This is a genomic window from Aeromonas sp. S19(2024) (assembly GCF_041402625.1).
In the GTDB taxonomy this organism is placed as follows: domain Bacteria; phylum Pseudomonadota; class Gammaproteobacteria; order Enterobacterales; family Aeromonadaceae; genus Aeromonas; species Aeromonas caviae.
This window is the reverse complement of sequence record NZ_JBGLQU010000005.1, coordinates 223738-279929: the sequence shown is the minus strand read 5'-3', so window position 1 is coordinate 279929 and position 56192 is coordinate 223738. Positions and strand designations below refer to the sequence as shown.

The window sequence follows — 56192 nt, the reverse complement described above, 5'->3', positions numbered from 1 at the left end:
CCCATCGCCGCCATCTATCAGGCGCGTTTCCTGAAGTACCTGACCGACCGTGGCATCAAGGATTGCTCCGAGCAGACCGTTTACGCCTTCCTGGGTGATGGCGAGATGGACGAGCCGGAAGCCAAGGGTGCCCTGACCGTTGCCGTGCGTGAAAAGCTCGACAACCTGGTGTTCGTGGTCAACTGCAACCTGCAGCGTCTGGATGGTCCGGTTGTCGGCAACGGCAAGGTCATCAACGAGCTGGAAGGCCTGTTCGCCGGCGCTGGCTGGGACGTGACCAAGGTCATCTGGGGTCGCAAGTGGGATGAGCTGCTGAAGAAAGACACTTCCGGCAAGCTGATCCAGCTGATGAACGAGACCGTGGACGGTGACTACCAGACCATGAAGTCCCGTGACGGTGCCTACGTGCGCGAGCACTTCTTCAACCGTTACCCAGAAACCGCCGCGCTGGTCAAAGACATGACCGACGAGGAGATCTTCGCCCTGAACCGCGGTGGTCACGACCCCCGCAAACTGTTCGCCGCCTTCTCCAAGGCTGCACAGACCAAGGGCAAGCCGACCGTGATCCTGGCCAAGACCATCAAGGGCTATGGCATGGGCGAAGCGGCCGAAGGCAAGAACATCGCTCACCAGGTCAAGAAGATGGATCTGGGCTCCGTGCGTCACCTGCGCGATCGTTTCAACCTGCCGGTCACCGACGAGCAGCTGGAAAACCTGCCGTACCTGAAGATCGAAGAGGGTACCGAAGAGCACAAGTACCTGCACGCCCGCCGTGCCGCACTGAAGGGCTATGTACCGACCCGTCTGCGCGAGAGCACCACCAAGCTGGAAATCCCGGCGCTGGATGCCTTCGGTCCGCTGCTGGGTGAACAGGCGCGCGAAATCTCCACCACCATGGCGTTCGTGCGTTCCCTGAACGTGATGCTGAAAGACAAGTCCATCGGCAAGCGCATCGTCCCGATCCTGGCTGACGAAGCCCGTACCTTTGGTATGGAAGGCCTGTTCCGCCAGATCGGTATCTACAGCCCGCACGGTCAGCAGTACACCCCGCAAGACCGCGACATCGTCTCCTACTACAAGGAAGACAAGCAGGGTCAGGTTCTGCAAGACGGTATCAACGAGCTGGGCGCCATGTCCTCCTGGCTGGCTGCTGCCACCTCTTACAGCACCAACGACTGCCCGATGATCCCGTTCTACATCTACTACTCCATGTTCGGCTTCCAGCGGATCGGCGACATGGCGTGGGCAGCCGGTGACCAGCAAGCCCGTGGCTTCCTGCTGGGCGCGACCTCCGGTCGTACCACTCTTAACGGAGAGGGCTTGCAGCACGAAGATGGTCACAGCCACATCCTGGCCAACACCATCCCGAACTGCATCTCCTACGACCCGTCCTACGCCTATGAAGTGGCGGTGATCGTACAGGACGGCCTGCGCCGCATGTACGGTGAGAACCCGGAAAACGTGTTCTACTACATCACTACCCTGAATGAGAACTATGCCATGCCGGCCATGCCGGAAGGCGCCGAGGAAGGCATCCGCAAGGGTATCTACAAGCTGGAAACCGTGGCCGGCACCAAGGCCAAGGTACAGCTGCTGGGTTGTGGTTCCATCCTGGGTCACGTGCGCACTGCCGCCCAGATCCTGGCCAGCGAGTACGGCGTGGGTTCCGACGTGTTCAGCGTCACCTCCTTCAACGAACTGGCTCGTGACGGTCAGGACGCGGATCGCTGGAACATGCTGCACCCGACCGCCGAAGCGCGTGTGCCCTACATCGCTCAGGTACTGGGTTCCGAAGCCACCATCGCTGCGACCGACTACATGAAGTCCTTCGCCGATCAGGTGCGTGCCTTCGTTCCGACCGAGAACTACCGTGTACTGGGTACCGACGGTTACGGCCGCTCCGACAGCCGTGCCAACCTGCGTCGTCACTTCGAAGTGAACGAGTTCTACGTAGTTGTTGCTGCCCTGACCGAACTGGCCAAGCGCGGCGAGGTAGACAAGCAGGTTGTGGCCGAAGCCATCGCCAAGTACGGCATCGATGCCGACAAGGTCAACCCGCTGTACGCGTAAGAGGATTGAGTGTCGCGCCGGGTATCCGGCGCGACCTTGCCTGGGTTTAAACGGATAACGCGGGATGCGCGTGGTGATGCTCAGGCAGCCACGCGGATGCACGCAAGAGGATAAAGCGCAATGTCCAAACAGATTATGGTGCCGGATATCGGTGCCGATGAAGTTGAAGTCACCGAGATCATGGTGGCCGTGGGTGACAAGGTCGAGCTGGACCAGTCCCTGATCGCCGTGGAAGGTGACAAGGCCTCCATGGAAGTCCCGGCTCCGGCCGCCGGTATCGTCAAAGAGATCCTGATCAAGGTGGGCGACAAGGTTGCCACCGGTTCCCAGATCATGGTCTTCGAAGCCGAGGGCGCTGCCGCACCGGCTCCGGCCCAGGCTGCTGCCCCGGTTGCTGCTGCCCCGGCCGCCGCTCCTGCCGCTGCCGCTCGCAAAGACGTGCACGTGCCGGACATCGGTGACGACGAAGTGGACGTGACCGAGATCATGGTTGCCGTGGGCGACATGGTTGAAGCCGACCAGTCCATCATCGCCGTGGAAGGTGACAAGGCCTCCATGGAAGTGCCGGCACCGTTCGCCGGTCGCGTGGTCGAGATCAAGGTTGCCGCCGGCGCCAAGGTTTCTACCGGCTCCCTGGTGATGGTCTTTGAAGTGGCGGGCGCTGCCCCGGCCGCTGTTGCCGCGCCGGCTCCTGCTGCTGCCCCCGTGGCTGCCGCTGCTCCGGTTGCCGCCGGTGCCAAGGACGTCAACGTGCCGGACATCGGCGGTGACGAAGTGGAAGTGACCGAAATCATGGTCGCCGTGGGTGATAAGGTTGAAGCCGACCAGTCCCTGATCACCGTGGAAGGCGACAAGGCCTCCATGGAAGTGCCTGCGCCGTTCGCCGGTGTGGTCAAGGAGATCAAGGTGAAGGCGGGTGACAAGGTCTCCACCGGTTCCCTGATCATGGTATTCGAAGTGGCGGGTGCCGCTCCGGCTGCCGTGGCTGCTCCGGCTCCTGCCGCAGCGCCTGTTGCTGCCGCTCCGGCTGCCGCCGCTCCTGCGCCGGTTGCCCAGGCTGCTGCCGCCTCCGATTTCGTCGCCAACGACGCATACGTCCACGCCTCCCCGGCTGTACGCCGTCTGGCGCGCGAGTTCGGTGTCAACCTGGCCAAGGTGAAAGCCTCCGGTCGCAAGGGTCGCATCGTCAAAGAAGACGTGCAGGCTTACGTGAAGGATGCGGTCAAGCGCGCCGAGTCCGCTCCGGCTGCCGGCACCGGCACTGGCAACGGCATGAGCGTCGTGGCCTGGCCGAAGGTTGATTTCAGCAAGTTCGGCCCTGTCGAAGAGCTGGAACTGACCCGTATCCAGAAGATCTCCGGTCCTGCCCTGCACCGCAACTGGGCCATGATCCCCCACGTCACCCAGTTCGACGAAGCCGATACCACGGATCTGGAAGCGTTCCGCAAAGAGCAGAACATCCTGGCCGAGAAGCAGAAGCTGGACGTGAAGATCACCCCGCTGGTGTTCATCCTGAAGGCGGCCGCCAAGGCCCTGGAAGCCCATCCGCGCTTCTGCAGCGCCCTGTCCGAAGACGGCAGCAAGCTGATCATGAAGAAGTACATCCACATCGGTGTGGCGGTGGATACCCCCAACGGTCTGGTGGTTCCGGTGGTTCGCGACGTCAACAAGAAGGGCATCCACGAGCTGTCCCGCGATCTGGCCGAGATCTCCAAGAAGGCCCGTGCCGGCAAGCTGACCGCTGCCGACATGCAGGGCGGTTGCTTCACCATCTCCAGCCTGGGTGGCATCGGCGGTACCAGCTTTACCCCGATCGTCAACGCGCCGGAAGTGGCCATCCTGGGCGTCTCCAAGTCCGAGATGAAGCCGAAGTGGAACGGTAAAGAGTTCGTGCCGCGCCTGATGCTGCCGCTGGCTCTGAGCTACGACCACCGCGTCATCGATGGCGCCGACGGTGCCCGCTTCATCACCACCCTGAGTGGTGTGTTGTCCGACATTCGTCGACTGGTCCTGTAAGTGAGAGGGCGGGCCCAGAGCCCGCCCTTTTTGCTTCTCATTTCGTTAACAGGATTGTAAACTTGCCCCGTTTTTTTCACGGCTGCAGCGGCCTTGTTTGGCATAAGACTGTGCTGTCCGGGGATATAAGAACGACAAAGAGGTCATGATGAGTAAAGAAATCAAAACCCAGGTCGTAGTACTGGGTGCTGGCCCTGCCGGTTATTCCGCTGCCTTCCGTGCGGCTGACTTGGGTCTGGATACCATTATCGTCGAGCGTTACTCCACCCTGGGTGGCGTCTGCCTGAACGTGGGTTGCATCCCGTCCAAGGCACTGCTGCACGTCGCCAAAGTCATTGAAGAAGCCAAGGCGCTGGCCGAGCACGGCATCGTCTTCGGTGCCCCGCAGACCGACATCGACAAGGTGCGTCTGTGGAAAGAGAAGGTCATCAACCAGCTGACCGGCGGTCTGGCTGGCATGGCCAAGATGCGTAAAGTCCAGGTCGTGAACGGCTTCGGCAAGTTCACCGGCCCGAACACGCTGGAAGTGGAAGGCGCCGACGGCAAGACCACAGTCACCTTCGACAACGCCATCATCGCCGCCGGTTCCCGTCCGGTGAAGCTGCCGTTCATCCCCCATGACGACCCCCGCGTATGGGACTCTACCGATGCGCTGGAACTGACGACCGTACCTGGCAAGCTGCTGGTCATCGGTGGCGGCATCATCGGTCTGGAGATGGGTACCGTGTACTCCTCCCTGGGTTCCGAGATCGACGTGGTGGAATTTGCCGACCAGCTGGTACCAGCTGCCGACAAAGACATCGTCAAGATCTACACCAAGCGCGTGGCCAAGAAATTCAACATCATGCTGGAGACCAAGGTCACCGCCGTTGAAGCCCGTGAAGACGGCCTGTACGTCTCCTACGAAGGCAAGCACGCCCCGGCCGAGCCGGTTCGCTACGACAACGTGCTGGTTGCCGTAGGCCGTGTGCCGAACGGCAAGATGCTGGATGCCGAGAAGGCCGGTGTTGCCGTCAACGAGCGCGGTTTCATCGAAGTCGACAAGCAGCTGCGTACCAACGTGGCCCACATCCACGCCATCGGCGACATCGTCGGTCAGCCCATGCTGGCCCACAAGGGTGTACACGAAGGCCACGTGGCGGCCGAAGTCATCGCCGGGAAGAAGCACTACTTCGACCCGAAAGTGATTCCGTCCATCGCCTATACCGAGCCTGAGATGGCCTGGGTGGGTCTGACCGAGAAGGAAGCCAAGCAACAGGGTCTGAACTTCGAAGTCGCCACCTTCCCGTGGGCTGCTTCCGGTCGCGCCATCGCGTCCGACTGCTCCGACGGCATGACCAAGCTGATCTTCGACAAGGAGAGCGGCCGCGTCATCGGTGGTGCCATCGTGGGTACCAACGGCGGTGAACTGCTGGGTGAAATCGGTCTGGCCATCGAGATGGGTGCCGACGCTGAAGACATCGCGCTGACCATCCATGCTCACCCGACTCTGCACGAGTCCGTGGGTCTGGCTGCCGAAGTGTTCGAAGGCTCCATCACCGACCTGCCGAACGCCAAGGCCAAGAAGAAAAAATAATCTTCTGCCCGTTTCATAAGAAAAGCCGCTCCATGGAGCGGCTTTTTGTTGTCTGTCTTTCGGCACCCTGCGGTCAGCAGCGCCCCTTCTTGGCCTGCCCCGGTGGGCAGAAGGTACCGTAGCCTCCGCGATCCCCATCACTGACCCGGATCCGGGTATCGTCCACGCTCACATCGGCCCCGTGCACCCGCACGGGCCCGCTGCTGCAGGCACTGAGCAGCCCCCCCAGCACTATCATCACGACCAGCTTGCCCATAACTCCTCCTCTCATTTTCCTGATTATGGGGCATTTTCAGAAGCCGGTGGAGGCGGTGCAAAAGCGCCTGCGTCACGGCTTGCCGTGGTGGCGACAGCGGGCGCCGCAGCGCCTTCTGTCGGGTGATGAAGTTGGCACCAAAAGTTACAGCCGGAAGTTGCCGACCAGCTTGTCGAGCTCGCCGGAGAGGTGCTGCAGGTTGCGGCTCGACTCGGTCAGGTGATGGGCGATGTCGGCGGTCTCCATGGTGAGCTGGTTGATGTCCTCCACGTTGCGGTTGAGTTCGCCCACCACGCTCGACTGCTCTTCGGTGGCGGTGGCGACCTGGATGTTCATGTCGCTGATCTGGGTGATGTGTCCGGTGATCTGGTCGAGGGCGCCGTTGGCCTCGTCGGCCTGGGTCACCACCCGCAGGCTCTGGTTGCGCCCCTGGGCCATGGCGCTGACGGCGCGGGCGCTCTGCTCCTGGAGGCTGTTGATCATGCCCTGGATCTCGGCGGTGGAGGCGGCGGAGCGGCTGGCGAGGTTGCGCACCTCGTCGGCCACCACGGCGAAGCCACGGCCCTGCTCGCCGGCGCGGGCGGCCTCGATGGCGGCGTTGAGGGCCAGCAGGTTGGTCTGCTCCGAGATGCTGCGGATGGTGTCGAGGATGCTGCCGATGGAGTCGGTCTGGCTCGCCAGGGACTCGATGACCCCGGCGACCTGCTCGATTTCACCGGAGAGGCCGACGATGCCGTGACGGGCCTGGGCGACGACCTGGGCCCCCGCATCGGCCTGCTCGTTGGCCTGCTTGGCGACGTCGGCGGCGAGAGACGCATTCCCTGCGATCTCGGTGACGGTGGCCCCCATCTCGTGGATGGCGGTGGCGACCTGGACGGTGCGATCCCGCTGGGCGGTGCAGTTGTGCTGGGTGAGCTGGGCCTTGGCAGCCACCTCGCTGGCGGTGGCGGCCACCTGGCGGGAGTTGCTCGCCACCTGCACGATGGCCCCGTGGATCCGGGTCACGAACTGGTTGAAGCTGTGGGCAATCTCGGCCAGCTCGTCCTTGCCGGTGAGACTGGCGCGGCTGTCGAGGGCGAGGTGGCGGGCCACTTCGCCAATATGGGATTGCAGGAAAGAGACCCGGCGGCGCAGCCCGATGAGGATGAGGGTCGAGACGAGCAGCGAGATAGCGATGGCGATGACGATGATGGCGATCATCTGGGTACGACCGCTGTCATAGCTGTTTTCGCTCAGGTCGTTGCGATGCTGGGCCTGACCTATCAACCCGTCGAGCAGCTCATTGGCGCCCTTGCGCATGACCCCGTAGCTCTGGCTGTAGCGATCCCGGTAGATGGCGCGTGCCTCGTCCATCTTGTTGTCAGAGAGCGCCTGCAACATGGGGGTCAGCTCCTCCCGCTCCACCCGGGTGAATTGATCGAGCAGGGTCTGGGCCCTGGCCCGGGCGTCCGGATCGACCTGGGCCTTGACGGCCTGCTCCATGGCCTGGCGCATCTCGGGAATGTCTTCCTCGCGGGTCTCCTTGACCCGGGTCTGCACCCCCTTTTCGTCGCGCAGGGAGGTGTCCTGCAGCAGCATCATGTCGATGCCGACGCGCATGCGCGGGATGCGGGAGGCCACTTCCGCCATGGCCCGCATGGGGGTGGCGGTATTCTGGAACAGCTCTTCGGCCTGCTGCCTGATGTTGTCCATGCTGCGCAGACTGGCGGCGCCAACCAGCAGCAGGGCGAGACAGGGCACGGTGACGGCCAGGATCAGTTGGGTTTTGATGGTGAGGTTGCCTGCCAGCATGTTGACTCCTTGATGCGTTGCTGTGTCGCTACTGTAGCGGCTTGTCATGACGGTTCGCCGTCATGGGGGTCGGTATTCCCTGTCGACCCGGTGAAAAAAGGGCGCCGCAGCGCCCTTTCATCTTATAACCGGAAGTTGCCGACCAGCTTGTCGAGCTCGCCGGAGAGCTGTTGCAGGCTGCGGCTGGACTCGGTCAACTGGTGGGCGATATCGGCGGTCTCCATGGTGAGCTGGTTGATGTCCTCCACGTTGCGGTTTATCTCCCCGACCACGCTGGACTGCTCTTCGGTGGCGGTGGCGACCTGGATGTTCATGTCGCTGATCTGGGTGATGTGTCCGGTGATCTGGTCGAGGGCGCCGTTGGCCTCGTCGGCCTGGGTCACCACCCGCAGGCTCTGGTTGCGGCCCTGGGCCATGGCGCTGACGGCGCGGGCGCTCTGCTCCTGGAGGCTGTTGATCATGCCCTGGATCTCGGCGGTGGAGGCGGCGGAGCGGCTGGCGAGGTTGCGCACCTCGTCGGCCACCACGGCGAAGCCACGGCCCTGCTCGCCAGCACGGGCGGCCTCGATGGCGGCGTTGAGGGCCAGCAGGTTGGTCTGCTCCGAGATGCTGCGGATAGTGTCGAGGATGCTGCCGATGGAGTCGGTCTGGCTCGCCAGGGACTCGATGACCCCGGCGACCTGTTCGATTTCACCGGAGAGGCCGACGATGCCGTGGCGGGCCTGGGCGACGACCTGGGCCCCTGCATCAGCCTGCTCGTTGGCCTGCTTGGCGACGTCGGCTGCTAGGGATGCATTGCCTGCGATCTCGCTGACGGTGGCTCCCATCTCGTGGATGGCGGTTGCGACCTGGACGGTGCGATCCCGCTGGGCGGTGCAGTTATGCTGGGTGAGCTGGGCCTTGGCGGCCACCTCGTTGGCAGTGGCGGCGAGCTGGCGGGAGTTGCTCGCCACCTGCTCGATGGAGCCGTGGATCTTGGCGACAAAGTTGTTGAAGCCGGTCGCCACTTGGGCCAGTTCGTCACGGCCATCGACCTTGAGGCGATGGGTGAGGTCGCCATCACCGCTGCCGAGTTCGCGGAACAGGCGGGCCAGTTCGTTGAGGGGGCGGCTCACGGAGCCGGCCAGGAGGACGCCGAGCAGCCCCATGCCGACGGCGATGGCCAGGCTGACCAGCACCATGTGCAGGCGTGCTCTGTCCAGTTCGGCATAAATCTCGGCCTCCGGCACCTGGGCCACCAGATACCAGTCGAGCAGGGGGATGTAGCTGCTGGCCAGGATCACGGGCTGGCCGTCGACCTCGGCACGGGTGGCGGCAAAGGGCTGCTTGTTGAGCAGATTGGTGCTGCTGCCGCTGGCCAGCTGGGTCAGGTTGTCCCGATCGATGCGGGCGGCATCGGGGTGCAGCTTCACCTTGCCGCTGCCGTCTGTCATGAAGACGAAGCCGCTGTCGCCGATGCGGAAGTTGGCGAGCATGCTGACCATGCTGTCGAGGGATTTGGCGAGGCCGGCGAGGCCGCGTCCGTCGAGCTGCTGGAAGTTGACGAACAGTTTTACCTCGCCGTTGCTCTCCCGAAAGATGCTGAGCATCAGATCCTGGCGGCTCTTGGTGTAGTCATAGAACCAGTTGTCCTGCTCGTGGTTCAGGATGCGCAGAAAACCGTCCTGGTTGTAGTAGGCGGCACTCTGACGATCGGCGAAGGAGGCGGTGACCAGACCATACTGGCTCGTCATGTCCTTGAGCTGGTTGATGAGGATGGACTCCTGCTCCTTGGGCATGCCGCGCTCGACCCAGTCCAGCACGAAGCGGTCGTTGGCAAGCTGTCTGGCGGCATTGGCGACCGAGGTGAGATCCTTTTCGATCTCCTTGCCGATGCGCTGGGTCAGGTTGGGCAGCTCCTGCTCGAACATGCGGTCCTCGATCAGCTGCTGGGCAGAACGCTGGCTGAAATAGCCCACCAGCAGGCAGGAGAGGGCCACGGCGAGGATGACGGTGGCCAGAATTTTCTGTTTCAGTGTCAGGCTTGCGAACATAAGGGTGACTCGGAAGTGTGAACCAGGGTTGAACTCATAATAGCGGCTGATTTGGCGCGCTCTTGAGGCGGTGGGGGCCTTTATTGTCGATTAACGTTTGCGCTCACACCCGGATTGGGCTGGATTGGCGCCCGATTTTGCCGAGACATCGTCGCAAGCGGGGCGACCCCTCGCCAGCACCCCGGCTTGCGGTTAAAGTGCTTGCACTTATAGTAGGCTGCACCTGACTGGCGGCCTGCCCGCTCGACTCGCACCGGATTTATGGACTCTCATATGCGCATCTTTCATCGGGGATGGACCCACCTGCTCGTGCTCCTGCTGGCGACCCTGCCGTTCATGGCGGCGGCCGGAGCCAATGATCCCGCGCCTTCGGCCAGAAACTCGGGGGCAACCAAGATGGAGCGTCCGAGGATCGCCCTGGTACTGAGCGGCGGCGGTGCCAAGGGGTCGGCCCATATCGGGGTGCTCAAGGTGCTGGAGGCAAAGCACATCCCGGTGGACATCATCGTCGGGACCAGCATGGGCTCCTATGTGGCGGGCATGTATGCCATGGGGCTTAGCGCCGAGGAGGTGGAGCGCACGACGCTGGCCATCGACTGGAACAAGGGCTATCAGGACAAGGTGGGACGCGACGAGCTCTCCCTGCGCAAGAAGCAGCAGACCGAGAAATACCAGCTGCGCACCGACATCGGGGTCAACGGTGACCAGACCCAGTTGCCGGACGGTTTCTTCCAGGGACAGTCCATGGCCAGCCTGCTGCGCCACGCCACCTCCAACCTGCCGGCGCAAAAGAGCTTCGACAACCTGCCTATCCCCTATCGCGCGGTGGCGACCGACATGGAGACGGTGACCCCCTTCGTGCTGGATCACGGCAGCCTCGCCAAGGCGATGCAGGCCTCCATGTCCATTCCCGGTGCCCTCAAGCCGGTGGACTGGGACGGCCGCATCCTGGCCGATGGTGGCACGGTCAACAACATGCCGGTGGACGTGGCCAAGGCCATGGGGGCTGACGTGGTGATCGCGGTGGACATCAGCGCCAAGCTGCGTACCCGGGAGTCCCTCAAGTCGGGATTGGCCATGATCGATCAGCTCACCACCTACATGACCCAGGTGGGGACCGAAAAGCAGAAGGCGCTGCTGGGCCCCAGGGACATCCTGCTGACCCCCGAGTTCGGCAACATGGGGATCGCCGACTTCGCCCTGATGCCGGAGGGGATCAAGATCGGGGAGGCGGTCGCCAACAGTGCTGCGGCCCGGCTCGATGCGCTCTCTCTCTCGCCCGCCGCCTACGCCGACTATCGCAACGGCAAGCTGAGCCGGCGCGCCGAGCGCAGCGGCCAGCCCGCCTACTACATCGACAAGGTGGAGATCATCAACAAGTCGCGCCTCTCCGACGACACGGTGCGGGCCATGCTGAACGTGCGTCCGGACAAGGTGCAGACCTACGAGAGCCTGGAGGCGGGGATCCGTCGCCTCTACGCCCTGGAGTCGTTCGATCGCATCACCTACGAGGTGGAGGAGCGGGACGGGGAGAACGTGCTGGTGGTGGACGCCAGCGAGAAGAACTGGGGGCCGGGTTATCTCAACTTCCAGCTCGGTTTCTCCGATGACTTCGAGAGCAGCTCCAACTACAACGTCGGCATGTCCTACACCCTGACCAACGTGAACGACTGGGGAGGCGAGTGGCTGACCGAGGCGTCCCTCGGGACCGCCAAGCACCTCAAGACCGACTTCTACACCCCGCTGGAGCCCTCCCAGACCTACTTCGGCGAGACGAGCCTGGCCTACGACAAGACCCAGCGACGCGTCTTCTTCCCGGAAGAGAGCAGGTCGTCTTCCGGGGTCAGCTATCTGGACTCCGAGTACAGCTTCACCAGCGTGGATCTCGCCGTCGGCTGGAATCGCCAGCCCTGGAGCCGCTTCTCCCTTGGGCTGGAGGGCAAGATCGGCAGCGTGGAGATCCAGAACCTCACCAACGCGGATGCCGATGCCTCCGCCTGGGGCCCCTACATCCGCTTCGAGCACGACACCCTCGACAGCCGCTACTTCCCCTATCAGGGGGTCTACTGGGACATCAAGGGGGGCTACTCCTACGTCGATCTCGACCCCGCGGACGCGCCCTCCGAGCAGGCCGAGGGGGTGAATTACCGGCTGGTGATGATCAAGCCCTGGTCCTGGGACAGGCACAGCCTCAACCTGATGCTGGAAGGGGGCGGCTCAAGCTCCCAGGAGACGGTACCACTGTTCGTGCAGGATCTGGGCGGGCTGTTCCGCATGTCCGGCTTCCAGCATTACCAGTTGAGCGGTCGCTACAGCCTGTTCGGCGGGCTGCGCTACATCTACCGGGTGGCGGACAATGACTTCGGTGCCTTCAAGGCGCCCCTGTTCCTCGGGGGCTCCCTCGAGCAAGGGGGGGTCTGGGACAAGGGAGAGGACATCAGCATCGAATCCTCCTATACCTCGGGTTCCCTCTATATGGGGGTGGAGAGTTTCCTCGGTCCCATCTTCCTCGGCTATGGCGTGGCGGAGGGGGGGCACGACATGTTCTATCTGCAATTGGGCACTACGTTCCAATAAGGGCGAAATGCTGCCTTTTTGTTAACTCACCTTGGGTGGGCGGCTTGTCACTCTAAAAAAACCTAATGGGTTTATATGGTTATGCTGGTTTGATGAATAACTGCACAGGGTTTGGATTTTAATTAGTCGTTAAAACTTATATAGTGGGGGGCACCCTACGGGTGTCCCGCAAGGACGATCGCCGCGAGCTTGGGCGAACCCCAAAAAAAAGACCAAAGAGGAATTAGTCGTGCTTGAAACATACCGTAAACACGTCGCAGAACGTGCCGCCGAAGGCGTGGTCGCCAAACCTCTGGACGCAGAGCAGGTCGCCGCCCTGGTTGAGCTGATCAAGAATCCGCCCGCCGGCGAACAGGACTTTCTGAAAGAACTGTTGTCCTCCCGCATTCCCCCGGGTGTTGATGAAGCGGCCTATGTGAAAGCCGGCTTCCTCACCGCCGTCGCCAAGGGCGAGGCCCATTCCCCCATTCTGACTGCCGCCGAAGCCGTCGAGCTGCTCGGTACCATGCAGGGTGGTTACAACATTCAGCCGCTGATCGACCTGCTGGACGATGCGACCCTGGCTCCTCTTGCCGCCAAGGGCCTCTCCCACACCCTGCTGATGTTCGACTCCTTCCACGACGTGGAAGAGAAGGCCAAGGCGGGCAATGCCCACGCCAAGCAGGTGCTGCAATCCTGGGCCGACGCCGAGTGGTTCCTGAACCGCCCGGCTCTGGCCGAGAAGATCACCGTCACCGTGTTCAAGGTGACCGGCGAAACCAACACAGATGATCTGTCGCCGGCGCCGGACGCCTGGTCCCGCCCCGACATTCCGCTGCACGCCCTGGCGATGCTGAAGAACGCTCGACCCGGCATCACCCCGGACAAGGATGGCGTCATCGGCCCCATCAAGACCATCGATTCGCTGAAAGAGCAGGGCTTCCCGCTGGCTTACGTGGGTGACGTGGTCGGTACCGGCTCTTCCCGTAAATCCGCCACCAACTCCGTGCTCTGGTTCATGGGCGACGACATTCCGTTCGTGCCGAACAAGCGCGCAGGCGGCGTTTGCCTGGGTGGCAAGATTGCCCCCATCTTCTTCAACACCATGGAAGATGCCGGTGCCCTGCCCATCGAAGTGGATGTCTCCAAACTGGAGATGGGCGATGTCATCGACATCTTCCCCTATGAGGGCAAGATCACCCGCCACGGTACCGACGAGGTGCTGGCCCGGTTCGAACTGAAGACCGAGGTGCTGATCGACGAAGTGCGTGCCGGTGGCCGCATTCCGCTGATCATCGGCCGCGGTCTGACCGACAAGGCCCGCGAAGCGCTGGGCCTGCCGTTCTCCACCGTGTTCCGCCGTCCGCAGCCGGTGGCCGATACCGGCAAAGGTTTCACCCTGGCCCAGAAGATGGTGGGCAAGGCATGTGGCGTGAAGGGCATTCGCCCGGGCACCTACTGCGAACCCAAGATGACCACGGTCGGCTCCCAGGACACCACGGGCCCCATGACCCGCGACGAGCTGAAAGACCTGGCCTGCCTCGGTTTTTCCGCCGATCTGACCATGCAGTCCTTCTGCCACACCGCGGCCTACCCCAAGCCCATCGACGTACAGACTCACCACACCCTGCCGGACTTCATCATGAACCGCGGCGGTGTCTCTCTGCGTCCGGGTGACGGCGTCATCCACTCCTGGCTGAACCGCATGCTGCTGCCGGATACCGTGGGTACCGGTGGTGACTCCCACACCCGTTTCCCCATTGGTATCTCCTTCCCGGCGGGCTCCGGCCTCGTAGCCTTCGCCGCCGCCACCGGCGTGATGCCGCTGGACATGCCAGAATCCGTGCTGGTGCGCTTCAAGGGCGAGCTGCAACCGGGTATCACCCTGCGTGACCTGGTCCATGCCATCCCCTACGCCGCCATCCAGAAAGGATTGCTGACCGTCGAGAAAGCGGGCAAGAAGAACATCTTCTCCGGCCGCATCCTCGAGATCGAAGGTCTGCCGACCCTGAAGGTGGAACAGGCATTCGAGCTGGCGGACGCCAGCGCCGAGCGCTCCGCTGCCGGTTGCACCATCAAGCTGGATAAAGAGCCGATCATCGAGTATCTGAAGTCCAACATCGTGATGCTGAAGTGGATGCTGTCCGAAGGCTACGGCGACGTACGCACCATCACCCGCCGCATCAAGGGGATGGAAGAGTGGCTGGCCAACCCGGTACTGATGGAAGCGGACAAGGACGCCGAGTACGCCGAAATCATCGAGATCGATCTGGCCACCATCAAGGAGCCGATCCTCTGTGCGCCGAACGATCCGGACGATGCCCGTCTGCTGAGCGACGTGGCGGGTGACAAGATCGACGAGGTGTTCATCGGTTCCTGCATGACCAACATCGGCCACTTCCGCGCCGCCGGCAAACTGCTCGAGAAGTATCAGGGCGAGCTGCCGACCCGCATGTGGATAGCCCCCCCCACCAAGATGGACAAGGATCAGCTGACCGAAGAGGGCTACTACGGCATCTTCGGTCGTGTCGGTGCTCGCATCGAGATCCCGGGCTGCTCCCTCTGCATGGGCAACCAGGCGCGCGTGGCGGAAGGGGCTTCCGTGGTCTCCACCTCCACCCGCAACTTCCCGAACCGTCTGGGCAAGGGTGCCAACGTCTATCTGGCTTCTGCCGAGCTGGCCGCGGTTGCCGCCATCATCGGCAAGATCCCGACCGTGGAAGAGTATCTGCAGTACGCCAAGACCCTGGACGCCACTGCGGCCGACACCTATCGCTACCTGAACTTCAACGAGATCGCCTCCTACACCAAGAAGGCCGATGCGGTGATCCTGCAGCAAGCGGTCTGAGACTCGCCGGTCTGACCACTGAAAATAACAATGCCGCGTCTCGACGCGGCATTTTCCATTTCAGGGGGCTGCGCGATAATGACCCGCCATGCCCAGCAACGGCGTCGTCGATTTGCCTGGTACGCGCGTTGCGCTTTCGTTGTCTGGCCATGATGGCCCCACCGTTTCCTGGTGGGCATTTTTATACCGCGGTACCTGCGAAGCGGGCCCGCGCATTGCGGCGTGGTTGCTATGTTTCTGTTCCGGATTGATCTGGCCCGTATGAAGTGGCGCCTTGGTTGTGCCCTGCTGGTGTTGGCCCTGCCCCTGGTGGTGGGAGGGTGGATGGTGCATGACAGCTACGAGCAGGAGCTGAAGAACGATGCCAGTGCGTCAGCCAGCAAGGCCAGAACCTTGCTGGAGCGCATGCTGGATCAGGCCGAGCGGGCCAACCTCGAGGTATTGCCGCTGGCCGGTCGCTCCTGCAGCGACAACCTGTTGCTGCTGCGCAAGCGGGTGGCGCTGGAGCCGTTCCTGCGCTCCATCAATCTGGTGCGACAGGGGATCATCAACTGCACCTCGCTGTTCGGGCCTGCCAGGGAAGTGGATGACGGCTCCCGCTACACGGATCGCAAGTTGCTGCTGATGAGCGGCAACCTGGTGCGCAAGAATCACCCCTTGCTGGTTGTGCGTCAGGAGCGGGGGCGTGATGCGGCACTGAGCGCCATTGACAGCAGCCAGCTCAGTTTCATGCTCACCCTGAGCAGCGATCCCAGCGAGCTGTTCTTGCAGGTGGGGTCCGCCTGGCTCGATGAGTCCGGCCACTTCCAAAGCGATCCGCCGAAACTGCACAGCAAGTTTGCCCTGATACTCGCCTCCCAGCGTTACCCCTTCACCATCCACGCCGGTTATGCCATGCCGATCTACTGGCGTGCCCTGTGGGAGGCTCGCCATCTGCAGCTGATCTGGCTGGGAGCCAGTTCGCTGGTGCTCTCACTGCTGGTGTGGTGGCTGCTTGGGCGGCCGGGGGCCCTGACGGACGAGCTGAGACGCGGGCTGCGAGCCAGGGAGTTTGTCCCCTATCTGCAACCACTGATCGCCAGCAAGGGCGGCAAGATGGTGGGAGCCGAGGTACTGATGCGCTGGCAACATGCCACCGAGGGGCTGATCCGCCCCGATCTCTTCATCCCCCAGGCGGAAGAGTCTGGCCTGATCGTGCCCATGACGGTCAACCTGATGAAGACGGTGGCCAAGACACTCCACCCGGTACAGGAGCAGCTGCCCGAGGCATTTCACATCAGCTTCAACATCAGTGCCATCCACTGCCGGGACCTCTCCCTGGTGGCGGAGTGCCGCGACTTCCTCGGCCATTTCGTGCCGGGACGGGTGGTGCTGGTGCTGGAGCTCACGGAGCGGGAGCTGCTGGTGACCAGCCCGCAGACCCTCTCCCTGTTTCGCCAGCTCGACGAGATGGGGGTGCAGCTCGCCATCGATGACTTTGGCACCGGCCACTCCAGCCTCATCTATCTGCAGCAATTCCACGTGGACTATCTCAAGATCGACCGCTCCTTCATCGGCCGTATCGGGACGGAGTCCCTCTCCGAGCACATCGTGGACAACGTCATCGACCTCGGGGGACGGCTGGGGTTGTCCCTGGTGGCCGAAGGGGTGGAGACGGAGCAGCAGGCCGCCTATCTGAGAGGCAAGGGGGTCCAGTATCTGCAGGGATACCTGTTTGCCCGCCCCATGCCGATACGCCAGTTCTGCCGGGAGCTGACGGCGGGAGAGATACAGGTCGCCGCCGGGCGCACCGCCCAGGGCTAGGCCGCGCCCACCAGGCTGTGCAGCCAGTTCACCAGGATGTCGTGGGGGCTGCCGGGTTCGGGAGGGGCGGGGGCGAGCAGGTGATAGCCGGTGCCGTCGGGGACGAAGCCGAGCGGTGCCACCAGCAGACCGGCCTCGATATCGTCGCACACCTGGCGGTAGGGGCCGATGGCGACTCCCAGCCCGGCGACTGCCGCCTGCAGGCTGAAATAGAAGTGCTCGAAGGTCTGACCCGGCACCTCCTCGTCGGCGGACATGCCTGCGTGCTGCTGCCACTCCAACCAGGCGCCCGGACGGGTCTTGGTGTGCAGACGGGGGGCTGTTGGCCTGAGGGCCTGCACATCCCCCCTGGATTCAAAGAAGTGCGCCACCTTGCCCGGCGGGCAGACAGGGCCGGTCAGCTCCTCGAACAGCAACTGGCTGTAGAGCTCGGCAGGCCACTGGAAGTCGTTGCGCCGGATGGCGAGATCGATGCCGCTGCCAAAGCTGAGGGCGCCGCCGCCCGCCATCAGGTGTACGTCCAGCTCCGGGTGCAGAGCCTGGAACGCGGGCCAGCGCGGGATCAGCCAGCGCATCAGGAGGGTGGGTTCGCAGGAGAGCACCAGTGATTGGGGGCGGCTCTGCTGGCGCAGGGCCTGCGCCGTCTGGCGGATGCTGCCCAGCCCCTCTCTGACCGCCTGATAGAACCGTTCACCCGCGTCGGTCAGAAAGACCCGGCGCTTGCGCCGCTCGAACAGCATGACCCCCAGATCCTCCTCGAGCAGTCGTACCGCCCGGCTGATGGCGCCATGGGTGAGATGCAGTTCGTCGGCGGCGCGGCCGAAATGCTCGGTGCGGGCAGCCACCTCGAAACAGCGCAGGGCGGTGAGGGAGGGAAGCGAGAGGGCTTTTTGTGAGTTTTTTTCACCATTCATGTCAAAAATCATCGTTCGTTATTGGTGTTGTTGGCAAATAAAATAGCCGATATCCTCTCTAATCAGGACTCTTTTCATGACCGAACTGTTAGCCGTTGTCGCCATTACCCTCTTTGCCGTCATCAGCCCCGGGCCCGACTTTGCCATGGTGTCGCGCAACAGCCTGCTGCTCTCGCGCCGCACCGGCGTGCTGACGGCGATCGGCATCGCGGCCGGGGTCTGCGTGCACGTGGCCTACACCCTGCTGGGGGTGGGCCTGCTGATCCAGCAATCCCTCTGGCTGTTCAACCTCATCAAGCTGGCGGGGGCCGCCTATCTCATCTTCCTCGGCATCAAGATGCTGCGGGCCAAACCGGCTGCCGATGAAGAGAGCATCTGTCAGCCTGCCCTCTCCAGCCTGGGGGCGCTGCGCACCGGATTTCTGACCAATGTGCTCAATCCCAAGACCACCATCTTCATCGTCAGCCTCTTCATGCAGGTGGTGCAGCCGCAGACGCCGCTGGCGGTCCAGATCGGCTATGGCGCCTTCATCGCGCTGGCGCACGCCCTCTGGTTTGGTGCGGTGGCGCTCTTCTTCTCCACCCCTGCGGTGCGGGACCGACTGCTGGCGGTACGCCACTGGATCGATCGGGTGTTCGGGGGCCTGCTGGTGGGATTCGGCATGTTGCTGGCATTGACCCAGCAGACGCGCTGAGGCGGGGAGGGGCGCTCCCCCTATCCACCCCCGACTGTAGGGTCTTGTTTTTCATGCCTTGGCAGCCACTTTTCGGTAGAATTGGCGCTCATTTTGAAGTCAGATGAGGCGCGGTATGACGGTCAGGTTCCAGGCATTTCACAGCATCAAGGCGATTGGCAATCGGGAGGTGCTGTTCAACTGGTCCAGAACCAACCCCCTCGGCGCCCTTGATCAGGTGTGGCGCCCGACGACCCGTGACGAGCTGCAGCAACTGCTGCGGGAATACCCCGAGCGCAAGCTGCGGCTCATCGGCTCCGGCCTCTCTTTCGAACCCATCCACAGCGTCTACGCCGAAGGCAGCCAGGCGCTGCTGGTGGACCTGCACCACCTGCGCGGCCAGCTGGACAAGACTGCCGATACGGTGACCTACCTGGCGGGGACGCCGCTTGATACCGTCTATGCCGACCTCATCGCCATGGATCGCATGCTGCCGGCGTCCCCCGGCGTCATCGGCATCCAGACCCTGGGTGGCGCCCTCAGCACCGGCACCCATGGGCAGGGACTGCACCAGTCCGCCCTGTGCGATGCGGTGGCTGCCCTGACCGTGATGCTGGCGAGCGGCGACATCATCCGTGTGGATCGCACCGATCCGCGCTTCGGCGCCTTCGTGATGGGCATGGGGATGCTCGGCATCCTGCTGGATGTGACCCTCAACACCGTGCCCAACCGCATCATGCGCTGCACCAAGTTCACCACCGACTACCCCTTCCTGCTGGAACACAACGAGCGCCTCAACCGGGAGCACGCCTTCGTGAAGAGCTGGTGGTTCGCCTGGACCGGCGAGAGCCACATCTGGCTGGTGGATCCCGCCTCCGATGACGAGGTGGCCCGCTACCGCGCCGGGGGCAGCGAGCCGCTGGTGCTGGAGGGAGACATGGACGAGCGCATGAACCTGGCGCTCAATGCCACCATAGACGCGACCCTGCAGAAGATGGCCAGAGACACCAAGGACGAGGCCAGGGCAGGCGAGCACTTCGAGACGGTACGCCGCTTCAAGGACGCTTCGGATCTGGTGGGCAACGTCTACCAGATCCTCTGCAAGGGAATTCCTGCTCCCCAGATCAACTGCGAGGTGGCCGTGCCCCTCGAACGCATGGGGGAGGCCCTTGGAATCCTGCAGGCATGGCAGGAGGCGAACCCCGGCGTGCTGCACTACCCCTTCATCCTGCGCTGCACCGGTCCCTCCGTGGCCTGGCTCAGTGCCGCCCATGGCAAGTCGGTGTGCTGGATAGGTTTTCTGGTCTATCTGGCGGCGGACGGGACCTTCGTCGGAGGCTCCATGGAGCAGATGCGCGAGTTGCAGCAACTGCTGGTGCCCCTCGGCGGCATTCCCCATTTCGGCAAGCACCTGGCGATGGACCTCTACGACTTCCCGGCCCTGTTGCCGCGCTGGCACGACTTCCTGGCCCTGAAGCGGGAGCTTGACCCCCATGGCCGTTTCGAAAACCGCTGGCTCGGCGACCTGTTCGCCAACCGGTAAGGATCTGACATGACCGATATGCAAGACACTCGCTTACTCATCCTCCTGCCGATCAGAGGGGGGGCAACCCGATGACAGACATGCAAGACACCCGCATCCCCGTGACCCTGCTGACCGGTTTTCTCGGCAGCGGCAAGACCACCTTGCTCAACCACTGGGTCAAGCAGCCCGAGCTCGGGGAGTGCGCCGTGCTCATCAACGAGTTCGGCTCCGTGGGGCTGGATCACCATCTGGTACAGCAGGTGGACGAGCAGGTGGTGCTGCTCGATTCCGGCTGCATCTGCTGCTCGGTGCAAGGATCCCTGGTGGAGGCGCTGCAGGGGCTCTTCATGAAAGCCATCCAGCGCAAAATCAAACCCTTCAAACGGCTGATCATCGAAACCACGGGTCTGGCCGATCCGGCCCCCGTGCTGTTCACGTTGAGGGAAGAGGGCTTTATCGCCCAGCGCTACCGCTTCGACGGCACCGTCACCGTGGTGGATGCCGGTCATATCGAGCAGCAGCTTGCGGCTCAATATGAGGCGGTCAAACAGGTGGCGCTGGCGGATCTGCTGGTGGTGAGCAAGGGCGATCTGGTGGATGAAGAGACCCTTGCTCGGGTGGAAGCCCAACTGGCGACCCTCAATCCGGCAGCTCCCATCCAGCGGGTCAGCAATGGCGTGCTCTCACCCGCGGTGCTGGAGAAGCTCGGCGCCTACAACGAGGCGGCGGGGCGCGATGTGCGCCAGTTGCTGGCCTGGCTGCGTACCGAATCCCCGAAACAGGGGCTGGCTTCGCCCATGCAGCCGAAGATGACGCCGTTTGCCGCCAAGGTGGGGACGGCCGCGCCCACCCGCTTCGAGCACGGCAATATCGAAAGTTTCTCCCTGCGCATCGGCGAGCCGCTCAAGCCCTCCCGCCTGCTGGCCGCCATCGATGCGGTGCAGGCGCAATACGGTGATGCCCTGCTGCGGCTCAAGGGGATATTGCAACTGGAAGGGGAGAGCCAGCCCGTGGTGATCCACGGCGTGCACGGCCAGCTCTATCCGTTGCAGGCGCTGGGGGAGTGGCCCGAAGGCAAGGCCCAGTCCCGGCTGGTGTTCATCGTGAAGAGCCAGGACAGGGTAGGCATAGAGCAGTTGTTCCTCTCGACCCTCAAGGCCCCCGAACCCAGCCTGGAAGAGCACCTCAAGGCCATGCTCGGCCAGCCGGATGCCTGATATGCTGATATGACCCGCGCTCGTGCGGGTCTTTTCTTATGTGATGAGGAGAGACAGAACCATGCCTGACAGCTCCCCGATGGTGACGCCCGCCCAGCGCAAATGGCTGCCCTGGCTGACGGCGGTCGGTTTTTTCATGCAGACCCTGGATGGCACCATCCTCAACACCGCCCTGCCCAGCATGGCCGAGGCCCTGGGCGAGAGTCCGCTGCAGATGCAGTCCGTCATCATCGCCTACATGCTGACGGTGGCCCTGCTCATTCCTGCCTCCGGCTGGCTGGCGGACAGATTCGGCACCCGCCGGGTCTATCTGGTCGCCATCCTGCTGTTTACCCTGGGTTCCCTGGCCTGTGCCATCGCCAACACCCTGCCCATGCTGGTGATTGCCCGGGTGTTGCAAGGGGTCGGGGGGGCCTTGCTGATGCCCATCGGGCGTCTGGCGGTGCTGCGGGTCTACAGCAAGCATGAGCTGCTGAGGGTGATGTCGTTCGTCACCATCCCCGGTCTGCTCGGCCCCCTCATCGGCCCGGCCCTGGGGGGCTGGCTGGTGGAGGTGGCGAGCTGGCACTGGGTCTTCCTCATCAACCTGCCGGTGGGCCTGCTCGGTTTCGTGGCGAGCTGGCACTTCATGCCCGACCTTCGCCAGCACACCGCCAGGTTTGACTGGCAGGGGTTTGTGCTGTTCAGTGTCGGCATGGTGCTGGTATCCGTCGGTCTGCAAGGCCTGGGGGAGCACAGCATCTCAACCGGCTGGGCCCTGTTTGCGGTATTGTTCGGTCTGGCCGCCATGGCGAGCTACTGGCTCTATGCCGCCACGGCGGAGCAGCCCCTGTTCAGTCTGGCGCTGTTCAAGACGTCCACCTTCGCCATCGGTATCTGGGGCAATCTGTTTGCCCGCCTCGGCAGCGGCGCCATGCCGTTTCTCACCCCCCTCTTCCTGCAACTGGGGCTCGGCTTCTCCCCGAGCAAGGCGGGGATGACCATGATCCCCACGGTGATCGGTGCCATGCTGACCAAGACGCTGGTGAACAAGCTCATTCCGCGCATCGGTTATCGCCGCATCCTGATCGGCAACACCCTGGCGCTCGGGGCCATGATCGCGAGCTTCTATTTCATCGACAACCAGGTGCCCCACGGCGTACTGCTGGTGTGGCTGGCGGTCTTTGGCGCCATCAACTCCCTGCAATTTTCCGCCATGAACACCCTGACCCTGCAGGATCTCAGCAGCGAGCACGCCAGTAGCGGCAACGGTCTGCTGTCGGTGGTAATGCAGCTCTCCATGAGCCTGGGGGTGGCCATCGCCGCCAGCCTGCTGGGGCTCTTCTCCATCGGCCAGCCCGAGGAGAGTGGCCGCTGGCTGGAGGGGTTCCACCTCACCTATCTGTGCATCGGCCTGATGTCCATGCTGGCTGCGCTGATCTTCGCCCAGCTGGCGCGAGAAAAGCGCTGAGTCCCAGGCTCAGGGAGCTGGCAGGTAGCTCACGTCGCAGGGTAATCGGGCCAGCAGTCCGGCCAGGTGGGTGGTCTCCAGCAGGAAAGTCTGCTCGGGGTGGCCCGGCGTCCAGGTAAAGGCATGGTGATTCATGAGCACGGGATCCACCAGCAGGGGGATGTCGGCGCGTGGCAGGAAGGGGCAGACGGCTCCCGGCAGGCAGCCAATCTCGGTCTGCATCTCGTCAGCGGTGCAGATGGAGGGTTTGGCACCGAGCGCCGCCTTGACCGCCTTGCTGTCGAGCCGGCCGTCCCTGTGGGTCAGCAGCAGGGCGAAGCGACCATCCTTGAATTTGAGGAAAAGGGTCTTGCTGAACTCGGCCTGCCAGCCGAGGCGAGCCTTGACCCGCTCGTCGGTGGCGTAATCGAGGATGGGTTCGTGCTCGAAGCGCTGGTGGGGCAGGTCGGTGAGCAACTGACGGTTGAAGTCGTGAATGGCATCGAGTGGCATGGGGTTCTCCTGTGATGGCGGTCATCCTGCCACTTGCACCGGCGCAGGCCCAATCACCGTTTCTTATCCATCATCAGCGGAGTCATCAACAAGGGCACCCGAGGGTGCCCTTGTTGTTCAGTGATGCTGCAATTCGCCCGCTTTCCAGTGGAAGGGAATGGGGTCAAGGCGCTGGGAGGCTTTGTCGTAACCTGCCCACAGCTCACCGATGGTGCGACCATCGATGGGGTGGCGGAATGTGGGAGCCAGCTCCGCCAGCGGCCAGAGCACGAAGGCGTTGGTGAGGATCTCGCCGCGCGGCAGCACCAGCGGCGTCTCGCAGACCAGCTCGCCGTAGAGCAGCAGATCGAGATCCAGGGTACGCGGGGCGAACTTCTTGGCATCCGGCTCGCGGCCGTGAGCGAACTCCATGGCGCGCAGCCGCTGGCACAGGGTCGCCAGGGGCAGCTCGGTATCGGCACCCACCACCAGGTTGTAGAAGGGGCGGCCGTTGAAGCCCACTGCCTCGCTCTCGAATACCCGGGAGACCTGCAACTCGCCGAATTCGGCGTGCAGGGCATCGAGGCCGGCGCGGATATGGCGTTCCCGATCGATGTTGGATCCCAGACTGATATAGATGCGGGTCATCAGTTGGCGCTCGCAGCCGGCGTGCGATGGCGCAGGATCTCGACCCCGACGCCTGCCGCATTGGGCACGGCACCCGGTTTGGTCAGGGTCACCTTGACCCACTGTACCCGCTCGTCTTCCAGCACCAGGGCGGCGACCTGCTCGGCCATGGTCTCGACCAGCTCCACTATCTTGCCCTGGGCGTGATCACAGATCTTGCGAGAGAGGGTGGCGTAATCCAGCGCCAGATTGATATCGTCGGTTGCGGCGGCTGGGCGGTTGTCAAACCCCATCTCGAGGTCGAAACAGAGCTTCTGGCGAATGCCCTTCTCCCACTCATATACCCCTATGGTGGTCAAAACCTCGAGTCCGCGAATAAACACCTTGTCCATGACAGTACTTCTTCTTTACTCTTGATGGGCTGTGAAAACAGCGCAGGGATGCAGGCCCGGCAAGCAGATTGCCGCTGGCGGCCGGTTTGGGCGACACGCTTTCGGGCAAGCCCGGGCCTGGGAATGTGGCCCGCATCATACCCCATTCATATCGTGGTAAAAACGACCAAGATGACGGCCCTGACGATTTTGATGATTATTCTGGCCTATCTGGGCGGCTCGCTGTCCAGTGCCGTGCTGGTTTCCCGCATCACGGGTCTGCCGGATCCCCGTGACCATGGTTCCCACAACCCGGGGGCGACCAATGTGTTGCGCCTCGGCGGCCGGATGGCGGCGCTGATCGTGCTGCTTCTCGACGTGCTCAAGGGGATGGCCCCCGTCTACCTCGCCTGGTATCTGCAGATCAAGCCCGTCTACCTCGGCTTTATCGGGGTGGCCGCCTGTCTGGGCCACATGTACCCCCTCTTCTTCCACTTCCGTGGCGGCAAGGGCGTCGCCACCGCCCTCGGTACCATGCTGCCCATCGGCTTTGCCATGGGGGGCGCCGTCATCACCACCTGGCTGCTGGTGCTGCTGGTGAGCGGCTATTCGTCATTGGCGTCCATCGTGACAGTGTTGCTGACTCCGCTCTTTACCTATCTGCTCAAACCGGAATACACGTTGCCGGTCTCCCTGCTCTCCTGTCTCATCCTTATCCGTCATCACGAGAACATTACCCGCCTGCTCAAGGGGGAGGAGTCCCGCCTCTGGGGGCGCCGGGGAGCGGTCCCGCCAGCAGAAGTGATGAAAATGGATGATGCTGCGCAAAAAAGAGACGAACGAGACGAAAAGTGAAATTTCCCGTTGACCACCTGCCCTAAAATCCGTTTAATAGCGCCCACGCCCAGATAGCTCAGTCGGTAGAGCAGGGGATTGAAAATCCCCGTGTCGGCGGTTCGATTCCGTCTCTGGGCACCATATTTTGGTGCCATGAAATAAAAACGTGTTCATGCACAATGGTTTGAAGTGTGCCGGCTTAGCTCAGTAGGTAGAGCAACTGACTTGTAATCAGTAGGTCACCAGTTCGATTCCGGTAGCCGGCACCATTTGCCCAGATAGCTCAGTCGGTAGAGCAGGGGATTGAAAATCCCCGTGTCGGCGGTTCGATTCCGTCTCTGGGCACCACGAATAATTCCTCCTTAGCTCAGTCGGTAGAGCGACGGACTGTTAATCCGCAGGTCGCTGGTTCGAGCCCAGCAGGAGGAGCCAAATAAAAAGCCCAGCAGCAATGCTGGGCTTTTTCTTTTCCCGTTTTTCCATGTCCCGCTTCCCGCTGTTCGAAAAGCGTCCTGTCCGGTGACAAAGCTGTCGCAGCGCTCCTCTTGAATCTTTCCTCCCAGTGACTTGGCCCGTCTGCCGAGTATGATGGCGTGGTGAGTCCCTATGCTGCGCCCGCCGGATCACCCTGTCGTGATCGACGCCTGCCGTCACCCCGGCCCGGCAAAACGGGATCGGTTTCTTGAGTGAGGTCATGCATGAATGCAACAGAGCTTTGGCAGCTTTCCCCCGAGCAATTCAACGAGTGGCGGCGTGAGAACGATTATCCCCGTATCTGGGCGCTGCTTGTGGCGTCGCTGCCCCATTTCGACGACTGGATGGCGGAGCAGAAGATAGAAAAAAGCGTGATCTTCCAGATCGGCATCGCCCGCTTCATCAGCTCCCGCTGCGTGCTGAGCCTTTGTGTCTACATGAGCGACGACAAGGTCCGCCTGTATGAGAGCGCCTCGAGTGCACTGGAATCCCTGCGCAAGAGCGGCCTCATCCGCTCGGAGACCCGTTTCGAGCCTTACAGCATGTGGCTGGCGGGAAAACATGGCAATGACGAGGTGAAACGGGTGCAAAGCCTGCTTTCGGTCTCGGAGAACAACAAGGGGGAGGCCCAGGTGCTGGGCAAGCATCGTCTGCTCAACATCGGCGGTGTTACCCTCAAAAGCCCCATCATCTCCGGCCGGTTGCTCGATTTTACCTGTCTCGACGAGCTCTCTCTCGATGGGGCCGTCAACAACTCCAAGGTTTATCTGTGGCACTGCTCGGCCAAGGGGGTCAGGGTCAATGGCGGGGTGATCGGGCTCGATCTGTTCGACTCCCTGCTGTGGGACCACAGGGCCTGGGCCAAGAAGCGGGAGCTGGCGCTGGAGGACGGGGTCTTTCAGGACTTCACCATAGAGTGCGAGGAGATCCGCTTCCACTCCTCCCGGGCGGTGCTGAAAAACTTCAGCGTCAGCGCCAAGAACTTCGATGCCACCATGGAGCACACCAACCTGGACAAGGTGGAGGTGGTCTACAACGACAATGGGCGGATCGACCACAACGAGGCGAGCAAACTCTATCGCAATGCCAAGCGTCTCTTCTCCAGCGTGGGTGACACCGTCGACGCCGGCGAGTGCTACTACAAGGAGAAGCTGCACGAGATGAAGTCCCTGGCGAGCCCGCGGGAGCTGTTCCGGGAGCGCTGGTTGCGCAGCGGTCCGATGACGAAGTGCTGGCTCTCCCTGTTGTGCTATCTCAAGTGCGCGGGCAAGTTCATCAGCTTCATCACCTGGGGGTTTGGGGAGCGTCCCATCAGAAGCCTGCTGATGTCGATGGGGGTGATCCTGCTGGCGACCCTGACCTATTTCCTGGCACCGGAGTCTGCAACCCACGGCCATCTGGGGCGCTCCCTCTATTTCAGCATCGTCACCTTCGTGACCCTGGGTTATGGGGACATCTCCCAGACCTCCTCGCCGCTGCAACTGCTGTCGGCCATCGAAGCCTTCTGCGGCATGTTCCTGACCGGTCTCTTCCTCGCGGGTTTTGCCTCGAAAACCAAGCAGTATTGACGGGAGCGCCGGCGGCGGGTGCCATCAGTGCCCGCTTCCGGTGCCCTCCTGCTGTCTTCCCATCCCTCCCGGCTGTCCCGGCTGTCCCGGCGACCTTGCTTGACGCAGCGGCGGTGGAGCGACTTTATTTAAAGTCATCGCATGCCATGGCAAGCGATGGCGCCACCAGCGCCCGGACATGACGCAATCAGAGGAGAAAGCCCGGTATCGATCCGCCAACCACCGATGTAGAGAAGGAATAACGCTATGATATTGAATCACTTATGGGGATTGTATGCCCATCCCCACACCGAATGGCATACCATAGACGAGCGGCACGACAGCTTCAGAAACAGTCTGACCCACATCCTGCTCGTGGCCCTTATCCCTCCCATCTGCGCCTACTATTCCGCCGTTCACATCGGCTGGAGCATCGGGGTCGGCGATCCCATCACCCTGACCGCCAACAGCGCATTCAAGCTGTCGGTCGCCATGTACGTGACCCTTATCATCGGCGTGCTGGCACTCTCCTATCTGGTGCACTGGATGGGGCATACCTTCGGCTCGGATCCCAGCTACACGACCTCGCTGGAGCTGGCGGCCTACACCTCCACGCCACTCTTCATGGTGGGCTTCTCCGCTTTCTTCCCGCATCTCTGGTTCGTGATGCTCATCGGTTTGGTCGGGCTGACCTATTCCGTCTACCTGCTCTATATCGGCGTGCCCATCCTGATGCACATCACCAAGGAGCAGGGATTCATCTACGCCAGCTCAGTGGTGACGGTCGGCCTGGTGTTGCTGGTCTGCGTGCTGGCTGCCACGGCCATCCTGTGGGGATCCGGCTTCGGTCCCGTCTTCACCCAGTAGCCGTGCGTGCCGACGGCAACGACGACAAGGGCGCCTTGATGGCGCCCTTGTCGTTGATCTCTCGCCTGGTCGGCGTGTCTAGACCAGGGAGGGACGTCGTCTGCGTTGATCAGCGGGGATTGCCGCTGCCGATGCCGAACGGGATGCGGTAATCGCTGCTCTGATCGCCGAGGCTGACGGTCAGGTTGCCCTGGGCGCGACTCGGGATCTGTACCTGCTGGGTACCCATCAGGTTGGCGTGGACGGAGGCCACCAGATCACCGGATTCATCGCGCACCTCCAGCATGGGGTTGGCCTTGCCGGCCATGGCGGCGCTGGCATGCCAGTTCACGAACAGCACACCCGGGGTGGCGTTGAAGTCGGCGGGGACGGAAGCCTGGGCAACACCGGCACTCATCAGGCCTGCAACGGCCAGCATCTTGATCACGTTTTTCATGTTCATTCACTCTCTTGGTTTTTATGTCATTGGCAAGGCCTGACAGGCCTGCATCAATGCATCCTTGCAAGAGGTCATTCAAATGGTGTGTTGTTTTGTCACGGATGCTTGTCGCCCATATGGATGGGGGACGGCCATGAACGACCAGTTGTTTTGCGGCTTGGCGCTCCTGCCTAAGCGATGTGTGAATATTAAGCGCCTCACCCGGTCATTGTTAGCGAGATAAACTGGCCTACACGTTCAAAAAATATGAATGATGATTTGTGGGGGGCATAGACGGGTTGGAGGGTAGTCACCCTTCCGGAGAGAGGTGCATGTCCCAGACCTGACACCGGATTGTCACATCCGGTGCGTACTGTGCGGCTTCATTTTCACACTTGTTCAAGGATGACTATGTTTCGCGTCTCTTCCCTTGCCGCCTGCGTGGCGGCCACCCTGCTGAGCGGCTGCAATTCGGGCAATGACTCCTCCTCGCCCGCCGTCGGCGACTATCAATACAGCACCAAGGCGGTCTATGCCGCCCGTCAGGCAATGAACAGCTATGAGGTTGCCCCTGAAGGCTTTAGTCCCGTCTTCACCGAGCTGGTCGCACGCCACGGCTCCCGCTCGTTGTCCAGCCCCAAATACGATGTGCTGACCAAGCTGGTGTGGGAGGAGGCCGCGAGACAGGGGGCCTTGACCGAGCTGGGCCAACGGCTCGGCGCAAAGGTGGACGCCGTCACGGCCGCCAACCAGACCCTCGGCTATGGCCTGCTGAGTGCGCTCGGCAAGGAGGAGCACGCCAACCTGGCGACCCGGCTCGCCGAACGGCTGCCCACCCTGCTGACCACTGAATCGACTCCCCTCTGCCTCAAGGTCGAGACATCGGGCAAGGATCGCGCCAACGAAAGCGCCTACTTCTTCATGCAGAGCCTGGCCAAACGGGTCTCTCTTGTGACGGACAGCCCCGACTGTTACGTAAGCCAGGAGAACCCTTCCGAGATCGACAAGGGGCTGCGCAACAAGTTCGAGCTCTACTTCCACAAGACCGAGCCGCAGGGGGAGTACACCCGGTATCTGCCCACCTTCCAGGCCTATCAGGCCTTTGTCGGGGACGAAGACAACGGGGTGGCTCCCGCTCCCGAGCTGACCGAGGCCCTCGATGCGCTCAAGGCCCTGCCCAGGACCCGGGTGATGGCCCGCGAGATGCTCGAGCGTCTCTATAGCAAGGCCTTCGTCGACGAGCTGGCCGCCGGGGTGGATTACGTGGCGGTGAATCCGGAAGACGGCGGCAAGACCCATGTGCGCGACGAGGTGGACGCCGCCCTCATGCTCTACAACCTCTTCATCATCGGCCCGGGGATGATCCGGGAGGCGCAGGCACAAGGCGGGTCCTGGGATCTCGAGCAGTTCATCACGCCAGAGGAGTCTGCCTGGTTCTCCTACCTTTCCGATGCCGAGGACTTCTACAAGAAGGGGCCGAGTCTTGCCAGCCAGAGCGCCACCTACGCCGTGGCCCAGTCCCTGCTTGACGGCCTCTTCAACGAGGTACAGACCCAGGTGGTGGAAGAGGCGGGCGAGCATGTCGCCAAGCTGCGCTTTGCCCATGCGGAGACCCTGATCCCGCTGGCGGCCCTGATGAAGCTGGCAGGGAGCCGCCAGAGCGCCCAGCCCGGCGTGCTGATGAGCCAGGAAAACAACGAATGGCGTGGCGGCGGGGTCTCTCCCTATGCGGCCAACATCCAGTGGGATGTCTACCGCAACGAGGCAGGCCGGGTGCTGGTGAAGATGCTTTACAACGAGAAGGAGCTCGCTTTCAAGGCAGGTTGCGCCCCCATTGCGGTGGGCAGCTTCTTCTATGACTTCGGCGAGCTCAAACGCTGTTACGACTACTCGTCCTGACGCTCTCGTGCCATCCCCGGGGCCGGTCATCGCCGGCCCCGATTTTTTTGGTTCAGGCGGAGCCGGCTTGTCGACGACCCGCCTGCCAGGTGGTGCCCATGGAGGCGGCGATGATGGCGGTTATCCCGAGCCATTGGGACGGGGGCAATTGTTCGCCCAGCCATACCAGTCCCATCAAGGCTCCCATGGCCGGTTCACCGCTGGTGAGAATGCCGTAGCTCTTGAGGGGAAGGCGGCGCAGGGCAAACATCTCGAGAGAGTAGGGGATGGCGCTCGAGAGCAGCCCCACCCCGATGATGGTGAGGATCACGGGGACGGTGAATGACGCCTCGATCGCACCCTCCAGCCCGAAGGGCAATACCAGCAGGGTGCCCACCCACATGCCCAGCGCAGGAGCCTGTGTGCCCAGCAAGGCTCCTGCCCGCTTTCCGGTGAGCATATAGAGCCCCCAGAAGAGGCCAGCCCCGAGAGCCAGTGTGGCACCCAGGGGATCGATGGCCTGCTGTGTTGCCCGCAGGGGCAAGAGCAGCAGCAGCCCGGCGATGGCCAGTATCAGCCAGATGAAGTCTGCCCGGTGGCGTGAGGAGAGCAGGGCCACCGTCAGGGGGCCGATGAACTCGATGGCCAGGGCTACGCCGAGGGGAATGCGTGCGATGGCGAGATAGAAGAGCAGGTTCATGGCCCCAAGCGACAGGCCGTAGGGGATGGCGCCCAGCAGGGTGCGTCGGTCGAGGGGGGCACGCCAGATGCGAAACACCAGGGAGAGAAGGAGGGCGGCGCACCCCAGCCGGAACAGGGTCGTGCCTGCGGCTCCGAGCAGGGGAAACAGGGATTTGGCCAGGGAGGCGCCGAGGGTGATCGACAACATGGCGAGCAGGACGGCCAGAAGAGAGGAGAGGGCATTGGGATTGGGTTGCATGGTGTTCATACCGAGCAGGACGATGGGCAGTAAAATATATCTGGAGACTTGGGTAAAACCGGTCTAATACTGGCCTTGTGCGATAATTTTTATCTAATGAACCCCATGACCGACAAATTTGATCTGCTCATCCTCGCCGAGCTGCAACAGGATGCCCGTCTGCCCACGCCGGAGCTGGCCCACAGGGTCGGTCTTTCCGCCCCAGCCTGCTACCGCCGCGTCCGCGCCTTGCGGGAGTCCGGTCTCATCGAGCGGGAAGTGGCGCTGGTGGCACCGTCCACCATGGGCTGGCCCATCACCATGCTGGTGCTGGTGACCCTGGAGCGGGATCATGGCCGCATCGTCGATGAGATGATCGCCAGCCTGCAGCGGGAACCCGAGGTGATGGATCTCTGGTATGTGACGGGGGAGCAGGACTTCGTGCTGCAAGTGGCCGCCAGGGACATGCAAAGTTACGAGCAGTTCACCCGTCGGGTGCTCCATGCCAGGGACCAGGTGCGCAGTTTCAAGACTCTGGTGGTCATGGGACAGCACAAGCGTTGCGGCGCCTTGCTGCCCGGGTAAAGAGGGGGTTGCGCCGAAGCCTTGCCGGCATTGCGGGAGCGCCGTCAGGGAAACGAACAGGGGCAGGTACGGCCTGCCCCTTCTGTGTCAGCCAGGCTCTCCGGGCGCCAGCTCCTCTGCCGTCATGGGGCGCAAGACCCGGCAGGGATTGCCGACCGCCACCACGCCTGCCGGAATGTCTCTGGTGACAACGGACCCCGCCCCGATGACGCTGTTGTCCCCTATGGTGACGCCCGGGCAGATGACGACGCTGCCCCCAATCCAGACGTTGTTGCCGATACGCACCGGCTTGCCGAACTCCACCCCCTTGATGCGCGGCGCTACCGCCACCGGGTGGGTAGCGGTGTAGATCTGCACTCCGGGGGCCAGCAGCACGTTGTCGCCTATGTGTACCTCGCACACATCCAGGATGGTGCAGTTGAAATTGGCGTAGAAATTCTCGCCGACAAAGATGTTGGCGCCATAGTCGCAGAAGAAGGGGGGCGTGATGAAACAGCGTTCTGCGCGGCCACCCAGCAGGCGGGTGAGGCGCTCATCCCAGTCAGGGGCATCGGTTCGCTCCCGGTTCAGTTCTCCCAGCAGGGCGCGGCACTGCTCCCGCGCAGCCCGCAGTTCGGGGTCCCCTGCATCATAGGGCGCTCCCGCCACCATCTTCTGCCACTCGGGGCCACGCACGGCGGGCCGCTGCACTGTTGTTGCGTCAGTCATCATTGCTCCATCAGCCAGATCAGGGATTCGTAAGGGCGCAGCTTGCAGGATTGCGGGCGGGCCGGGCTATCCGGGTAGTTGCCAAGCAGCAGTCGCCCCTCCCCGCTTTGCAGCTCGGCAGGCAAGGCAAACTCCACCGGCTCGCCGTAGAAGTTGCTCACCACCAGCAGGGTCTGACCGTGGGCGCGGCGGGCATAGGCCCAGATCTGCGGGTGCCCTGCCAGCAGCTCCTGATAATCCCCCTGGGTGAAGATGGGATGGCTCTTGCGCAGGCGGATCAAATCCCGGTAGTGCCAGAACACCGAGTGCTGGTCGGCCAGCGCCACCTCGGCATTGATCTCGGAATAGTTGGCGGCAGGCTTGAGCCAGGGCGTCCCGCTGGTGAAACCGGCGTTGGAGGCGGCGCTCCACTGCATCGGAGTACGCGAGTTGTCCCGGGACTTGGCGCCGAGAATGGCGAGGATCTCGGCCTCGCTCATCCCTTCCGCCTGCTTGATGGCGAAGATGTTGCGGCTCTCCACATCCTGATAGTCGTCGATGTGCTGATAGCCGGGGTTGGTCATGCCGATCTCCTCCCCCTGATAGATGTAGGGGGTGCCTTGCAGGCCGTGCAGCGTGCTGGCCAGCATCTTGGCGGCGACCACCCTATGCTCGCCCTCATCGCCGAAACGGGAGACGATGCGCGGCTGATCGTGGTTGCACCAGAACAGCGCCGACCACCCCTTGCCATGCATACCGCTCTGCCAGTGGTTGAAGATGCGCTTGAGTTCGAGGAAATCGAACGGGGCCTTGGTCCACTTGTCGCCGCCCGGGTAATCCACCTTGAGGTGATGGAAGTTGAACACCATGGAGAGTTCGGAACCATCCAGCGCGCCATAGCGCTGGCAGTGTTCCAGGCTGGTGGAAGACATCTCGCCCACCGTCATGGCCCCCACGGGGGCGAAGACGTCGCGGCTCACATCCTGCAAAAATTCGTGGATGCGCGGCCCGTCGGTGTAGAAGCGGCGGCCATCCCCCACCTCGTCGTCAGGGAATGCCTGATCCTTGGAGATGAGATTGATGACGTCGAGGCGGAAACCGTCGACCCCTTTCTTCGCCCAGAAATGGATGATCTTCTTCACCTCGGCGCGCACGGCCGGGTTCTCCCAGTTGAGATCCGCCTGCTCGCGGGCAAAGAGGTGCAGGTAGTACTGGCCGGTGGCCGGATCCAGCTCCCAGGCGCTGCCGCCAAACTTGGATTGCCAGTTGTTGGGCACGCCGCCGTCCACCGAATCTTTCCAGATGTAGTAGTCGCGATAGGGGCTGTGCTTGTCCCCCAGCGCCGACTTGAACCAGGCGTGCTCGGTGGAGGTGTGATTCACCACGATATCCATCACGATGCGGATGCCGCGCGCATGGGCGGCGCCCAGCAGGGCCTCGAAATCGCTCATGGTGCCGTAGGCGGGATCTATGTTGAGGTAATCGGCGATGTCGTAGCCGTTGTCCACCTGGGGGGAGACGTAGACCGGGGTCAGCCAGAGGGCATCGACCCCCAGCGTCTTGAGATAGTCGAGGCGGGCCATGATCCCCTTGAGATCACCGGTGCCACGGGCGCCGGAATCCTGAAAGCTTTTGGGGTAGATCTGGTAAATCACGGCGCTTTGCCACCAGGGTGTCTGTGTCATGGTTGGTTCGCTCATTGGTTGAAACCGGATTAGTTGGAACAGGGCAACGATAAAGGGCGGAGCCAGGGCTCCGCCGAGGTTGTGTGGATCAGGCCGTGGCCAGATCCAGCTTGCCGGCCGCTTGCTGGCGCTTGTAGACCAGCAGGGTCAGCAGGGCGGGGACCACGATGGCCACCAGCATGGCGATGGCGTAGATGCCCCAGTATTGCGGCTGGATGGAGAGGATGCCCGGCAGGCCGCCCACCCCGATGCCGTTGGCCATCACACCGGCGAAGCCACAGATGAGAGCCGCACAGCTTGAGCCCACCATGGCGCACAGCATGGGGAACTTGTACTTGAGGTTGATGCCGTACATGGCCGGCTCGGTCACCCCGAGATAGGCGGAGATGGCGGCCGGAACCGAGATCTCCCGCTCGTTCTCCTTGCGGCTGATCAGGATGATGCCGACGACCGCAGACGCCTGGGCGATGTTGGAGAGGGCGATCAGCGGCCAGATGGGGGTGCCGCCCATGCTCTGCATCAGTTGCAGGTCCACCGCGTTGGTGGTGTGGTGGATGCCGGTGATGACCAGGGGCGCATAGAGGAAGCCGAACAGGGCGGCGCCGATGGGGGCAAACGAACCCGTCATGGCCGCCTTGGCGGCAAAGCCGACGCCGTCACCAATCCAGCGGCCGAACGGACCGATCAGGGCGTGGGCCACGATCACCGCCAGCAGCAGGGAGATGAAGGGCACAATCACCAGGTAGAGATAGGCCGGGATGATGCGCTTGAGGCTGGTCTCCACCCAGGCGAGGAAGACACCCGCCAGCAGGGCCGGAATGACCTGGGCCTGATACCCCACCTTCTGGATGACGAAGAGGCCGAAGTCCCACACTTCCGGGGTCTGCTGGCCGATGCCATAGGCGTTCATCAGTTGCGGCGACACCAGCGTGATACCCAGCACGATGCCGAGGATCTCGGAGCCGCCCATCTTCCTCACCGCAGACCAGCAGACACCCACCGGCAGGAAGTGGAAGATGGCTTCACCCAGCAGCCAGAGGAAGGCGTGCACCTGGGCCCAGAACTGGCTGATCTCGGTGAGGGTGTGGGTGCCGTCGTCGAACATCTTGATGTCGCCGATGACGTTGCGAAAGCCCAGGATCAGACCACCAGTGATGATGGCGGGCAGCAGGGGGACGAATATCTCCGCCAGGTGGGAGATGCCGCGCTCCAACGGGTTCATGTTGTGGCGAGCGGCCTGCTTGGCGGCCTCCTTGCTGCCGCCGCTCACGCCGATCTCCTGGGTGAGCGCCTTGTACCACTGATCCACCTCGTTGCCGATCACCACCTGGAACTGGCCGCCCTGGGTGAAGCTCCCCTTCACCGAAGGGATGGTCTCGATGGCCTTGGGGTCGGCCTTGGCCGGATCGGCCAGCACGAACCTGAGCCGGGTCAGGCAGTGGCTGACAGTGGTGATGTTCTCTTTGCCGCCGATCCGCTCGATCAGCTGCGCCAGATGCTGTGTGTTGACTTTTGACATGAGCCTTCCCTCTGTGACTCCATGAATAATGGTCGTGTCTTTACCGGCTGGCCAAGGACCGCCCGTTTATTGGTATCGTTCCCAATCAGCATGAAGCCAGTGGCTGGCATCGGCAATGGGAACGTTCCCAATTCGTGGCGCTGGTCACAAAAAGCGCAAAACGCCGGGAATGGAGGAAAAGATAGACTACAGGGGCTGACAGGGGGCGATGGTTGCTCTGGGGGGCTGCCCCTCTTCAATCTGGTCGAGCAGCTGTCTGGCGGCCAGGATGCCGGCGTCCTTGTAGCCGAAATCCAGGCTGAGGGTGTTGGCAAAGAGGAAAGTCAGCATGGGATTGCTGCCAAGGCCGCTCACCAGGATGTCGGTGCGACCCTGCTCCTGCAGGTATTTGGCGGCGCCGATGGCCAGGGTGTCGCTGGCGCAGACCATGGCCTGGGTGGTGGGGGTGAGCAGCTCGGCCGCGAGCCGATAGCCGCTTTGCAGACCGAGATCCCCGAGGGCGCTGCGGGGTGTGCACCCCTGTTCCTGACAGTAGTCGAGGTAAGCCTGATGCCGACGCAGCCCCGTGGTGAGATCGCTGCGTTCCACCCCGAGATAGGCGACCTCGGTCAGGCCACGCTCCCCGAGGTGGGCGAGCACGGCGCGCACCGCCCCGTCATCGTCGAAGCAGACCGACGAGAAGCCTGGGCGCTCGCGGGCCATCAGCACCAGTTTCTCCCTGAGCGGCGCCATGGCGGCATAGTCCAGATCGTTGAAGGCAAACAGGATGATGCCGTCCACCCCGCGCCGCTCCAGCACCGCCAGGTGCTCGCTCACCTTGGCGGGGGAGAACTTGCTCTCCATCAGCACGGCGTCGTAGCCACGCTGGTAGAGGGTCTCCAGCATGCCGCGCACCGCCTGGTTCTCGGAGCTGGAGTCGAGGCGCGACACCACGATGCCGACCACCTGCTGGCTCTGGCTGCGCATGGCCCGCGCCGATTTGCTCGGGACGAAACCGTGCTGGGCGATCACCGATTCGACCCTGGCCCTGGTCTGGGCATTGACCTTGGGATCCTGATTGAGCACCCGGGAGACGGTCGACTTGCCGACCCCGCTGAGGCGAGCGATATCGAGGATGGTCAGTTTCTTTTCCATGGGGGATCCGTGACAGGGGAGGGCGACAACCGGGATGCAGACATTGTTGTGATTAACTCCTGTGAATACAAGCCCATGGCGTTAGAATGCCCTTTCCCAGGCGACTTTCTTCGCCGTTGCACAGGACGCGCATCATGGATCTGTTGGCAAGTCTGCACTTCTCTCTCTCCATCACGGGCCCCATCTGTCTGGTGCTGGTACTCGGCATCTGGCTCAAGCGGCTGGGTCTCTTGCCCGACAGCTTCGTCGAGTCCGCCTCCCGTCTGGTGTTCCAGGTCACCCTGCCAGCTCTCTTGTTCCTGAGCATGGTGCGCACCGATTTTTCCACCATGCCGAGCCCCTGGCTCATCCTCTACGGCCTGCTCGGCACCCTCGCCGGTTTCCTGGTGCTGGAGGTGCTGGCGGCCCGTTTCATCAGCGAGCAGAAATTGCGGGGCATCTTCGTGCAGGGCAGCTTTCGCGGCAACATGGGGATCATGGGGCTGGCCTATGTGCAAAACGCCTACGGCCCGGAAGGGATAGGGGCCGCCGCCCTGCTGGTGGGCTCCATCACAGTGCTCTACAACATCCTTGCGGTGATCACCCTGACCCGCAGCCTGGGGGGCGGAAAGGGGCTCGCCCCCATACTCAAGGGGATCGTCAAAAACCCCCTCATCATCGCCATTCTGGCGGCCCTGCCCTTCGGTCTGCTCGGCATCGAACTGCCCCAGCTGGTCATCAGCACGGGCAACTATTTCGCCAACATGACCCTGCCGCTGGCCCTGCTCTGCACCGGCGCCAGCCTCAACCTCAAGGCCCTGCGCGGCGGCGCCATGCTGACCGGCTGGGCCACGGTCAACCGGTTGTGCTGCATCCCCGTGCTGCTGGTGCTGGGGGCCTGGGCGCTCGGTTTCAGCCCTCAGGCCCTCGGCATCCTGTTTCTCATCAGCTCTACCCCCACCGCCGCAGCCAGCTATGTGATGACCCGCGCCATGGGGGGGGACAGCGCCCTGGCGGCCAACATCATCGCCACCACCACCCTGGGCTCGCTCGTCACCACCAGCCTGGGGGCCGCCCTGATGAACTACCTGGGACTGATGGGGTGATGGGGCGCCGCCATGATGCACGACCCGGGGTTGACGGGATCGGCATTCGCCCTTGACCTTGCCGGAGGCGGCAGCTTTAGGCTGATGTCACATCGACAGAGGAGAGAGCCCATGACCATCGAACTCACCGTTACCGGCATGTCCTGCGGCGGTTGCGCTGCCAGCCTGCAAAAGGCCCTGCTGGCCCAGCCAGCAGTCCGCACCGCCACGGTCGACTTTGCCAGCCGCAAGGCAGCCATCGAGAGCGAGCTGAGCAAAGCCGAGTTGATCGCCCTGATCGAGGCGAGAGGCTTTCAGGTAGAGTGGATTATCACTTAATTGGTATAAATCAGACTAATATTCTGTTTACTTCTTTTTATTGGTGAGAATGATCACTTAAATCCCGTTTAAAAAGAATAAAAATGCTGCAATTCCCTCATCCAAAAGGATTGCAGCATGACCCTTCCCATTCGCAAGACCCTGATCGCCGCCGTACTCGGCCTGACCCTCTCCCCCATGGCCATGGCGCTGCCCAGCGTGCACATTCTGGCCACCGGCGGCACCATCGCCGGGGCGGGCCAGTCTGCCACACAGTCCAACTACGAGGCCGGCAAGGTGGCCATCGAAACGCTGATCGCCGCCGTGCCCGAGATGAAAAACGTGGCCGACGTGCAGGGTGAGCAGGTGGTCAAGATCGGCTCCCAGGACATGAACGACGAAGTGTGGCTCACGCTCGCCAAGCGCGTCAACGCGCTGCTGGCCAGGGATGACGTGGACGGCATCGTCATCACCCATGGCACCGACACCATGGAGGAGACCGCCTACTTCCTCAATCTGACCGTCAAGAGCGACAAGCCGGTGGTGCTGGTGGGCGCCATGCGCCCCTCCACCGCCATGAGCGCCGACGGCCCCATGAACCTCTACAACGCCGTGGTGACTGCCTCCGACCCCGCCTCAAAGGGACGTGGCGTCATGGTGGCGATGAACGACACCGTGCTGGATGCCCGCGACGTCACCAAGACCAACACCACAGGAGTGCAGACCTTCGCCTCCCCCAACTTCGGCCCGCTCGGCTACATCCACAACGGCAAGATCGACTACCAGCGCAGCCCGGCCCGTCTGCATACCAGCAAGACCCCGTTCGACGTGAGCAAGCTCGACAAGCTGCCCCAGGTCGGCATCGTCTACAGCTACGCCAACGCCTCGGACCTGCCGGCCAAGGCCCTGGTGGATGCCAAGTTTGACGGCATCGTCAGCGCCGGGGTGGGCAACGGCAACCTCTACCACACCCTGTTCGACACCCTGGCCAAGGCGAGCAAGGACGGCATTCGCGTGGTGCGTTCCGCCCGCGTGCCGACCGGTTCCACCACCCTGGATGCCGAGATCGATGACGCCAAGTACGGCTTCGTCGCCGCCGAGACCCTCAACCCGCAGAAGGCGCGGGTGCTGCTGATGCTCGCCCTGACCCAGAGCAAGGATCCGGCCCAGATCCAGCGCTGGTTCCAGCAGTTCTAAGACCTCGGATCGGTCTGATTGACACTACCCCGTGAGATGAAGGGCAGGATAGGATCCTGCCCTTTCTTGTTGCGCCAGAGGCAGAGGCCGGCCCTCAGCTCATCATCAGCCAGCCGCAGAAACCCAGGTAAACCAGTCCCACCAGGGCGAGCCTGCCCGCCGTCATCCGCTCCCGACTGAACCCCCACCACAGCAGCGTGACCGCCAGCAGCGTCACCAGGGAGGAGGCCATCATGGTGCTGTCCAGCAGCCAGGGGGTGAACAGCAGGCAGAACGCCTTGGGAATGGTGCCCTGGATCATCATGGCGCCGGAGATATTGGCCAGCGCCAGCCGGTGTTTGCCCTGCCGCACCCAGATAAGCACGTTCATCAGCTCGGGCATTTCGGTGGCCACCGGGCTCAGCAGCAGGGCCGCCAGCACCGGAGAGAGACCGAACAGCTCGCCCATGTTCTCCAGCTGGTGAACGAACAGCTGGGCCGCCAGCGCCACCACACCGAGCGCCACCAGGGTTTGCAGCAGCACCTTGCCGAGCGCCGGGATCCTGGCGTGCGGATCCAGCTTGAGGGGGGAGGGCAATTCCGCATCGTGGCTGTCGGTCTGTTTCAGCTCACGTCGCACATAGAGGAGGTACATCAGCATGAACAGGGGGGCCAGCCAGGTTTTACCGGTGAAGGCCACCATGCCAAGCAGCACGGCCAGCAGGAAGATACCGGCAAACCAGACCTGATCGCGGCCTATTTCGCGCTGCACCTCACCATGAATGACCCTGTGCCCATGGTCCAGGCACAGCAGCAGGGTCACGCCAACGGCGGCATAGCCAAGGGTGGAGAGCACCAGGGGACCGCCGAGGGCCGCACCTATGCCTATCTGCTGCTGGGCGGGGGCATCCCCCATCAGCAGGGCGGTCAGGGTGACGATGCATTCGGGCAGGGCCGTGCCGAGGGCCGCCAGCAGAGAACCGGTGGCACTTTGGGACAGTTTGAAATGATGGCCGGTCCATTCGATGCCGTTGACGAAGTATTCGCAGGCCAGATAGATGGTGACGGCAGAGATCAGAAATAACAGCAGGGTGATCAGCATGATGAGTAACCGCCAGGCGAGCAGAACAACCGATGGACCCGATACGGCTCGCCCGGCTGGCGTGCATATCGAGGCCAAAGGTCTTGCAGGACGATAGGTGCTATCGCCGCCCATGCCATGGATCTGTGGATCCAAGAGTGTTGACATGGGCCCTGCCCGGATTTCGGGCGGGTTGCTACTCCCCAGTGACAGTGCGGGCTTTTTACCAAGTGGCTCGGTGAGGCGCAAGGCCAACAGAGGATGATCCGCGCGACAAGTTGTAAAAGGATGTGACAACCCCTCGACTCTCCCGTCCGGGATCCTGATCTTTTTACGGGGATCCTTGTGCTGGCACAGCGATTGCTACGAGTTGGCTACTGTCCACATTGACTTGGGAAGGGTGAACGATGAAACGGTGGATCCAACATTTTTACCAGCTTAATCGCCTCAACTGGCTGATGGTCTGGCTGCTGCTCTGCTGCAGCATCATCCTGCTGTTTCCGGCCGGATTGATGAAAGGTGCCGTGAGCCAGTGGGCCACGGCTCATGCGGCCTGGCTTGGGGTCGGCATGTTGATCGCCATCTCCTATTTCTGCAGTCAGGGCTTCCTGATCGCCTGGGAGTGGGCCTGTGACGAGTGGCAGTCCCGCCGCCAGCAGGATCAACTGGCCCAGATGATTGGCTTCCTCGACTTCAACGAGAAGGCGGTGCTGCGGGAGTTCGTACTGCAACGGAAAAGCGTCATAAACCTGCCGATCACCGAACCCGCTGTCAAAAACCTGATGGATGCCGGCGTGCTCACCTACGCCTACGGCAAGCCGGCGCGAGAGAAGGAGGACGAGAACCAGATCCGCGCCCTGATGATCGCCTTGCCGGCGCGCCCTCTGCTGACCTACAAGGTTCTGGGACTGTCGCGGGGCAAGATGAGCGACGAGCAGGTGGAGCAGATCATGAATGCCAGGCCCAAATTCGCGCAGAAAAGCCTCCAGCGCTGACCTTCTCCCCCCCATGAAAGAAAAGAGCCGGACATCTGTTCCGGCTCTTTGCTGTCTGGCGTTGCTTATTCGGTTCTGGCCTTGAGGTAGCCGGCGTAGTCGGGCACCTGGACGCTGAATGCCTGCTGCATGTGCGGGCTGTCCATGATGAAGTCCGCCGTCGCCTCGTTGGTGGCGACCGGGATGTTCCAGACGGCCGCGAGGCGCAGCAGGGCCTTGACGTCAGGATCGTGGGCGGCGGGATTGAGGGGATCCCAGAAGAAGATCATCACGTCTATCTTCCCTTCGGCGATGAGGGCGCCGAGCTGCTGATCCCCTCCCATGGGGCCGGAGAAGAGGCAGGTAATGGGCAGCTGCGCCTTCTTGCCGAGCAGGGTGCCCGTGGTGCCGGTCGCATAGAGATGGTGGAGCTTGAGCTCCTCCTTGCGGCGCAGCACCCAGTTCAGCAGAGGGGCTTTCATGTTGTCGTGAGCCACCAGGGCAACCCGTTTGTGGGGCGCCATCTCGCGTGCAATCAGTTCCATGGAGGTCATCCGTAGCAAAATGATGGGAATGGGGTCGTATCCTAATCGAAAGCGGCGCCTGCCGCTGCCCCATGCATCGTAACTGTGATCCCGGAGGTGGTTCAATCTGGCGCCTGCCATCCTGACAGCCTCTGGCCTGCCTTGTCAGCAACCAGGTTGGCTACCCTATCGTTGGGCAAGATCTCTGCCTCTGTCGCCATGAAAAAACCCGCCTGGGCGGGTTGGGATTGTCTCTTGATGTCATCGCGATTCAGGATGACTCGGCATGGAGCTGGGATTGCTGGTAGTTTTCCAGACCGATACGGGCGATGAGATCGAGCTGGGTTTCCAGCCAGTCCACATGCTCCTCTTCATCTTCCAGGATCTCCTGGAACAGGTCGCGGCTGACGTAGTCCTGCACGGACTCGGCATAGGTGATGGCGACTTTCAGGTCGGGGATGGCGTCCATCTCCAGAGACAAGTCACAGCGCAGCATCTCTTCCACCGTCTCACCGATGCGCAGCTTGCCCAGATCCTGCAAGTTGGGCAGCCCTTCCAGAAACAGCACCCGCTTGACCAGCTCGTCGGCATGTTTCATCTCATCGATGGATTCGTGATACTCCTTGTGCCCCAGCCCCTTGAGGCCCCAGTCATCATAGATGCGGGCATGCAGGAAGTATTGGTTGATGGCAACCAGCTCATTGGCCAGCACCTTGTTGAGGTGGGCAATGATTTTGGGATCTCCTTTCATCGACATTACTCCTCGTTTTCGAGCCTAGGCAACGATCACTAGAGCTTAGTCCAGAAACATGACCATAACGTGATGGGGGAAAGTCGTCCCCTGGAGGGCAGAAGGAGAGATGAAGATGAGAAGTCGGCGGTTTTACGCCACTTCGTAATAGAGCGGTGCCTGCTCTGACTCCATCTTATCGATTTCGGTAGCGATGATCTCCATCGCCATGCGCACACATTTACCACATTGGGCACCGACTTCCAGCGACTGTTTCAACTGTCGGAATTCAGTCTTGCCTGCCTGTACCGCCTTGCGGATCTGGTTATCTGTGATGCCGCGGCACAAACACACGTACATAATCTGGACCTCATGCTGGAATGAGATGAAATCTAAATGAGAATGGTTCGTAGTGCAAAGAACGAATGGTAATAAGATCCCGTGCTTGCCAGTGATTCCACCCTTGGGGAGAATGCCTTTATCAGAGAGGATGCGAACATGTTCAAAAAACTATTCAATGCCCTGTTCAAGGGAGAGATCGCCCAGAGCCCCGAGGTTGAGCCCATCGAATACATGGGCTATCTCATCTATCCCGAGCCCATGGCGGAAGGGGGGCAATACAGGCTGGCAGGTCGCATCACCAGGGAGATAGACGGGCAATTACAGACCCATCGCTTCATCCGCTCCGATCTCTTTGCCAACCCGGCGGATGCCGAGCGCTTCATGGTGCAAAAGGCCCATACCTTCATCGACCAGATGGGGGAGCGCATGTTTGAACCCCGTGTGAAGCCAGACGCCAGCCCAGCTCCATGATGTCAGCCGAGCTGCTCGCCTTGCGCCACGCTATCGCTCATGCCGGCGAGCGGCGTCTGATCTGGCTGGAAGGGGAGGAGGATGACTGCATCGTTCGTGCCGAATCCTTGCTGTGGGGAGAGGTGTTCTGGCTGGGGCAGGGTCCTGAGCGTCATGCTCCGCAGCCTGCCGCCAAGGCGCTTCAACGGCTCGGTCAGGAGTGCGACACCCTGGTATTCAATGCCTTCAGCGGTTTTCACCCCGATGCATTCGGTGCCTTGGCGGGGACATTGAGGGCTGGGGGGCTCTTGCTTCTGCTGACCCCGCCGCGTGAGGTATGGCCGACCTACCCAGACCCTGATCGTCAGAGGCTGGTCGCCCAGCCAGAGGAGGCCGATCGTGCCGGGCAGGGGTTCATCTCCCGTCTGGTACGGTTGCTGGCAGAAGATCCGGCGCGAGATCTGACGCCTGCCTCTTGTGATTTTACCTGGCAGCCTCTCGACGGGGACCGGCCGTTGAGCGCGGATCAAGCCCGTGCGCTGCCCGCTATCCACAACGTGCTGCACGGTCATCGCCGCCGCCCCCTGGTGCTGAGCGCCGATCGCGGTCGTGGCAAGAGCGCCGTGCTGGGGCTGGCGAGCGCCGACTTGCTGAGTCGGGATCCGGCCTTGACGATAGCGGTGACGGCCCCTTCCCACGCTACAGTGGCGACACTTTTTGCCCATGCAGAGCGCGCGCTGGCAGAGATGCCTGAGCGGCTGGCCGGTCTGAGCTATGTGTCCCCTGATCGGGTGGCTCAAGGAGACGTACTGGCGGATCTGCTGCTGGTGGATGAGGCCGCCGCTATCCCGACCCCACTGCTGGAGGCCATGCTGGCCCGTCACCGTCGCATTGTCTTCGCTACAACGGAGCACGGCTATGAGGGGACGGGGCGCGGCTTTCATCTGCGCTTCAAGAGGGTACTCGATGAGCAAACCCCGGATTGGCAGGAGCTGCGCCTGGTGGAGCCCATTCGCTGGAGCCTGAGCGATCCGCTGGAGCCTCTGATCTTCCGGCTCCTTGGCCTGAATGCTGACATATCGGCACCTCATCCCCCGACATCACCGACCTGGCGCCAGGTCGGACAAGATGAACTGGCCCGTGATGACGCGCTGCTCAATCGGGTGTTCGGCCTGCTCGTGCTGGCTCACTACCAGACCAGCCCCAGCGATCTGCGGTATTTGCTGGAGGGGCCGGATCTCGACATTCATCTGATGGAGCAGGGACAGGAGTTGCTCGGGGTGGCGCTGATCTCGCGGGAGGGCAAGATACCCCCTGATCTGGCGCACGCGATCTGGGCCGGACGAAGGCGCCCTCGTGGACATCTGCTGCCCCAGTCGCTGCTGGCCCACGCCGGTTTCGTGACGGCGGGGGAGCGCTCTTATGCCAGGGTGATGCGCATCGCCATCCATCCTGCCCTTCATCGTCTCGGGCTGGGGTCCCGGTTGCTGGACAAGCTGGTTTCACATTATCGGGCATTAGGGGTCGATTATCTGGGATCTGCCTTCTCCGCCAGTCCAGATCTGCTGCCATTCTGGCTCAAGGCGGGATTGAAGGTGCTGCGTCTTGGTCTGCAGCGCGATGCGGCCAGCGGCAGTCATGCAGCTTTGCTGCTGATGCCGTTGCAATCGGAATATCACGCCGAGCTGGCGCAATGGCGACAGCGTTTCATGAGCCAGTTGCCGGCCCTGCTGGCGGGTGAACTCAAGAGGCTGGATACCGAACTGGTCTGGCTATCCCTCAGAGGCGGACCTGTCACTCATGTGCCGGATCTGGATGAATTCGAGCATCGGGAACTCGATTGCTTTGCCCACCATCACAAGCCATTCGAATTGTGCCAGGCGACACTGCAACGCTGGCTGCTCCGGCAAGTGATGATGCTGGATGCGTTGAGTCAGGATGAACGACGGTTGCTGATCGCCACCATCTGGCAATATGCGCCCTGGTCAGAGTTGGCTGCCCGACAGGGTGTCGCGGGCAAACCCGCCCTGATAAAAGCATTGCGCTCCCTGCTGGCCAGACTGCTGGCTCAGCAAGCACCAGCGGGCTGACCCCGCCTCTGGCACGGCAGAAAACCACGGAGCCCGGGAGGAACCAATGGGCCCTCCGGGTTCTGCACATCGATTCGACTCACCATGGCTGAAGCTCTCTCCGTTCAAGGCGCGGCCACCCCGGGACCCGTTTCTCCCTCTTCCCTGCTCGCGTTTTGCCCATTGCCACTGCTCTGATGAGCCTGGTCAGGGCTGTCTGCATTTTGGTTTTTTCTGAATATGGACTAATACTTGAATGTGAAATGAATTTTAATAAATGCATTATTTTCAGATGGTTAGCGTTGGTCGTATTGAATGCAGGCCATCTTCTCCAACGTGCACAGGGAGTGCAATGTGAGAAACGATGCAGCTCAGGCAGGTGCCGGAATGATGATGTGGTTCATCAGCAGCAGCGCCTTTGCCAATGAGATCCGGTTCAACATGACGCGCGGGGCGACCGCCATCAGCCAGCAGGTCTATGACCTGCACATGACGATTTTCTATATCTGTTGCGTCATCGGTCTGCTCGTCTTCGGCATCATGTTCTGGTCCATCGTGCACCATCGAAAATCGCGCGGTGCCAAAGCCGCCCAGTTTCACGAAAGCACCCGCATCGAGTTGCTGTGGACGGCCATCCCCGTGTTGATACTGATCGCGATGGCGGCACCGGCAACCTCGACCCTGTTGAAGATGGAGGATACCTCCAAGGCCGATCTCACCGTCCTCGTCACGGGCTCGCAATGGAAATGGCATTATAAATACCTCGAGTATCCGGTGGCGTTTTATTCCCTGCTGGCGACCAGCAAACAGCAGATCTCCGGTGATGCCCCCAAGGGCGGCAATTATCTGCTGGAGGTGGATAACCCTCTGGTATTGCCGGTCGGCAAGAAGATCCGTTTCCTGATGACCTCGGACGATGTCATTCACTCCTGGTGGGTTCCCGCCTTCGCCGTGAAAAAAGATGCCAATCCTGGCTACATCAACGAGTCCTGGACGCGGATCGACAAGCCGGGCACCTATCGTGGGCAGTGCGCCGAGCTGTGCGGGAAGGATCACGGTTTCATGCCCGTGGTTGTGGTGGCCAAATCCGCAGAGGAGTTCGAGACGTGGATTGCCAGAAAGGAAGACGAGCAGGCAACTGCCAAGGCACAGCAACAGGCGCAGGCAGCGGAGACCATGACGTTGCCACAAGCCATGGCGCAGGGGGAGAAAGTCTATCTGGGGCACTGTGCGGCCTGTCATCAGCCCGCGGGTACCGGATTACCGGGCATCTTCCCGGCGCTCAATGGCAGCAAGGTGACCACACAGGCGGAACATCGGGCCCAGCATCTGGACATCGTCCTGCATGGCAAGAGCGGCACGGCGATGCAGCCTTTTGGCAAACAGTTGACGGCGCAGGAACTGGCCGCCGTCATCACCTATGAACGCAATGCCTGGGATAACAAGACCGGCGACCTTGTGCAGCCAGCCGAGGTGCAGTCCCTTCTCAACCCGGCCAATCCGGACAAGGACAAGTGAGGCGTCGGCATGAGTGATGGAATCACGGATACCCCGCACAGCGAACATGTCCACCAGCCAGCGGCCGGTCTGAGGCGCTGGCTCTACACCACCAATCACAAGGACATCGGTACTCTCTATCTGTGCTTTGCCCTCACCATGTTCTTTACCGGTGGCGCCATGGCCATGGTGATCCGGGCAGAACTGTTCCAGCCCGGACTGCAACTGGTGGAACCCCTGTTTTTCAACCAGATGACCACGGTACACGGCCTTATCATGGTCTTTGGTGCCGTCATGCCCGCCTTCACCGGCCTCGCCAACTGGCTGATCCCCATCATGATTGGGGCCCCTGACATGGCGTTGCCCCGCATGAACAACTGGAGCTTCTGGATCCTGCCGTTTGCTTTCCTCATCCTCCTGTCGAGCCTGTTTATGGAGGGAGGCGGCCCCAGTTCTGGCTGGACCTTCTATGCCCCCCTGTCCACCCAGTACAGCGGCAACAGCACGGCCCTGTTCGTCTTTGCCATTCACATCATGGGGATCTCCTCCATCATGGGGGCCATCAACGTCATCGTGACCATCTTCAACCTGCGGGCGCCGGGCATGGGTTGGATGCAGATGCCGCTGTTTGTCTGGACCTGGCTCATCACGGCGTTTCTGCTCATCGCTGTCATGCCGGTGCTGGCGGCTGCGGTGACCATGGTGCTGACGGACAAGTATTTCGGGACCAGTTTCTTCGATGCGGCCGGTGGGGGGGATCCTGTCCTGTTTCAGCACATTTTCTGGTTCTTCGGGCACCCGGAAGTCTACATCATGATATTGCCGGCTTTCGGCATCGTCTCCAGCATCATTCCGACCTTCTCCCGCAAGAAGCTGTTCGGTTATCGCTCCATGGTCTATGCCACCAGCAGCATCGCCTTGCTCTCCTTCATGGTCTGGGCGCACCACATGTTCACCACCGGATTGCCCGTGGTGGCGGAGCTGTTCTTCATGTACACCACCATGCTGATCGCGGTGCCGACAGGGGTAAAGGTATTCAACTGGCTTGCCACCATGTGGCGTGGTTCTCTGACATTCGAGACCCCCATGCTGTTTGCCATCGCCTTCATCACTCTGTTCACCATTGGCGGTTTCTCCGGGCTGATGCTGGCCATGACGCCGGCTGATTTTCAGTATCACGACACCTATTTCGTAGTGGCCCATTTCCACTATGTGCTGGTGACCGGTGCCGTCTTCTCGATCCTGGCTGCGGCCTACTACTGGTTGCCGAAATGGACGGGGCACATGTATGACGAGCGGCTCGGCCAATGGCATTTCTGGTGTTCGCTCGTCTCGGTCAATGTGCTGTTTTTCCCCATGCATTTTGTCGGGCTGGCGGGCATGCCTCGCCGCATTCCCGATTACGCCCTGCAATTTGCCGACTTCAACATGCTGATCAGCCTGGGGGGCTTTGCCTTCGGCCTGTCTCAGCTGCTGTTTGTCTGGGGCGTGGTCAAATGCATCAGAGGCGGAGCCAAGGCGAGCGATCGGGTATGGGAGGGGGCCGAGGGGCTGGAATGGACGCTCTCTTCTCCCCCTCCCTATCACAGTTTCCAGACTCCGCCGGATATCCGGTCGGAAGAGCGTTAGGGAGGTCATATGACCCAGGTCAGTCATGCCCCCTTGCTCAGAAAACTGGCTCTGGTCGTGCTCGTCATGTTTGGTTTTGCCTTTGCGCTGGTGCCGCTTTATGACGTCTTCTGCCGGATCACCGGCCTCAATGGCAAGACGTCTGATCAAGCGGCCAGTACGGAGCGGGCGGTGATCGACAGCAAGCGGAGCATCCAGATCGAGTTTCTTGCTCATGCGGATACCCGGATGCCGTGGGAGTTCAGCGGTGAGACTACTCGGCTGTCGGTGCGGCCGGGGGAGGTGAAGATGGTCAACTTTCGGGTGTTCAATCCCACGGAGCGGACCATGGTGGGTCAGGCGGTCCCGTCGGTCTCTCCCGGTCCCGCCGCAGCCTACCTGAAGAAAGTGGAGTGTTTCTGCTTCAATCGCCAGGAGCTGAGGGCAGGGCAGAGCAAGCTGATGCCGCTCAAGTTCTATATCGATCCGGCACTACCGGGCAGCATCAATACCATCACGCTTTCCTACTCGCTCTATGACATCACGGAGTCCGTACCTGCACCGGCACTCGCACAGAGGAAATGACCATGGCCAAGGTGAACCAGACCTATTATGTCCCGGACCAGAGTCGCTGGCCCATCATTGGTGCCATTGCACTGTTTTTCCTGGCGTTGGGGGCGGGACATCTGGTCAATGAAGTGGCGAGTGGGCAGACCGGTTTCGGCCGGTATCTGATGATGGCCGGTGTCGCCCTGCTGGCATTCATGTTGTTTGGCTGGTTCCGTCACATCATCCGGGAGTCCATGACCGGGCTCTACAGCGCCCAGATGGACAGATCCTTCAGGCAGGGCATGGTCTGGTTCATCTTCTCTGAAGTGATGTTCTTTCTGGCTTTTTTCGGAGTGCTGTTCTATGCACGCCAGCTTGCGGTGCCCTGGCTGGATGGTGCGGGCCACAGGGTGATGACGGGCCAGCTGCTGTGGCCGGATTTCACCGCTCACTGGCCCCTGCTCAAGACGCCCGGCGGGGCCACGACCCAGGCCATGCCCTGGCAGGGGATCCCCCTTATCAATACCTTGATCCTGCTCGGATCCTCCGTGACCCTGCTGTTTGCACACATGAGTCTGGAAAACGGCAGACGGATGCGGCTCAAGGGGATGTTGCTGGCCACCGTGGTGCTCGGGCTGACATTCCTGTGGTTTCAAGGTTATGAGTATCTGCATGCCTATCGGGATCTCGGGCTGCGGCTGGATTCCGGCATCTATGGCAATACCTTCTTCATTCTGACCGGGTTCCATGGACTGCACGTGCTGCTGGGCACCCTTTTCCTGACCATCATCTGGCTGCGCATCATGTTGAGGGATCATTTCACCCCACAGCGTCATTTCGCTTTCCAAGCTGCGGCCTGGTACTGGCACTTCGTCGATGTGGTCTGGCTCTGTCTGTTCGTCTTTGTCTACCTGCTTTGATGCCGTGCTCAGTAGGGGCGCGGGTTGGGTTCCAGCCAGCCCATCGCGAGAGAGAGCAGCAGTATGATGACCACCAGCAGGGAGAAGAAGACGCGCCGGCCCAGAGGTACCGACATCTTTTGCGTATTGCCTGCACTGAGCATCAGCCAGAGGGCGTGAAACAGCTGGCCGATGATGAGCAGCAGCATGAGTACCAGAACGACCTTGATCAACATCTTGGGATCCTCCTCGATATGCGCGATTCGGCTGCACGAGACAAGCGACGACCATGGCATCACAGACGCTGGTTCGTCTTGTTGTTCACTCTGGTGGTGACGGCCGGTTTGTGCAAGCTGGCGTTCTGGCAGTGGCAGCGCGGAATGGAAAAAACGGCCTGGCTGGCGCAGATGGCAAAGATGCAGCAGGCCGGGCCAAGGACATTGGCCCAGATCGACTGGCAACACCCGGAGTCACTGGATGGCCAGCCTCTGCAAGGGAAAGCCGAGTGGGTCAGCCCTTATGTCTGGTTGCTGGACAACCAGATCGTCAACGGGGAGGTTGGCTATGACGTGCTCATCCCGGTACGCGCAGAGGGGGGATCCTCACTGTTGCTGGTCAACCTGGGATGGGCGCCCGCACCATCCGACAGGTCGCAATTGCCCAATCCCGCCATCCCCGCCGCAATGACCCTTGAAGGTGTGCTGCGCATGGCTCCCGGCGGCTTCCTGCTGGGACAGAACATAGAACCAGGCCCCTACCCGAACCGGCTGCAATCCATCAGGGTCGAGACCCTGCGACAGGCAATTGGAGCCCCGCTTGCAGACGCCGTGTTGTATCAAAGACGAACCCCATTCCTCTATCACTACCAGCACAATGTCATGCCTCCTGAAAAACACCGGGCCTATGCGGTGCAATGGCTCGGCTTGGCGCTGGTGGTTCTGTCAGGGGGGGTCATGCTGACAAGGAGGTGCTCCCCATGAGCGGATGGCGACGCTGGAGGGTGCCAGCGCTCTTTGCTGCGGTGATCCTGCTGCCTGTGGTGCTGGCGGCTCTGACTCTTCACCAGGGCTGGTATGAACCCGGCACGCGCAGCAAGGGGCACTGGCTGCACCAGGAGATCTACCTGTTGCAACCGCTTCCTGCCCATCAGCACCAATGGCGACTGGTCTATCTGGTGGCCCCTCGCTGTGAGGGGCAATGCCGGCAGGTCCCTGTGCTGATGGCGCGCATCCAGGCTGCACTTGGCCGCAACCTGGACAAGCTGGAACTGGTCCAGTTGACGCCACCTCACGAGACAAACAGTGAAATGAGAGAGGGGGATATACTGCTGGTGGACGACCGCGGGCTGGTCATCTTGCGTTACGAGGTGCCCGGCAGCACGACGACCTGGCCGTTGCTTGGCAAGGCGGTACTGTCGGATCTGCAGCAACTGCTCAAGTATCAGCGTGGGGTGCAGTGACGATGCAGCCGACATGGGACTCGCATCTTCTGGCTACTGCACGGTCAACGAGGCGGCATATGAAGATACACAAGAGGCTGGCCTCCGTGGCCATTGCGCTGGCCGTTCTTGTCATCGCGCTCGGTGCTTATACCCGGTTGACGGATGCCGGGCTGGCCTGCCCCGATTGGCCAGGTTGCTATGGTTCTCTGGCCATTCCCCGCGCCGAGCATGCGGAACTGGCGGCACAGCGCTATCCGGCCAGCCCGCTTGTTCCTCACAAGGCGCGCAGCGAGATGGTGCATCGCTACTTCGCCGGGGTGCTGGGAGGCGTGATTGTGCTCCTGTCCGCCTTGGGCTGGCGTACAGGCGGCCGACTGCGCCACCTCTCGCTCATCTTGCTGGTGCTGGTTGCGGGTCAGGCGGCACTGGGTATGTGGACGGTGACCCTGGCCCTGCATCCCCTGGTGGTGACCACTCATCTGCTGGGCGGCTTCGCCATCCTGACCTTGCTTTGGCTCTATCGGGCCGAGTTGGCAGGTTTCCCTTCACCCCCGCCCGTACACCAGGGCGTTTCCTGGCTTGGCAGCATGGCCTGTGGCGTGTTGCTGCTGCAGATCGCGCTGGGGGGCTGGACGTCGGCGAACTATGCGGCCATGGCGTGTGTGGAGTTTCCCTTGTGCCAGGGCAACTGGCAGGCAGAGCTGAATTGGGCGCAAGCCTTTCATCTCCCTCTGGGGCACGCCAGCTATGAGTTCGGCGTGCTGGGCAAGGAGGCGCGCCAGACCATTCACATCGCCCATCGCCTGGGAGCGCTGACCACGGCCTTGCTGGTGGGAGCTTTCGCCCTCGCGCTGCTCTGCCAGCGGGCCCCCCTGAGAGGGTTTGGCTGGCTGTTGCTGGGTCTGCTGACCGTGCAGATTGCCTTGGGATTGGCGAACGTCCATCTGGCCCTGCCGCTGGCCAACGCCCTTGCACACAATCTGGTGGCCGCCCACCTGCTGGCCTGTTGTGTGCTGGCGCGCGGGAGCCTCTCTTTGCCTCATCACGACCCCTTGCCATCCCCTGGGATGGTCAGGAGCCGGACATGAATGGGAGAGGGTGGGTACAGCGCTTCGCCCTCCGCCGGGTGCACGATTATTGTCAGTTGACCAAACCAAAGGTGGTCGCCCTGCTGCTCCTGACCGCCTGGGTGGGCATGCTGCTGGCCGAGCCGACGCGCGCCTCTCTGGACGAGATGATACTGGGCCTGGCGGGGATTGGACTGCTCGCTGCCGGGGCGGCGGCCATGAACCATTCTCTGGATAGCGGCATTGATGCCCGGATGCGCAGAACGCGCTGGCGCCCGGTCGCCACGGGACGGATCACGCCGGGGCAGGCGATGAATTTTGCGATCTGTCTGGCACTGTCGGGGTTTGTTCTGCTCCATTGGGGCGTGAATCCCCTGACTGCCTGGCTAACCCTGGCCAGCCTGTTCGGCTATGCGGTCGTCTATACCCTGCTGCTGAAGCGGGCCACGTCGCAGAATATCGTCATCGGTGGATTGGCGGGAGCCATGCCACCGCTCTTGGGCTGGACCAGCATCACGGGGCAGCTTTCGGCCGAGCCCTGGCTGCTGGTGATGATCATCTTTACCTGGACGCCGCCCCATTTCTGGTCTTTGGCCATCCACCGGCGCGATGACTATGCCGGTGCCGATATTCCCATGCTGCCCGTCACCCACGGCACCGATTTCACCAAGACCGCCATCCTGCTCTATCTGCTGATCCTGACGCTCGTCTGTCTGCTGCCCTATCTGATCGGCATGTCGGGGCTTGTCTACCTGGTCGGCAGCCTTGGGTTGAACCTCGGATTCTGCTGGCATGGTTGGCTGTTGAAGTACGGGGATCGGCCCGGCCAGGCGATGCGCACCTTCCGTTTCTCCATCTATCACCTGATGTTGCTGTTTGGTCTGCTGATTCTGGATCACCACTGGCTGTGGCGGTTGTCATGATGTTGATGCGGGTCGCGGTTGGATGAATGATGACGCTGCGTTGGTGCACTGCAGGGATGCACAGACCTGATGCAAAACAAGATGGCCCCTTGGGGCCATCTTGTTTTCAGGGGGACGGAGTGGAGCCTAGAGCTTGACCATGATGTGGCGCGGCACCGTGTAGTCCTCCAGCGCGTAGAGGGAGAGATCCTTGCCGTAGCCGGACATCTTCATGCCGCCGTGGGGCATCTCGGAGGTGAGCATGAAGTGGGTGTTGATCCAGGTGCAGCCGTACTGCAGGTGGCTGGCCACCTTGCTGGCAAGGCCGATATCCCGGGACCAGACCGAGCTGGCGAGGCCGTAGTCCGAGTCGTTGGCCCACTGCACCACCTGCTCGGCGTCGCTGAAGCGGGTCACCGACACCACCGGGCCGAATACCTCCCGGCGCACGATTTCATCCTCCTGACGGGCATGGGCGATCAGGGTCGGCTCGAAGAAGAAGCCGTTGCCTGGGCGGATCTTGCCCCCCGCCGTCACCTCCACGTGACCGCTGCTCTGGGCCCGCTCCACGAAGCTGGCCACCCGGTTGCGCTGCCGGTCCGAGATGAGCGGCCCCATCTCCACCCCCTCCTCGCGCGGACCACCGACCTTGATGGAGGCGACCGCCTCGGTCATGGCGGCGACAAACTTGTCGTAGATCTTGCCCTGGGCATAGATGCGACAAGCGGCTGTGCAATCCTGGCCGGCGTTGTAGAAGCCGAAGGTGCGAATGCCGGCCACCACGGCCTCCAAGTCTGCATCGTCAAAGATGATGACCGGCGCCTTGCCGCCAAGCTCCAGATGGGTGCGCTTCATGGTGCGGGCGGCGCTCTGCAGGATCTTCTGGCCAGTGGCGATGTCACCGGTCAGCGACACCATGCGCACCAGCGGGTGCTCCACCAGCGGCGCCCCCACGCTCTCGCCCCGGCCGCAGACGATGTTGATGACGCCGCGGGGGAAGAGCTCGCTGGCCAGCTCCGCCAGGCGCAGGGCGGTGAGCGGGGTCTGCTCGGAGGGCTTGAGCACCACCGTATTGCCGGCGGCGAGCACCGGGGCCATCTTCCAGGCCGCCATCATCAGCGGATAGTTCCAGGGGGCGATGCTGCCCACCACACCGATGGGGTCGCGGCGGATCATGCTGGTGTGCCCCTCGATGTACTCCCCCGCCAGCGGCCCCTGCAGGCAGCGGGCAGCGCCGGCGAAGAAGCGGAAGCAGTCCACTACCGCCGGCAGCTCGTCATTGAGCACCGCCAGATAGGGCTTGCCGCAGTTGAGGGATTCGAGGGCCGCAAACTCCTCGGCGTGGCGCTCGATGGCATCGGCCAGGCGCAGCAGCAGGGTACTGCGGCTCGCCGGGGTGGTGCGGCTCCACTGGGCGAAGGCGCGCTGGGCGCCGTTCACCGCCCGGTTCACCTGCTCGAACGAGGCTTCTGGCACGGAGGCTATGAGCTCCCCGGTGGCCGGGTTGAGGATGGGCTCGGCCTGGCCGTCACCGGTGACGAACTGACCGTCGATCAAAAGTTGGGTAGAGAGTTTCATGGTTGCATCCTTGCGCACGCGTTGAGTCGTTATTTGCCACTGCCGGCGACGTCCTGGCCGTCGCGGGTGAGGTAGTAGGCAAGCAGAATGGGAATGGTGGTGAAGGCCACTATGATGAGCGCCACCACGTTGGTGACCGGCCTGTCCCGTGGCCGGATCAGCTCCTGATACATCCAGATCGGCAGCGTGGTCTGCTGGCCGGCGGTGAAGGTGGTGACGATCACCTCGTCAAAGCTGAGGGCGAACGCCAGCATGCCCCCCGCCAGCAGCGCGGTGGCGAGGTTGGGCAGGATCACGTAGCGCAGGGTCTGGAAGCCGTCGGCGCCGAGGTCCATCGACGCCTCGATGAGGCTCTGGTTGGTGCGGCGAAAGCGTGCCAGGGCATTGTTGTAGACCACCACCACGCAGAAGGTGGCGTGACCGATCACGATGGTCCAGAAGCTGAAGGGGATCTCCATCACCCCGTAGGCGGAGCGCAGCGCGATGCCGGTGACGATGCCGGGCAGGGCGATGGGCAGCACCAGCAACAGCGATACCACCTCCTGGCCGAAGAAGCGGCTGCGGGCGATGGCTCCCGCCGCCAGGGTGCCGAGCACCATGGCCACCAGGGTAGCGAGCCCGGCCACTTCCAGCGACAGCTGGATGGCGCGCCATACGTCGGGGCGGTTGAGGGTCACCTCGAACCACTTGAGGGTGAGGCCGGGGGGCGGGAACTGGTAGCTCTTGCTCTCGCTGGTGAAGGCGTAGAGGAAGATGAACAGGATCGGGAAGTGCAGGAACAGGAGGCCGCCGATGGCCGCGTACTTGAGCAGGCCGGAGGGCTGGCTGCCATGGTCCCGTTTCATGGAAGTATTAGAGCGCATCGAAGGCCCCCAAGCGTTTCGCGATGGTGAGGTAGATGGCGATGATGAGGATCGGCACCAGCGAGAAGGCGGCGGCGAAGGGCAGGTTGCCCGCCGTGCCCTGCTGCATGTAGACCACCTGACCTATGTACATGGTGGAGTTGCCTATGATGCCGGGGATGATGTAGTCCCCCAGCGTCAGGGAGAAGGTGAAGATGGAGCCCGCCACCACGCCGGGCAGGGCCAGCGGCAGGATCAGGGTGCGAAAGGTCTGGGCCGGGGTGGCGCCGAGATCGCCGCTCGCTTCCAGCAGGGAGCGCGGGATCCGCTCCAC

50 protein-coding genes, 4 tRNA genes and 1 riboswitch (2 of these 55 only partly in view) are annotated in these 56192 nt (G+C 62.2%); of the genes, 33 read left to right on the top strand and 21 right to left on the bottom strand.

From position 1 onward, the window contains the following. From aceE to lpdA, 3 genes are all read left to right on the top strand, one after another. Positions 1-2070, top strand: partial view of a pyruvate dehydrogenase (acetyl-transferring), homodimeric type gene (aceE, locus tag ACB037_RS12895; RefSeq protein WP_039040509.1) — the 3' portion only. 591 nt of this gene lie to the left of the window's left edge; 2070 of the gene's 2661 nt are visible here — the last part of the coding sequence; its start codon lies off the left edge, out of view; it ends in the stop codon at positions 2068-2070. A 120-nt stretch (positions 2071-2190) separates the two neighbouring features. After that, positions 2191-4086, top strand: coding sequence for a pyruvate dehydrogenase complex dihydrolipoyllysine-residue acetyltransferase (aceF, locus tag ACB037_RS12890; protein ID WP_114522709.1), 1896 nt, complete (start codon positions 2191-2193; stop codon positions 4084-4086). 148 nt (positions 4087-4234) lie between these two features. Further along, entirely contained in the window at positions 4235-5662 is a 1428-nt protein-coding gene (lpdA, locus tag ACB037_RS12885; RefSeq protein WP_010675812.1) for a dihydrolipoyl dehydrogenase, read from the top strand. Positions 5663-5735: 73 nt separating this feature from the next. On the opposite strand, the gene ACB037_RS12880 is transcribed toward lpdA, so the two are convergent. The 3 genes from ACB037_RS12880 to ACB037_RS12870 all read right to left on the bottom strand — a co-directional run bounded on the left by ACB037_RS12880 (position 5736) and on the right by ACB037_RS12870 (position 9742). Then, on the bottom strand, positions 5736-5918 hold the full coding sequence (locus ACB037_RS12880) for a hypothetical protein (RefSeq protein WP_017779057.1): 183 nt from the start codon (positions 5916-5918) through the stop codon (positions 5736-5738). A 144-nt stretch (positions 5919-6062) separates the two neighbouring features. Beyond that, positions 6063-7709, bottom strand: a complete 1647-nt coding sequence (locus ACB037_RS12875) for a methyl-accepting chemotaxis protein (protein WP_252593306.1) — start codon at positions 7707-7709, stop codon at positions 6063-6065. A 122-nt stretch (positions 7710-7831) separates the two neighbouring features. Further along, positions 7832-9742: a methyl-accepting chemotaxis protein gene (locus ACB037_RS12870; protein WP_010675809.1), complete on the bottom strand. Its 1911-nt coding sequence runs from the start codon at positions 9740-9742 to the stop codon at positions 7832-7834. Between the two features lie 273 nt (positions 9743-10015). Here ACB037_RS12870 and ACB037_RS12865 point away from each other — a divergent pair, with 273 nt between their 5' ends. The 3 genes from ACB037_RS12865 (at position 10016) to ACB037_RS12855 (ending at position 16949) form a co-directional block, all read left to right on the top strand. Beyond that, positions 10016-12319: a patatin-like phospholipase family protein gene (locus ACB037_RS12865; RefSeq protein WP_045522144.1), complete on the top strand. Its 2304-nt coding sequence runs from the start codon at positions 10016-10018 to the stop codon at positions 12317-12319. Positions 12320-12548: 229 nt separating this feature from the next. After that, a complete protein-coding gene (gene acnB / locus ACB037_RS12860) occupies positions 12549-15146 on the top strand; it encodes a bifunctional aconitate hydratase 2/2-methylisocitrate dehydratase (RefSeq protein ID WP_049636528.1) in 2598 nt (865 codons plus the stop codon). A 231-nt stretch (positions 15147-15377) separates the two neighbouring features. Further along, positions 15378-16949 (top strand): cyclic diguanylate phosphodiesterase, encoded by a 1572-nt coding sequence (locus ACB037_RS12855; RefSeq protein ID WP_041211776.1) that lies wholly within the window; start codon positions 15378-15380, stop codon positions 16947-16949. Here the strand turns inward: ACB037_RS12855 and ACB037_RS12850 are convergent. Then, positions 16946-17863 carry a LysR family transcriptional regulator gene (locus tag ACB037_RS12850; protein ID WP_167826511.1) on the bottom strand — a complete coding sequence of 306 codons (918 nt, stop codon included), beginning with the start codon at positions 17861-17863 and terminating at the stop codon, positions 16946-16948. The genes ACB037_RS12855 and ACB037_RS12850 overlap by 4 nt on opposite strands. Before the next feature lie 76 nt (positions 17864-17939). Between ACB037_RS12850 and ACB037_RS12845 the strand changes: the two genes are divergently transcribed. The 4 genes from ACB037_RS12845 (at position 17940) to mdtD (ending at position 22728) form a co-directional block, all read left to right on the top strand. Beyond that, positions 17940-18557, top strand: coding sequence for a LysE family transporter (locus ACB037_RS12845; protein WP_010675804.1), 618 nt, complete (start codon positions 17940-17942; stop codon positions 18555-18557). A 115-nt stretch (positions 18558-18672) separates the two neighbouring features. Continuing rightward, positions 18673-20079, top strand: coding sequence for a D-arabinono-1,4-lactone oxidase (locus ACB037_RS12840; RefSeq protein WP_371175407.1), 1407 nt, complete (start codon positions 18673-18675; stop codon positions 20077-20079). Positions 20080-20150: 71 nt separating this feature from the next. Beyond that, positions 20151-21278: a GTP-binding protein gene (locus ACB037_RS12835; RefSeq protein WP_069785561.1), complete on the top strand. Its 1128-nt coding sequence runs from the start codon at positions 20151-20153 to the stop codon at positions 21276-21278. Between the two features lie 61 nt (positions 21279-21339). Then, positions 21340-22728: a multidrug transporter subunit MdtD gene (gene mdtD / locus ACB037_RS12830; RefSeq protein ID WP_010675801.1), complete on the top strand. Its 1389-nt coding sequence runs from the start codon at positions 21340-21342 to the stop codon at positions 22726-22728. A gap of 9 nt (positions 22729-22737) precedes the next feature. Here mdtD and ACB037_RS12825 read toward each other — a convergent pair whose 3' ends face one another. From ACB037_RS12825 to folB, 3 genes are all read right to left on the bottom strand, one after another. Beyond that, positions 22738-23220 (bottom strand): YbaK/EbsC family protein, encoded by a 483-nt coding sequence (locus ACB037_RS12825; protein ID WP_042864868.1) that lies wholly within the window; start codon positions 23218-23220, stop codon positions 22738-22740. A 117-nt stretch (positions 23221-23337) separates the two neighbouring features. After that, complete coding sequence (gene folK, locus ACB037_RS12820; protein ID WP_042865424.1) at positions 23338-23847, bottom strand: 2-amino-4-hydroxy-6-hydroxymethyldihydropteridine diphosphokinase; 510 nt, start codon at positions 23845-23847, stop codon at positions 23338-23340. Continuing rightward, the gene (folB, locus tag ACB037_RS12815; RefSeq protein ID WP_010675798.1) at positions 23847-24218 is read right to left on the bottom strand and encodes a dihydroneopterin aldolase; all 372 of its coding nucleotides are present in this window, start codon (positions 24216-24218) and stop codon (positions 23847-23849) included. The genes folK and folB overlap by 1 nt, the downstream gene beginning before the upstream one ends. A gap of 171 nt (positions 24219-24389) precedes the next feature. Between folB and plsY the strand changes: the two genes are divergently transcribed. The 7 genes from plsY (at position 24390) to ACB037_RS12780 (ending at position 27922) form a co-directional block, all read left to right on the top strand. Beyond that, positions 24390-25052, top strand: a complete 663-nt coding sequence (plsY, locus tag ACB037_RS12810; protein WP_029314836.1) for a glycerol-3-phosphate 1-O-acyltransferase PlsY — start codon at positions 24390-24392, stop codon at positions 25050-25052. A gap of 47 nt (positions 25053-25099) precedes the next feature. Beyond that, positions 25100-25175, top strand: a tRNA-Phe gene (locus ACB037_RS12805). A gap of 52 nt (positions 25176-25227) precedes the next feature. Further along, a tRNA-Thr gene (locus ACB037_RS12800) sits at positions 25228-25303 on the top strand. A gap of 3 nt (positions 25304-25306) precedes the next feature. Beyond that, positions 25307-25382 (top strand) — tRNA-Phe (locus tag ACB037_RS12795). Between the two features lie 8 nt (positions 25383-25390). Continuing rightward, a tRNA-Asn gene (locus ACB037_RS12790) sits at positions 25391-25466 on the top strand. A gap of 266 nt (positions 25467-25732) precedes the next feature. Continuing rightward, positions 25733-27076: a potassium channel family protein gene (locus ACB037_RS12785; RefSeq protein ID WP_043152903.1), complete on the top strand. Its 1344-nt coding sequence runs from the start codon at positions 25733-25735 to the stop codon at positions 27074-27076. A 246-nt stretch (positions 27077-27322) separates the two neighbouring features. Next, complete coding sequence (locus ACB037_RS12780; RefSeq protein WP_029314835.1) at positions 27323-27922, top strand: Yip1 family protein; 600 nt, start codon at positions 27323-27325, stop codon at positions 27920-27922. A 109-nt stretch (positions 27923-28031) separates the two neighbouring features. Here ACB037_RS12780 and ACB037_RS12775 read toward each other — a convergent pair whose 3' ends face one another. After that, complete coding sequence (locus ACB037_RS12775; protein WP_039039727.1) at positions 28032-28364, bottom strand: hypothetical protein; 333 nt, start codon at positions 28362-28364, stop codon at positions 28032-28034. Between the two features lie 381 nt (positions 28365-28745). Between ACB037_RS12775 and ACB037_RS12770 the strand changes: the two genes are divergently transcribed. Then, on the top strand, positions 28746-30239 hold the full coding sequence (locus ACB037_RS12770; RefSeq protein ID WP_371175406.1) for a histidine-type phosphatase: 1494 nt from the start codon (positions 28746-28748) through the stop codon (positions 30237-30239). Between the two features lie 52 nt (positions 30240-30291). On the opposite strand, the gene ACB037_RS12765 is transcribed toward ACB037_RS12770, so the two are convergent. Beyond that, positions 30292-31167 carry a DMT family transporter gene (locus ACB037_RS12765; RefSeq protein WP_270835794.1) on the bottom strand — a complete coding sequence of 292 codons (876 nt, stop codon included), beginning with the start codon at positions 31165-31167 and terminating at the stop codon, positions 30292-30294. A 96-nt stretch (positions 31168-31263) separates the two neighbouring features. Between ACB037_RS12765 and ACB037_RS12760 the strand changes: the two genes are divergently transcribed. Then, positions 31264-31722, top strand: a complete 459-nt coding sequence (locus ACB037_RS12760) for an Lrp/AsnC family transcriptional regulator (RefSeq protein WP_039039724.1) — start codon at positions 31264-31266, stop codon at positions 31720-31722. Positions 31723-31809: 87 nt separating this feature from the next. Here the strand turns inward: ACB037_RS12760 and ACB037_RS12755 are convergent, their stop codons facing one another. The 4 genes from ACB037_RS12755 to treR form a co-directional block, all read right to left on the bottom strand. Beyond that, the gene (locus tag ACB037_RS12755; protein ID WP_043152895.1) at positions 31810-32430 is read right to left on the bottom strand and encodes a sugar O-acetyltransferase; all 621 of its coding nucleotides are present in this window, start codon (positions 32428-32430) and stop codon (positions 31810-31812) included. Further along, positions 32430-34094: an alpha,alpha-phosphotrehalase gene (gene treC / locus ACB037_RS12750; RefSeq protein WP_124243761.1), complete on the bottom strand. Its 1665-nt coding sequence runs from the start codon at positions 34092-34094 to the stop codon at positions 32430-32432. The genes ACB037_RS12755 and treC overlap by 1 nt, the downstream gene beginning before the upstream one ends. An 88-nt stretch (positions 34095-34182) precedes the next feature. Continuing rightward, the gene (treB, locus tag ACB037_RS12745) at positions 34183-35613 is read right to left on the bottom strand and encodes a PTS trehalose transporter subunit IIBC (RefSeq protein ID WP_124243760.1); all 1431 of its coding nucleotides are present in this window, start codon (positions 35611-35613) and stop codon (positions 34183-34185) included. 186 nt (positions 35614-35799) lie between these two features. Beyond that, positions 35800-36747 (bottom strand): trehalose operon repressor TreR, encoded by a 948-nt coding sequence (gene treR / locus ACB037_RS12740; RefSeq protein ID WP_371175405.1) that lies wholly within the window; start codon positions 36745-36747, stop codon positions 35800-35802. 134 nt (positions 36748-36881) lie between these two features. Here treR and ACB037_RS12735 point away from each other — a divergent pair, with 134 nt between their 5' ends. From ACB037_RS12735 to ansB, 3 genes are all read left to right on the top strand, one after another. After that, a complete protein-coding gene (locus tag ACB037_RS12735; RefSeq protein ID WP_201888119.1) occupies positions 36882-37832 on the top strand; it encodes an AEC family transporter in 951 nt (316 codons plus the stop codon). 111 nt (positions 37833-37943) lie between these two features. Then, on the top strand, positions 37944-38150 hold the full coding sequence (locus tag ACB037_RS12730) for a heavy-metal-associated domain-containing protein (RefSeq protein WP_041213975.1): 207 nt from the start codon (positions 37944-37946) through the stop codon (positions 38148-38150). A gap of 117 nt (positions 38151-38267) precedes the next feature. Beyond that, a complete protein-coding gene (gene ansB / locus ACB037_RS12725; RefSeq protein WP_010675782.1) occupies positions 38268-39326 on the top strand; it encodes an L-asparaginase 2 in 1059 nt (352 codons plus the stop codon). A 94-nt stretch (positions 39327-39420) separates the two neighbouring features. On the opposite strand, the gene ACB037_RS12720 is transcribed toward ansB, so the two are convergent. Further along, the gene (locus tag ACB037_RS12720) at positions 39421-40407 is read right to left on the bottom strand and encodes a sodium:calcium antiporter (protein ID WP_371175404.1); all 987 of its coding nucleotides are present in this window, start codon (positions 40405-40407) and stop codon (positions 39421-39423) included. 89 nt (positions 40408-40496) lie between these two features. Next, positions 40497-40603: riboswitch (yybP-ykoY riboswitch) on the bottom strand. A gap of 190 nt (positions 40604-40793) precedes the next feature. Here ACB037_RS12720 and ACB037_RS12715 point away from each other — a divergent pair. Continuing rightward, positions 40794-41381 (top strand): superinfection exclusion B family protein, encoded by a 588-nt coding sequence (locus ACB037_RS12715; protein ID WP_041213974.1) that lies wholly within the window; start codon positions 40794-40796, stop codon positions 41379-41381. A 65-nt stretch (positions 41382-41446) separates the two neighbouring features. Here the strand turns inward: ACB037_RS12715 and ACB037_RS12710 are convergent, their stop codons facing one another. The 3 genes from ACB037_RS12710 to ACB037_RS12700 form a co-directional block, all read right to left on the bottom strand. Further along, positions 41447-41905, bottom strand: a complete 459-nt coding sequence (locus ACB037_RS12710; protein WP_041211864.1) for a methylglyoxal synthase — start codon at positions 41903-41905, stop codon at positions 41447-41449. A 250-nt stretch (positions 41906-42155) separates the two neighbouring features. Next, a complete protein-coding gene (gene bfr, locus ACB037_RS12705) occupies positions 42156-42635 on the bottom strand; it encodes a bacterioferritin (protein ID WP_010675778.1) in 480 nt (159 codons plus the stop codon). 132 nt (positions 42636-42767) lie between these two features. Further along, positions 42768-42974: a bacterioferritin-associated ferredoxin gene (locus ACB037_RS12700; RefSeq protein WP_010675777.1), complete on the bottom strand. Its 207-nt coding sequence runs from the start codon at positions 42972-42974 to the stop codon at positions 42768-42770. A gap of 138 nt (positions 42975-43112) precedes the next feature. Here ACB037_RS12700 and ACB037_RS12695 point away from each other — a divergent pair, with 138 nt between their 5' ends. The 6 genes from ACB037_RS12695 to ACB037_RS12670 all read left to right on the top strand — a co-directional run bounded on the left by ACB037_RS12695 (position 43113) and on the right by ACB037_RS12670 (position 50049). After that, positions 43113-43427 (top strand): HlyU family transcriptional regulator, encoded by a 315-nt coding sequence (locus ACB037_RS12695; protein ID WP_041211748.1) that lies wholly within the window; start codon positions 43113-43115, stop codon positions 43425-43427. Further along, entirely contained in the window at positions 43424-45496 is a 2073-nt protein-coding gene (locus ACB037_RS12690) for a tRNA(Met) cytidine acetyltransferase TmcA (RefSeq protein WP_371175403.1), read from the top strand. The genes ACB037_RS12695 and ACB037_RS12690 overlap by 4 nt, the downstream gene beginning before the upstream one ends. A gap of 294 nt (positions 45497-45790) precedes the next feature. Continuing rightward, entirely contained in the window at positions 45791-46993 is a 1203-nt protein-coding gene (gene coxB, locus ACB037_RS12685; protein ID WP_371175402.1) for a cytochrome c oxidase subunit II, read from the top strand. Positions 46994-47002: 9 nt separating this feature from the next. After that, complete coding sequence (gene ctaD, locus ACB037_RS12680) at positions 47003-48601, top strand: cytochrome c oxidase subunit I (RefSeq protein WP_045522119.1); 1599 nt, start codon at positions 47003-47005, stop codon at positions 48599-48601. Positions 48602-48610: 9 nt separating this feature from the next. Next, complete coding sequence (locus ACB037_RS12675) at positions 48611-49165, top strand: cytochrome c oxidase assembly protein (RefSeq protein WP_323950866.1); 555 nt, start codon at positions 48611-48613, stop codon at positions 49163-49165. Positions 49166-49167: 2 nt separating this feature from the next. Next, complete coding sequence (locus tag ACB037_RS12670; protein ID WP_042864889.1) at positions 49168-50049, top strand: cytochrome c oxidase subunit 3; 882 nt, start codon at positions 49168-49170, stop codon at positions 50047-50049. Between the two features lie 8 nt (positions 50050-50057). On the opposite strand, the gene ACB037_RS12665 is transcribed toward ACB037_RS12670, so the two are convergent. After that, a complete protein-coding gene (locus tag ACB037_RS12665) occupies positions 50058-50264 on the bottom strand; it encodes a DUF2909 family protein (protein ID WP_039039709.1) in 207 nt (68 codons plus the stop codon). A gap of 18 nt (positions 50265-50282) precedes the next feature. Between ACB037_RS12665 and ACB037_RS12660 the strand changes: the two genes are divergently transcribed. Genes ACB037_RS12660 through cyoE form a run of 4 tightly spaced genes read left to right on the top strand, consistent with a single transcriptional unit; the run spans position 50283 to position 53459 of the window. Continuing rightward, a complete protein-coding gene (locus tag ACB037_RS12660; RefSeq protein ID WP_371175401.1) occupies positions 50283-51008 on the top strand; it encodes an SURF1 family protein in 726 nt (241 codons plus the stop codon). Beyond that, entirely contained in the window at positions 51005-51487 is a 483-nt protein-coding gene (locus ACB037_RS12655; RefSeq protein WP_134996931.1) for a hypothetical protein, read from the top strand. The genes ACB037_RS12660 and ACB037_RS12655 overlap by 4 nt, the downstream gene beginning before the upstream one ends. A 59-nt stretch (positions 51488-51546) precedes the next feature. Next, positions 51547-52557: a COX15/CtaA family protein gene (locus tag ACB037_RS12650; RefSeq protein WP_323956281.1), complete on the top strand. Its 1011-nt coding sequence runs from the start codon at positions 51547-51549 to the stop codon at positions 52555-52557. Beyond that, positions 52554-53459: a heme o synthase gene (cyoE, locus tag ACB037_RS12645; RefSeq protein WP_323956282.1), complete on the top strand. Its 906-nt coding sequence runs from the start codon at positions 52554-52556 to the stop codon at positions 53457-53459. The genes ACB037_RS12650 and cyoE overlap by 4 nt, the downstream gene beginning before the upstream one ends. 126 nt (positions 53460-53585) lie before the next feature. On the opposite strand, the gene ACB037_RS12640 is transcribed toward cyoE, so the two are convergent. The 3 genes in view from ACB037_RS12640 to ACB037_RS12630 are tightly spaced (at most 29 nt apart) and all read right to left on the bottom strand, a layout consistent with a single transcriptional unit that may run on beyond the window. Continuing rightward, positions 53586-55016 (bottom strand): gamma-aminobutyraldehyde dehydrogenase, encoded by a 1431-nt coding sequence (locus ACB037_RS12640; protein WP_371175400.1) that lies wholly within the window; start codon positions 55014-55016, stop codon positions 53586-53588. Positions 55017-55045: 29 nt separating this feature from the next. Continuing rightward, a complete protein-coding gene (locus tag ACB037_RS12635) occupies positions 55046-55861 on the bottom strand; it encodes an ABC transporter permease (protein WP_010636002.1) in 816 nt (271 codons plus the stop codon). A gap of 7 nt (positions 55862-55868) precedes the next feature. Beyond that, positions 55869-56192, bottom strand: partial view of an ABC transporter permease gene (locus tag ACB037_RS12630; RefSeq protein WP_201932977.1) — the end only. The gene runs 645 nt beyond the window's last position; the window shows 324 of its 969 coding nt (coding positions 646-969); its start codon lies beyond the right edge, outside the window; it ends in the stop codon at positions 55869-55871.

Coding starts and splice junctions, on each gene's coding strand:
- aceF (WP_114522709.1), top strand. CDS start 2,191: ATGTCCAAACAGATTATGGTGCCGGATATCGGTGCCGATGAAGTTGAA.
- lpdA (WP_010675812.1), top strand. CDS start 4,235: ATGAGTAAAGAAATCAAAACCCAGGTCGTAGTACTGGGTGCTGGCCCT.
- ACB037_RS12880 (WP_017779057.1), bottom strand. CDS start 5,918: ATGGGCAAGCTGGTCGTGATGATAGTGCTGGGGGGGCTGCTCAGTGCC.
- ACB037_RS12875 (WP_252593306.1), bottom strand. CDS start 7,709: ATGCTGGCAGGCAACCTCACCATCAAAACCCAACTGATCCTGGCCGTC.
- ACB037_RS12870 (WP_010675809.1), bottom strand. CDS start 9,742: ATGTTCGCAAGCCTGACACTGAAACAGAAAATTCTGGCCACCGTCATC.
- ACB037_RS12865 (WP_045522144.1), top strand. CDS start 10,016: ATGCGCATCTTTCATCGGGGATGGACCCACCTGCTCGTGCTCCTGCTG.
- ACB037_RS12855 (WP_041211776.1), top strand. CDS start 15,378: ATGTTTCTGTTCCGGATTGATCTGGCCCGTATGAAGTGGCGCCTTGGT.
- ACB037_RS12850 (WP_167826511.1), bottom strand. CDS start 17,863: ATGAATGGTGAAAAAAACTCACAAAAAGCCCTCTCGCTTCCCTCCCTC.
- ACB037_RS12845 (WP_010675804.1), top strand. CDS start 17,940: ATGACCGAACTGTTAGCCGTTGTCGCCATTACCCTCTTTGCCGTCATC.
- ACB037_RS12840 (WP_371175407.1), top strand. CDS start 18,673: ATGACGGTCAGGTTCCAGGCATTTCACAGCATCAAGGCGATTGGCAAT.
- ACB037_RS12835 (WP_069785561.1), top strand. CDS start 20,151: ATGACAGACATGCAAGACACCCGCATCCCCGTGACCCTGCTGACCGGT.
- mdtD (WP_010675801.1), top strand. CDS start 21,340: ATGCCTGACAGCTCCCCGATGGTGACGCCCGCCCAGCGCAAATGGCTG.
- ACB037_RS12825 (WP_042864868.1), bottom strand. CDS start 23,220: ATGCCACTCGATGCCATTCACGACTTCAACCGTCAGTTGCTCACCGAC.
- folK (WP_042865424.1), bottom strand. CDS start 23,847: ATGACCCGCATCTATATCAGTCTGGGATCCAACATCGATCGGGAACGC.
- folB (WP_010675798.1), bottom strand. CDS start 24,218: ATGGACAAGGTGTTTATTCGCGGACTCGAGGTTTTGACCACCATAGGG.
- plsY (WP_029314836.1), top strand. CDS start 24,390: ATGACGGCCCTGACGATTTTGATGATTATTCTGGCCTATCTGGGCGGC.
- ACB037_RS12785 (WP_043152903.1), top strand. CDS start 25,733: ATGAATGCAACAGAGCTTTGGCAGCTTTCCCCCGAGCAATTCAACGAG.
- ACB037_RS12780 (WP_029314835.1), top strand. CDS start 27,323: ATGATATTGAATCACTTATGGGGATTGTATGCCCATCCCCACACCGAA.
- ACB037_RS12775 (WP_039039727.1), bottom strand. CDS start 28,364: ATGAACATGAAAAACGTGATCAAGATGCTGGCCGTTGCAGGCCTGATG.
- ACB037_RS12770 (WP_371175406.1), top strand. CDS start 28,746: ATGACTATGTTTCGCGTCTCTTCCCTTGCCGCCTGCGTGGCGGCCACC.
- ACB037_RS12765 (WP_270835794.1), bottom strand. CDS start 31,167: ATGAACACCATGCAACCCAATCCCAATGCCCTCTCCTCTCTTCTGGCC.
- ACB037_RS12760 (WP_039039724.1), top strand. CDS start 31,264: ATGACCGACAAATTTGATCTGCTCATCCTCGCCGAGCTGCAACAGGAT.
- ACB037_RS12755 (WP_043152895.1), bottom strand. CDS start 32,430: ATGACTGACGCAACAACAGTGCAGCGGCCCGCCGTGCGTGGCCCCGAG.
- treC (WP_124243761.1), bottom strand. CDS start 34,094: ATGACACAGACACCCTGGTGGCAAAGCGCCGTGATTTACCAGATCTAC.
- treB (WP_124243760.1), bottom strand. CDS start 35,613: ATGTCAAAAGTCAACACACAGCATCTGGCGCAGCTGATCGAGCGGATC.
- treR (WP_371175405.1), bottom strand. CDS start 36,747: ATGGAAAAGAAACTGACCATCCTCGATATCGCTCGCCTCAGCGGGGTC.
- ACB037_RS12735 (WP_201888119.1), top strand. CDS start 36,882: ATGGATCTGTTGGCAAGTCTGCACTTCTCTCTCTCCATCACGGGCCCC.
- ACB037_RS12730 (WP_041213975.1), top strand. CDS start 37,944: ATGACCATCGAACTCACCGTTACCGGCATGTCCTGCGGCGGTTGCGCT.
- ansB (WP_010675782.1), top strand. CDS start 38,268: ATGACCCTTCCCATTCGCAAGACCCTGATCGCCGCCGTACTCGGCCTG.
- ACB037_RS12720 (WP_371175404.1), bottom strand. CDS start 40,407: ATGCTGATCACCCTGCTGTTATTTCTGATCTCTGCCGTCACCATCTAT.
- ACB037_RS12715 (WP_041213974.1), top strand. CDS start 40,794: ATGAAACGGTGGATCCAACATTTTTACCAGCTTAATCGCCTCAACTGG.
- ACB037_RS12710 (WP_041211864.1), bottom strand. CDS start 41,905: ATGGAACTGATTGCACGCGAGATGGCGCCCCACAAACGGGTTGCCCTG.
- bfr (WP_010675778.1), bottom strand. CDS start 42,635: ATGAAAGGAGATCCCAAAATCATTGCCCACCTCAACAAGGTGCTGGCC.
- ACB037_RS12700 (WP_010675777.1), bottom strand. CDS start 42,974: ATGTACGTGTGTTTGTGCCGCGGCATCACAGATAACCAGATCCGCAAG.
- ACB037_RS12695 (WP_041211748.1), top strand. CDS start 43,113: ATGTTCAAAAAACTATTCAATGCCCTGTTCAAGGGAGAGATCGCCCAG.
- ACB037_RS12690 (WP_371175403.1), top strand. CDS start 43,424: ATGATGTCAGCCGAGCTGCTCGCCTTGCGCCACGCTATCGCTCATGCC.
- coxB (WP_371175402.1), top strand. CDS start 45,791: ATGCAGGCCATCTTCTCCAACGTGCACAGGGAGTGCAATGTGAGAAAC.
- ctaD (WP_045522119.1), top strand. CDS start 47,003: ATGAGTGATGGAATCACGGATACCCCGCACAGCGAACATGTCCACCAG.
- ACB037_RS12675 (WP_323950866.1), top strand. CDS start 48,611: ATGACCCAGGTCAGTCATGCCCCCTTGCTCAGAAAACTGGCTCTGGTC.
- ACB037_RS12670 (WP_042864889.1), top strand. CDS start 49,168: ATGGCCAAGGTGAACCAGACCTATTATGTCCCGGACCAGAGTCGCTGG.
- ACB037_RS12665 (WP_039039709.1), bottom strand. CDS start 50,264: ATGTTGATCAAGGTCGTTCTGGTACTCATGCTGCTGCTCATCATCGGC.
- ACB037_RS12660 (WP_371175401.1), top strand. CDS start 50,283: ATGCGCGATTCGGCTGCACGAGACAAGCGACGACCATGGCATCACAGA.
- ACB037_RS12655 (WP_134996931.1), top strand. CDS start 51,005: ATGAGCGGATGGCGACGCTGGAGGGTGCCAGCGCTCTTTGCTGCGGTG.
- ACB037_RS12650 (WP_323956281.1), top strand. CDS start 51,547: ATGAAGATACACAAGAGGCTGGCCTCCGTGGCCATTGCGCTGGCCGTT.
- cyoE (WP_323956282.1), top strand. CDS start 52,554: ATGAATGGGAGAGGGTGGGTACAGCGCTTCGCCCTCCGCCGGGTGCAC.
- ACB037_RS12640 (WP_371175400.1), bottom strand. CDS start 55,016: ATGAAACTCTCTACCCAACTTTTGATCGACGGTCAGTTCGTCACCGGT.
- ACB037_RS12635 (WP_010636002.1), bottom strand. CDS start 55,861: ATGAAACGGGACCATGGCAGCCAGCCCTCCGGCCTGCTCAAGTACGCG.